The organism is Bacillus nitratireducens (genome assembly GCF_036320425.1).
In the GTDB taxonomy this organism is placed as follows: Bacteria; Bacillota; Bacilli; order Bacillales; family Bacillaceae_G; genus Bacillus_A; species Bacillus_A nitratireducens.
Window position 1 is genome coordinate 57,672 of sequence record NZ_JAUMJO010000010.1, and the last position, 57,671, is coordinate 115,342.

The following is a 57,671-nucleotide window of genomic DNA, read 5'->3' on the forward strand; positions in this document are numbered from 1 at the left end:
AAATTGTTGAGACATATATTCATGACAATAATATGCAAGCATGTGATATTGATTTTCTTATATTTAATGGGGAAAATGATGAATTTACTACATATAATCAAGTAATAAAATGGGAGCAATACACAAGTAAAACGTGTACTTTTCACTCTTTTAAAGGTAATCATTTCTTTCTAAATGAAAATATTGAAGATATAGCAAATAGAATTATAAGAAAGTTAGATTCTAAAAGATTTTCAACTAGTTTTTAGAGTTTTTCTAAGTACAATCATGGCTGAGAAACCAAAAATTAAAGGTGAAAAATACAGGTACTGCTGGAATATCATTGAATGGAGTCATAGAAGCCTCAACGAAATGTTCAAAGGTAGGTAATGATGGAATTCTAAGCAAAATATATGAATTAACTTTAGTTTATTTAGGCTTTACCTGTAGGTGAAGTTTTCTTATCTCATTTTATTTTATCACCAGAAAAATGATCTTCTAAATTAAATTCAAGCATTTTTGAATTTAAACATGTCGTGCTTTCTCATATTGACAGTAATCGACTTACGTGGCCGGAAGAAAGAATTGCTAATTATTTGGGTAATACACCATTATACTTGATACAAGGTACATAACAGTTAGGGAACCTGTATGTAAAGCCAATGTATATGTGAAGTGAAAAGGCCGACTCTTATACTTATGGGTCGGCCTTTTTGTTTTATGGATATCAAATTAGAGAGCAACATTTCAAAGGGTATCTTGTGATATAACTAAGTAGAATTTTAAACAAGGGGATGATGAGATGAATAAATTGAAGGGGAAAGTTGCATTAGTAACAGGTGCTAGTAGGGGAATAGGGCGAAGCATTGCCTTACATTTGGCTCAAGCTGGTGCGTTAGTCGTAGTTCACTATAGTAAAAGAAAAGAAGAAGCAGAAAGAGTAGTGCATAAAATTAAACAAGATGGCGGTTCTGCATTTGCAATCAGTGCAGACTTAAGTACTTTTAATGGTATAAATTACTTGTATTCAATGTTGGATCAATCTCTTCAAAAACATATAGGTAATACTACATTTGATATACTTGTAAAGAACGCTGGAATTGGGCAGATTTTAACGTTAGAGGAATCTACAGAGGAGTCTTTTGATGAGGTTATGAATATTAATGTGAAGGCTCAATTTTTCATTATTCAAAAGGCTTTGCCACGTTTAAAAGATGGAGGACGGATTATCAATATTTCGTCATTTGTTACACGGGTAGCCTCCCCAAGTGTTTTTGCCTACAGTATATCTAAGGGGGCAATTAATACACTCACTCATACTTTAGCACAACAACTTGGTTCCCGTGGTATTACAGTAAATGCAATTCTCCCAGGCATAATTAATACAGAAATGAATGCTGAGACATTGGGGAATCAAGATGGACAAAAATATGCTGCAGGTTTATCGACCTTTAATAGGTGGGGAGAACCTAATGATATAGCTGATATTGTAGGTTTTCTTTCATCATCAGACAGTCGTTGGATAACTGGTGAGTTAATCGATGCAAGTGGTGGATCTTGCTTATAATGCTAGAGGAAAAGCCGACTTAAATTGAGTTGGATTTTGCAAATCTATTATTTATTTGTTAAACCAGTGAACTACGCACCACTTATTAGCTCTTACAATAGCCAACTTGAAATGTGATGGTGGCGTCACTGAGGGGACTGCATTTCCAACTTAGTGGCTTGGTGCTCAGCCGGCTGAAATTAAAGCACGTAAAAAATGTAACACATTAAACGCTTGTAAGAGTTAACAAATGTACACCGATTCAAAAAAGGATCTGCAGTAAGTAGCAGATCCTTTTTTGTTGTGTATCTATTATTTAATTGCTGTTTTAATTATTTTCCGGCTTTAAAAGCTGTTACCATTTATGATTTAAATAGTAAATAATTTAGTAGAAACTAACATCCTCTATGTAGTGCAGATTTTTAATATATTATAAAAGAAAGAGTAGAGTTGGTTCATGTAATGCTGTTAAGGGGGTTCTGGTGCAAAGATTGTATTTATTTGAAAGAGGTATATAGATTCCTAATGGAATCTATTCTTATGCAGCCATTCCGAATAGTTGATGAATAAACTTCACTTCATTTTGGACAGACTTGTCCCGTAAAATAAGTTGGCCTTTTTTAATGATATGCATCGCTTCTATTCCTGAAAGAATAGATTTAGCTGTACGAAAAGAGTTACAAAGGGCATATTATATATGACTAATATATTATGTCCTTTAATTCATTAACTTTTTTAAAGATTGGTCTTGATAATTTCAAATGTAGAAAGGCTCCCACAATTTATTATTAAAATAAATTAATTAAAATAAATTAATTAAAATAAATTAATTAAAATAAATTAATTAAAATAAATTAATTAAAATTAAAGCCCGCGAGCTCACATTTTTATATTCTAGGATAATGATATGCAAGATTGCATGTCTAAAATGGTTGCAATTTCACACAACCTGTAACTATAATGGTTACAGGTTGGTTGGTACCAATCAAATAAATACAATTATCATGAATGGAGATGTTATAGAATGGGTATGAAAAAATTAATCTTAGCAGGTGCTTTAGGGTTCGCAGCATTATCAGGAACAAATCTACCAGGATTAGAAGCAACAAAAGCGAGTGCAGCTTCTGTTGAAACGAATTTCTCGACGTTAGAAGGACGCGTAGTAGAAGTAGATAATGGTGTGATGGTTGTGAAATCTAAACAATACGAAGAACCTGTAAGCGTGTATATAGAAAATCTTTCGAATGTGAAAGTAGGAGATGAAGTAAAAGCGACTGGTTCTATGATGCGTAATTTTACGGAGTATATGGTTGCAACAGAGGTTGAGAATACGACAAATAAATTAGGTATGCATTTGAAAGAAGATGGCTCACCTGATTATGTAATTGGTGAAGTATCAGAATTAGGTACGATGGAAGACAGTGCTACTAAATATGTCGTAGTTGCGTATCCATCACAAAATGGGGAGAAAGACGTTATTGACGTGTTCTTAACAAAGGGACAAGTATTTAAAACAGGTGAGAAAGTGAAAATTGATATGAAGTATGTAGGCTGGGGCGGCATTTCTATTAATTACAACACAGTTGATCACATCGAAAAAGTGCATGAGGTAAACAATAGCACTCAAAATAATAATGATGTGTGGGTTTGGTCTTAAATTGATTAGTAATATCAGAATCAAAAAAGTAAGACGTTCTTATGTTGTAAAAGCTATACTGAAATGAGTATGGATTATAATATTCATTTCAATTAAATAAAGGAGAGAAGTCTATTCTATGACTTCTCTCCTTTGTTTAATTCGTACTTTGTTTGAATCTATTTATATGATCATATTTAAGCCAGAATAGCTTTTAAAATCGACACTTTGTTTGTAGTAAATAATACATAATTTTGTTTTACAGTTTTAATTAATATTCGGTCAGTTGTCCCATATGCTGTTCCAATACGGATTGCAGTTGGTTCTTCAACTCCCGCATAGGTAGCATCTTCGGTAACCTCAAGCACATCACGTAATGGGATTGTAACCTCCGCCAATTGCCATGAAATTATTAACTGTTCTTTTGTTTTTTTTACATCAATACCTAACATTATACCAAGACCTTTCTATAATAGAATGCTACACTTCTTATCTTATTATACGAATTTTTAGATTATATTTCTACATGGATGAATAGAACTGATATTTTAAGGATGTCAAAAGTACGGGAAGATATACTATCAATCTATTAAGAAATACGTTATGAAGAAAAGTTCACAGGGAATTAATATGGATTTGACATGGTTGAAGTATGATGAATGAGTAACAGTAGGCGCTGTAGGAAGGAAATGAATGATGAGACTTAAATTAGTAGGAACCTTAACTTGTATAGTAGTAATGTTAGGTATCTTTATAGTTTACACCAATATATCTATAGGTAAAGAACCATTTAAGACAAACCATGAAACAAGTGAAAACTCTATAAATAAAGAAAAAAATAGTAAGCAAAATGGGACTTCAAATAAGATAGCAAGCTCTTTTGCTAGTATACAGGCTGTAGTAAATAAGGAATATGGTTTACCCGAAAACTATAGGCCAGAGGATTTAGTTGTCCCAAATGTACCATTCTCATTTAGTGGAACCGTAGAAAAGAGTCACCTTCGTAAAGAGGCAGCGGAAGCGTTAGAAAAACTATTCTTTTTAGCTAAGCAAGATGGTATCCAGTTGAATGCTGTTTCAGGATTTCGTTCCTATGAGTATCAAAAAGGCTTGTATGCCAGCAATGTTAAAAAGAATGGGCAAGAGCATACGGATCGCTTCTCTGCAAAGCCAGGGCATAGCGAACATCAAACAGGGTTAACAATGGATGTTTCATCTAAAAGCGCGAACAATGAACTAGAGCTATCCTTTGCAAATACGAAGGAAGGAAAATGGCTAAAAGATAACGCACATCGTGCAGGATTTATCATTCGTTACCCAAAAGGTAAGGAGAATATTACTGGATATGCTTATGAGCCTTGGCATGTACGCTACGTAGGAGATATTGCTGAAAATATATATAAAGAAAACCTAACTTTAGAAGAATATATGAATCACTGAAAATAGAAATGAGAGATTAAACTGTATAGTAATAGAAGTTAGAAGTACTGAGTAATGCACTATAAAAAACCTAGTGTAATAAAGATATTTTAACCATAAGTACACATATTGTTAAAATATCGCGTGAAAGATTCTCAGCTAATAAGGATAGCACGTATGAGTAAGTATTCGAAATCATAGATAGTGTCGTTACAAGTATAGTATACTTTTATCGATAGTGATGTGAAAAGAAATAGGGCTTTAGTAAAGTAATAAAATAGACAAAATGCTGTATTTGAGCATGGATATTTAGTTGGGAAAATCGAAAGAGAAAACGTGGCAGCACTTGTCAAAGATACAGTCGAAAAACCAAATAATATATCTGATATTGTCTACATAACAATGGATAATTACGATGAGTGGTAAACGAGGTTAGTACGAGAATAAAAAAGCTCTGGCTATGAAATTGATATGAACAGAATTTGCAAATGATTAAATATGAAAAGGGTCTGTTTGTGATTAATCATCATATACAGACCCTTTTTACTATAAGTCAGCCACAAACATAAAAACTGCGAGCATGATAATCTAATACATGTATTGAGAATATTGGAAAGCTATAGGGGTGTAAACCAAAGGTAAGGTGACTTTTACGATTTAGATATTATAGTAATAACTTCTCGAAGAATGCACTTTAAACAAGAGATTCAAATTAATAATATAAGGAGTGAAAGGTATGTTTAAAGAGATAACAAGAGAAGAACTGATTATCCTGGTAGGCAAAATTATAGAATGCGAGGGAACCGAAGAAGAGCTTGATGAAATGTTAGAAGCTCTAGAAAGAAATGGCCCACATCCAGAAGTAAGTGATCTAATATATTGGAATGAAAAAGATCTTAGTCCAGAACAAATAGTAGATATAGCACTAGCAAATAAACCAATACAGCTTTAGAATTTGAATGAATCTCAAATAGAAAAGAATACTTGTATTATTGAGACGGGAGAAAAAATTAGAAGTTATATTTTAAAATCTATATTTTAAAATATATATTAAAATCACATTTAGCGGAATGCTCAGCTAAACCAAGTACAATATAAAAGTGCTAAAGGAAACACTTTATTTCGACATCATAAACAATCAATTTTTGTGAAAAATACAATCTATTTAGTGTTAAACAATTAAAGTTAACTATTTTGTATTAAAGTGTATTTGTACACTTGATATGTCTTTATGTCTTTTAATCAAGCATGTAATCAATATTAATATGTATAGTTGAATGAATCTGAAACTAAAAGATATTCAGATGCAAAGAAAAGTGAATGATGTATTTTGTTAGATGAGTATAAAAGTTAATACGAAGAGGTGAAAAGCAAATACATTAAACTTCGCACGAAATACCGATTTTACGAACAATAATAGAGTTATATAAAAAGCTAATAAAGCATCTAGGGATTTCGAGCTCAATTGCATGAATCTTAGTATATTGGTATGTATCTATATAATTCATATTTTATATAGAAATCATTAAATACTGAATTACTCAATGAAACTTTTTAGGGTAAATTACATTTTAATTTATAGGAGCTTTTCTTATTTTGATCTAATTAACTCCTCATAATTATGATTAAATTAACCAATTCATATTTGGTAACAACTTTTAAACTGTTTTTATATACTGATTTTTTATATGAATTTATTATGAAAATTGTTTTATTTTACATACTTTCACATTTAATTTTTGTACTAGTTTTATAGTTTAATAAAAATTTATTAATTGGTTATCTATAATTCTTATTAGAATGACTATTACTTTTTAATTTCGAGTGCATTTTAGTACCTCATAATTTAATTATGTAAATAAGTCTGTGTAAAAATTGAATTTAACGCGAACTTGTGTTCGTATTCTTTTTCTGTTATAGTATATATGAGGTGATTTTTATGGATTACAGCAAGCAACGTCAAAAATCCGTACATCGTAAAAAATTATACGAGAATCTAAATGAAATGCCCTTTTACATAGAAGAATTTGTGGAGTACAAAGAATTGCATGATGCCTCTCCCTCCACCCTACTGAATTATGTATACGATTTTAGGGTCTTCTTTAATTGGCTATTATCCGAACAAATTATTGAATTAAAGTCCATCAAAGACATATCCTTCTCTGATTTAGAGAATTTAAAGAAAAAAGATGTTGAGAACTTTATGAGGTTTCTAAAATTACAACAAAACATGCAGAATTCCTCTGTTAACAGAAAAATTTCGGCCTTAAAGTCTTTATTTAAGTACCTTACCGCCCTATCAGAGAATGAAGATGGAGAATGCTATTTTTATAGAAATGTAATGGCTAAAATTGAAATACATAAAGATAAAGAAACATTAAATGCCCGTGCAAAACGTATGAGATCTAAAATATTCCATAATGATGACGATCAAGAATTTATGAATTACGTTAAGTACGAACATGAAAAATCTTTAACAAAACATCAGTTGTTCTATTTCCTAAGGGATAAAGACCGGGATGTAGCTATTCTCTCCCTCTTTCTTGGTAGCGGTATACGTGTAAGTGAATTAGCCGATCTTCGTATGGAAGATATAAACTTAAAGGAAAGACTAATTGACGTGATCCGTAAAGGAAATAAAGAAGATTCAGTATGGATTACTCCCATTGCATTGAATGATTTAGAAAAATATATGGAAAGTAGAGATAACAAATACGCTCCAGGAAAAGAACTAAAAAATGTGTTCTTATCGAAATATAAACATACTGCACAGCCGCTTTCAGTTAGGGCTATCCAAGATATAGTAGAAAAATATACTAGGGCATACGGAAAAAGAATGTCTCCTCATAAATTAAGACATACATTAGCAAATAAATTATATATGGAAGAAAAAGACTCGTTACAAGTGATGCAGCAACTTGGGCATACCAGTCAAGATACGGCTTTGTTATACACTCAACTTGGAGAAACAACTATTAAAGATAGTTTAGGACGAATAGGAAAAAATAAAGAATAAGAGTTTAGCAATTTTGCATTGCTGAACTCTTATTCTTTTCCCTAATATAAACCTTTTCCTTAGTTATATATATTCCACTTTAAATATAATTTTATTATGTAAAAAATACATAATTTAAATTATACGTTAATCGGTATATAAAAACATTTCATATTACTTTCGCCTTTGATTTCTACTTAATGTGAAGTAATATTTGTATCAAATTTATAGAAGGTTTCGGGATTTACTTTTTCCCCATCTATTGTCATTTTTATTTTTTGTTTCGGATTTGCTGTTACTACCCAAGCATTCGGTAAATAACGATCTTCATGGGATAATGTAGAAGGTGAATTGATAACCTTCCCTCCTAAATATAGTGTAGCAGAAGACCCTCCATCCATAGCCATTGCATTTATTGCTCCTTTTTCATATAGAATATCTTGACACTCTTTTAACGTAGCTCCTATGCTATGTGTCTGCCTACCGTCTATCACAAGAAACATTAATGTGCCGTCCTCTTTTTGGGCCATAATACTTCGCGGAGCAGAACCCCAACCGCCGTCTCCTTCTGTGATCATTTTTTCTCCATTTACAATTAACTGTGGCATAAATCCTGCTGCGGAAACGACTTGTTTATCTAAGAGTTGTTGGGTAGAATAATTTCCAGTTATCATTTGTCCAAACTTTGTTAAACCTGTAATAATTGTAGGGGTATTTCTATCCATATTTGTATCAATAGCTTCCCCATTTTCTATTACTATTCCAGTTGCAACATTTCCTCCTCCCCTTCCTGTTTCATCAGCAAACCCACTTGCATTCACAGCAACAAGTGCATTATTACGTTTTGCCATTACGCTAATTTTTTCTCCTCTTTGATCACCCTGTGTCCCTTGATGGCTAACAAGTTTAACATTGAAAGGGTTACTAATAGTGATTAATTTTCCTTCGAAAAGAAAGCGACTATCTTTGTTACTTTTAATCGTTTCTACATCAATTTTTAATGGCTGATTTTTTAATTCTTCTAATCTTTTTCCTGCTATTTTTTTATAAATAGCCTCATCACTATTTGACCATTTTGGATGATTAATTCTATCTTGCAGTTTATCTAGTTCCTTTTGGGATAGGAATGTATATTTCGCATATTGTGGATGCTGAGAAGTTAGTATACTTCCAGCAATTGTTACACGAAGATCTCGGCCATAGTTAGTACCAAATAATATTCCTATGCCAATAAGCATGAAAATAGAAAAAAGAAGCAAAATTCGTTTGAAGATTTTTCTTAGATGTTTCATAGGTTTTTCCTCCGGCATTAATTACATTCAATGAATCCTTTAAGATATTATTTTCCTAAAGACAAAAGTGTTTGTTTCCCTCATTCCCGAGTTCCCCACTATGTCTTTGCAAGCAAAGCAAAATACTTATTCTACATTTCGTATTTATTTCAGTGTATATTTACAAATTTAATAACGTTTTTGCAACCATGAAATAAATTACTAATCCTGTTCCGTCAACAAATGTTGTAATAAATGGACCAGATACGACTGCAGGATCTAATTTTAATTTTCTTAGTATCAAAGGTAAAATAGCTGCGACAAGAGAAGCCCAAATAACAATAAATAATAAAGTGATTGCTACAACTTGTGCAACTTCTGTTCCAACTCCTAACATATAAGCACGAGTGAGCCCAGCTACCCCAAGTGCAAGTCCGAGAAGCATGCCAATTGCAAATTCCTTTTTTATTACACGGAAAATGTCTTTAAATTTCACCTCTCCAATACCGATTGCACGAGTAATTGTTGCTACAACCTGTGTTCCTGTATTTCCTCCAGTACCTACTAATAACGGTACAAAGAAAGCTAAGGCAACTACTGTTTCAATTTCGTCTTCAAAATACTTTAGTACTGTACCTGTATATGCTTCAGCAACAAAAAGAAGCAATAACCATGGTAGACGTTTGAAGAAAATGCTCCAAATACTAGATTCAAAGTAAGATTGATTTAACGGTTCACTTCCGCCTAACTTTTGGATATCTTCTGTAGCTTCTGCTTCCATAACATTCATTACGTCATCAAATGTTATAATACCAATCATTTCATTTTTCGCTGTTGTTACGGGTAATGCTGCTAAATTATAATTCAGTAGCTTTTTTACAACTTCTTGCTGATCAACTTCAGCGTGTACTGAAATTACCTCTTGAATCATGATAGTAGATAATATCTCTTCATCTGCTGCTAGTAATAACTCATGTATGGAAACGATTCCCCTAAGATAACCATGACTATCAAGAACATAGATATAAGATATTGATTCTACATTTTCTGAATGCTCCCTAATGTACTTCAATGTCATTTTTACTGACCAATTCCCTCTAACTGCAACAAAATCACTTGTGACAAGACTTCCTGCCGTTTCAGGTTTGAAAGCCATTAATTTTTTTACATTATGTTTTGTAATTTTATTTAAATACGCCATTAATTTAGCTTGTTTTTCCGGATGAACCGCTAGAAGTAGATCTACTGTTTCATCAATCGGTTGTAAATCTAGTAACTTTTTAGCTTTGTTTTCAGATAAGTGAATTAAGATATTATATTTTTCTTCTGTACTCAAATGTTGAAGGATTTTTGAGCTTTTTAATACAGGAATCTTATCTAGTAATATGACTTGATCTTCAATTGAAAACCGTTTTACTTCTTGCGCAACATCATACGACGGATGACGTAAAACTTTCTCTGCATCCAAATTATTTTGGGTTACAAGTAATTCATTTAATAATTTCTTCATGTTAACTCCTCCTTATATTGCTAAGGGAGACTCTAGAGTTTCATGAGTGGTTTTGTGCTATTTTATCTGTCTAAAATTTTTATTAGAGCATTAATAGTTACATTGCAATCAATTTATTATTTAGAACTACCTCCTTTTTGAATATAGACAAGATAAAAATAAATAACATTAAACAAAAAAACCTTTACTCAAAAAGGAGTAAAGGTTTTTTACAATACAAATAAATGATTATTAAGACAGCTCTGCAAAAATCCCAGAGGTGCCTTTCTATCAAATCGTATACCACTCCCTCGTTGAGTTTTAGCACTGTATAGCATAGGTTTTTATAACCAGCTACATTAAAAAGGGCCTTAATCCGACCGTTCCTGTTGACCCATTGGCGTCTCTCGACATTTTTGGGCAGCAGCGTTTCTCTATACAGGAGCCTCACCTAACAAAGATTATTGAATTACTTCAAAATTTAAACCAGAATTTAATATTTGTCAACTAACTTTCGATTCGAATCATAATAAATTCTTTTTAGAGAAATGTAATTCTACTTTATTGTAAATTTGAAATTCAACTTAAAAGATATAAAATTTATATACAATTAGTTCGAAGAAACGTTATAAAATATATGAAATTTCGTACAGGAAACTTATTGTTTATGATTAATTTGTAACTTTATAGCAAGAGTTGAATCATTAGTCATACCGTACTTCAAAAGAACATTCTTCAAAAATCTTATTTTATGATTAAAATCTTCTTTACTGTTTATCAAATTTATATGGTTAAACTACTCAATCAAATTATAACACGAATATATGTTCTGTTGCATATATTTGTAAAATGAATTCAGATAATTTATTAGAGGTAGGGCAGGAGTCATCATACCACTTTACGATAAATCAACCTTTTCCTTTAACATAGCCTTTTTCTTAAGCCGTTCCAAAGTAAACCTTTACATAAAAGTTTACTTTGGAGACGTCTTGTTATTATGATTAGAATTTTACATCTGGAATGAAATTCCGAATGCAAAAGTGAAAAATATGGGATTTCATTTTAAAAATTCATAATACATATTACATTCTGAATGTAGGGGGGTACGGCAACCATTCCTTCTTTTTAGATCCACTCACAAATGATTGAGTCAACAGTGGCAAGAGAATTTAGAACAAACACAGATTAGTCTTGATATATTTTTCAACATACTGAAGGTGCAGACGCAATCATATTTAGTGACTGAGCCTGCACCTTCAATTTTTAGATTATTTTTTTATAAATATGTTTTTATACATATGCGTTTTATATAGTGGATTCTAATAATAAGGAAATAAATAATTTGCATACAAATAAAGCTTACTAATACAATAATTGAGCTTTGAATAACGGACATTTCCCTACTTACTGTTTGTCCTAATTGATGCAGAGTAAGAAATGCAAAACTGCTGTGAACCATAGCCACTACAATCGGTAAGAAAAATAGTAGCATCATTTGTCTTGTCACGATTTGCTTTAACTCACTTTGGCTTAAACCTAATTTTGAAATCATTTGATATTGCTCTTGATCCCGTTCTAAATCAGTAAATAGACGGAAATATAAAAAGCTTAGCGTAAATACGAAAAATACAATCCCCACCATTACACTTGAGATAGAAAGTAATCCGTTTTGTTGTTTCAATTCAAGCCATCTTAAATACAAAGATGAAAACATATAATAATCATCTTGATTCTTACCAATAATCTTCATAAGTTTAGTAGAAACTGCATTCGTTTCAGACCAATTTTTAACGATAAAACCGTATATGGTGTAATCTCGAAGTACGTTTTCTTGTTGAGCATTTTGGACCTTATTATAAACAGCATCAGAGACAATAACAGGCTTTTCGATTAAAGATAATTCTGGGATATAAATTGTTTTTTGTACAGAAAGTTGAACCTCTATTTGACCATGTATTATTTCAAAAGTTTTTATATCCTCCGCACTTTTCTCGTTCTTATTTAGTCGTATTGCAATGCTATCATTTTCATTTGTTAATTTCTCTATTTCATACCCTAATTGTTTTGCATATTGATTATACGTAGATAGATTAATTAACGCCAATCCGTTTAGTGTCCTTTTAAATTCTGTTGCAACAAGTTTATAAGAAAATCCATATTCTTTTAATTGCTTCTTTATCTCTTCAATATGGGCTTTTTCTTGTATATTCCCCTTATCCGATCGATACGTAAATGCATATGGGGTCTCATGTTTTGCTAATTCTGGATTTCCAATAGCTGTACAAACTCCAATTGCTGTAAAAGAAACGGCAGATATAATTGTAACGATAAAGAACGTTCTCGCATTATCCTTCATTCGATACATCAATTCTGAAATAACAAGGAGATTGGTTCTTTTAAAGAATGTAGCTTCTTTATTTTTTAAAGTATATAACACATAGACACACAATTGAGTAAAGAAAAAATAGGTTCCAAATACAATTAATAAGACGCCCACTCCTACAAGTAGTAATAATTGATCTAAATCCATGTAATACACCGCGACGATACTGTAGTGAACGCTGGAGTAACCTGCCCCAAATAAAATAAGTACCAACAGAGATATCCAACCAGAGACTTTTGGCTCTGGTTTTGGTTTTTCCTCTGATTTTATGAGTTCTACAAGCTCATTCATTTTCACCATTTTTGATGTAAACAATGAAATGAGTAGAAATAAAACAAAAAAGGACATTGCTGTTACTAGCATTGCCTTTAATGGAAAGTAAAATGCTAGTGTTTGCTCTACTCCTAATAAAGACCCACTAACTAGTAAAAATAATTTAGAAAAAACCATCCCAAGTCCGATGCCTACTACTATAGAAGGGATTCCAATCAACATATTTTCGAAAAAAATTAATCGATGAAGCTGTTGATGAGACATTCCATGTAACATTAATAATCCAAACTCTTTTTTTCTATTTTTTAAAAATGCACTAACAGAATAGAAAATAAATAAGAAAGAAAAGACAAAGATTAAGTAATAAGATAGGTGAAATCCTATTCTCCCAAATGTACTCATGATGGTACTTACATGAGTCAGTTCGCCTTGTAGGTTCGGATGAAAGATAAGTAGTCCATAAGTGAAAAAAATCAATACCGCAAATGTACTACTAAAAAAATGACCAAGATATATTCGTTGATTCCTTAAAACATTATTGAATGCGAGCTGTCGAAAAGTCATGTTTATCCCCCCCTAACATAGAAAGACTCTCCATAATATTTTTATAAAATAATGGGCGATCATCATTGTAGCAAACTTCATTGTATAACTGTCCATCTTTAATAAAAATAATGCGGTTACAGAAACTTGCAGCAACTGGATTGTGAGTTACTAACATCATTGTTGCCTTTTCTTCTTTATTTAATTGTGTTAATATCTCCATTACGTCTTGAGAGGCTTTAGAATCTAGGTTTCCTGTCGGCTCATCTGCAAGAACCAATTTAGGAGAGTGAATGAGTGCTCGGGCAATCGCTGTTTCCTGCGCTTGTCCTCCTGATATTTCATATGTTCGTTTATTTAAAATTTCGTTAATACCTAATTTTTCCGAAACAGATTCTACTCGTTTATTTATTCTTTTCACATTCATGCCATCTAATACAAGCGGAAGAACCATATTCTCTCTTACTGTTAATGTATGCAGTAGGTTAAAAGATTGAAAAACGAACCCTAATTCCTGTCTGCGAAATAAGGCCAAATCATTTACCGAAAGTTGATATGGATTTTTATTATGAATGAATACACTACCTGATGTTGGCGAGTCAATAGTAGATATCATATTCCATAACGTTGTTTTCCCACTATCCGAAGGACCCATAACCGCAACAAATTCTCCCTCTATTATTGTTAAATTAAAATTTGAAAGTGCCATGTGTGAAACATTTCCTGTGTATCCTTTACTAAGATCTTTTACTTTTATTTTTACTGCTTTCATATGAGAAATCCCCTCCAAATTCACACAATAAAAATGAGATTTTATAGATGATGCCCCTTATCCCCTAAATCATTTCCGTACCCTTGCACGCACTATACAGATAAAGGCGAAGTCTTCAAACAGACTCCGCCTTTTCGATGTATCATGAATCACAGCCAGTACTAGTAGCCTTTTCATAATATTTCTTAAAAAACTTTGCAACAGAACCAAATTTACTTTATTTCTTTGCGGAAATAGGTTGAAGCCAACTATCTTTACCATTTAAGTGTACTTCAAAAACATATATAGGCTGAGAGAAACCTTTTGTATCAGTGTAGTAATCTATACTATATTTTGTAATGGATAATGTATCACCTGCTTTGAAAGATCCTATAGGATCGAAGTCTCCTTGTTTCAGTTTTTGAAATGCTTCCTTTGGAGAAAGAATTTCAACATCTCGAACATGTGATTTTTTTGTACCGTAATATTTGTAAACAGGCATTTTTTTCCCTTCGTCTTTTAACTCTATTGATGTTTTTATAGCAACTTGAGACATATCAGTTTTTGTAATGGGATCAATAGGCATATTTCCAAATTCCTTCATTTGATAGGAAATCATTATTCCGATTGCGACGAAACTTACTGTAATGGGAAGGTATAAATATTTGATTATTTTTGTATCTGTTTCATTTTTTTTCAAAAATATAAGAACTATGTTTAACACAGAATATCCTAGCATCATACCTAAAGTATTATGAAGTAAATCTGCTAGTTCCATACTTCCTCGTTGCAGTGTAAATTCAAGAATTTCAATCAATAAACTTGCTATAATTGAGATGATTAACATCCATTTTGTTTTTTGAAAAACCTTACTAAATAAAGGGAATAAAATTCCTAACGGAAAAAGCATACCTATATTCACAAAGATATGGAAGAAGGAAGTAAATGAAAATGTATTCCATGCTTTTTTATAAACACTAAGTACATCAAAGTCAATTGTTCTTGCAAAGGCCATATCATCTGAACGACCAAATGAAGTAGCTGATAATGCAAGGGAATAATATCCCGCTATTAAAACAAACAATATAATTTGTTTTACAGTAAGTTTTTTTTCTCTTTTACATATCTTTTTGTATACTACAAAATAACTAAAAACAAATACAAGTAGTAACAAAAATGTGAGTAGTATCATAGGAATCGCATAACTAGCGATTAGACTGAAAATAATGTTCATTTTACACCTCTGTTTTTATGAATATAATTTTGTACATATGCATTTTATATAGTGATCTCTAATAGTAATGAAGTAAATAATTTGCATGCAAATATAGATTACTAATACAACAATCGAGCTTTGAATCACAGACATTTCCCTATTTGTTATTTGCCCTAATTGGTCGAATGCTTTAAGAACTAAAACAACTTAATATCCCAACACAGATTTTCTCATGAATGTATCTGTTATTCATTGTAGTAGTTAGATTATTTTTCTCATATTGAATTACCTTACATTTTTCTTACACGCTCGTAATGTTTCTGAAAATACAGTTTATAATTCTCGGAGCAATGACTCTTTTTTGGGGGATATAGCAAAGTGGGATCTTTTATATGCAAAATACTATACCGAACTAGATTTCGGTATAGTATTTTTTGCAACTCATTGTTTTTTTTACCAAACACGTATAAAAATCAATAGTATGAAAGTAAACTACTAGATAAAAGTTTACTTTCGGTTTTATCAGAAAAACAAAGAGAACTTGTAGTAATTACTACAAGTTCTCTTTGAGATGATGAAACAACATTTGAATGCCTTCCGTTATAATGGTTTACTAGAATTTTATCATTATGAATAACTATTAATGCGGAAGCTGTACTATAATTAAGTTCTTTTATTTTATCTACATACGAAATTAATTGTTTATACTCATCCGTCATCTCTCTTATGCCTCCATATATATTATGTGTTTACAACAAAAAAGCCCACTTGTATAAGGGGGCACTGCGCTGCAAAAGGAATTACATTTAGCAAATGACGCCAACATGGGTTCCTACTGTCCCATGTCACCTAATACTATAGTTGATTCAACGTAATAAATAAAATCCTTCTTTTAATATAGAATTTATCTTTATTTTTGCTTTTCTATAACTACCAAATAGAATATACGTGCTAATTTACTTAAGTATATATTTCCTAAAGAACATTTACACTTCCCCTTTAGTAGAGTCAATGAAAAGGATGGTGTTTTTATCGATATTTCACTAGCAAAACAGCTTCAACTATTCTCTCAGGAATTACACCATCATTTATGACTTCAGATTCTTCAAAGGCTCGCAAAAGATGTAGAATTTATTCGTTAGGGAAGTAATTTTAAACAAGGCTGAATAAGATAAAGTCGTCATGCCGTTAAAGAAAACGATAATCTTCAAAAATACGGGCTGAATTTACATAAATAACTGTCAAGAAATATTTTTTTTGTTTTGGGGGTTCCTCAAAATATTAGCTTGATGGGCATAGGGTACAGCAGAGTAATTGATAATCTCCTTTCTTGTTTTTCTCTCTATTTTTTTGTTGCTTACATTAGAAAAGCTAAACTGTATAATAACTCATATTAAACTTATAAATAGACTTGCTAGTAACTTTTCATACTAATTATTCCTTTCTTCATGCTGTAATACTTAATAGATAACCTAAATAATAAAAGTGTTCCACATTTACAAAAAAAATAATTAACTATAAGATGAATTAGACTACATAAGGGAGGGTTATATGTTACATACAAAGAGATGGAGATTTTTTGCGGTTCTTTCTATTGTAGGTTTGATTTTACTAATTTTATTAAAAATCAACTTTATTTCAATTACTATCGCAACTTCTTCAGCTGAAAGAGGAAAAATATTTGATCAAAATGGTGTAATACTAGCTACAAATAAGAAAGTTAAGTCTTTATATTGCACTTCTAATGATGAAAGGCTATCGGATCATGATACATCAAACACATTAGCTTTTTTCAATCAATTTTCAAAAGAATTTCAACATGACATTTCTGCAGAGGACATAAATTCACAATTACAACAATCTTGTAAAAATCAGACTATGAATGATATACCGTTATACTCTGACATAAATGAGAGTGAACTTACATTCATAAACAAAAACAAACCCAATAATGTACTAATTAAAGATGAATGGATTCGATATTATCCTAAACACGAAATTGGTTCACAGCTAATTGGGTATGTAGAAAATGACCTTAATTCTAAGTATGGACCTGTTGGGAAAAGTGGGATTGAGCTGCAATATGAGAATGATTTAAAAGGAAAATCCGGAAAAACTCTGATTTTTAAAATGAATAATAAAAAGTTCTTATGGAATATTCAAAAAGTACAAAAAGGAAAAGATATCCGGCTAGCTTTAGACTCGAAATTGCAGCAAAAAACAGAGGAAGCATTAAGATCTCAAATTAAGAAATTACCTGATGTTAAAGCTGGTTATGTTGTAATAACCGATGTAAAAACTGGCGCAATTTTAACTATGGCCAACTCGGCAGTATTTAATCCAAATGCATTAAATACACATGTATCATCTAAAAATAAAAACTTTAAATCACTTTCGCAAAATAAGGCAGTTCAAAAATTAAAGTATGGTGAATCTTATGTGAATATGGCCTCTACTATAAAGCCTCTTACTATTTTAATTGGATTAAACGAAAAGCTTTTTCAACCCGAAGATACTTATTTAGATAAGGGTACTTTTCAGTATGATAATCAAAATAACATTACGAATGCACCTGGAACGCCAACAGGTGAGATTACACCGAGGCAGGCTATCATTAATTCATCTAACACCTTTATGACAGCAAAAGTAGCTCTGCCCTTATTCAACCAAAATAATGGGAATATAGAAAAAGTGGCACAAATATGGACAGATTATTTAATGCAATTCGGCCTACGTTCTAAAACCGGGATTGATTTACCCTTTGAAGAAGACGGACAATATGAATTCCATCCATCTAATAAGTTTGAAAAGGGAATCTCCGCTCTATTAAATGCCTCTTCGGGAGGAAATGAAGTGCATACCCCTCTTCAACTCGCTCAATATGCAGCAACTTTGGCAAGTAAAGGTGATAAATATAAACCTCAAATTGTAAGTGCTATTATTGGTCAGGACGGTATGGAAACAAAAAAGTTTAAACCAATTTTAGAAAGTTCAAATCGTTATCCTATGGAATTTTGGAGTGTCGTGCAAGGTGGAATGAGTCAACATATAGAGGAGATTAAAAATTTACCCTTTCATGTCGCAGGTAAAACGGGTAGTACAGGTTCTCCGAATGAGCAAGAAAGAATGATAAATCATTCTCTTTTCATTTCATATGCTCCTACCGAAAATCCACAAATCGCAATTTCTGTCGTTATTCCTGGTAGTAATTCAGAAAAAAACATCGCTGCTCTCGTTACAGCAGAAGTTTTAGAGTTCTGGCATACACTTCAATAAGAAAATAAAAACAAAGAGGAAGGTTCATTAAAGTGAACCTTCCTCTTTTACCATATAGAATCTATATTTATTATTTTCCACATACCTTCATGATCCTTTTCGAACACAAATGAATATTTAATATCCGTTAAAACATACTCTTTTTGTACATACCCAGTATTACCGTTAAATGTCGATATTTTTATATATCCATCCTTCTGCACTTTTTCTGGAATCCAAGCTTTTACCATTTCATTAGATACTTCATATAAAATTTGTGATTCTCGTTTTGGTTCAGCTAAAATTTTCGTTTTATTTCCAGTAACAGTTACATATATAAAATGCGCTTGCTTTGATTGGTTACTTTCTGTCATTCCACTTGGTACTTTATATACTTTCTTTGTATCATTTGCAAATTCTCCCCCCATTGTAAGAGCGACTTGCAACTCATGAAAAATATCTTCATCAAACTTCAATTCATCTCTCTTATAACTCTTCCCTTTAAATAGAACTTCATCATTTAACGCTCTATACAAATCATTTTCATTTTTTGAAGTTGTACTTTGATATAAATCATTCATAAATTGTTTCAATGATGGATCTTGAGCAGATTCATCTTTTGTTTTCGGCTTAATTTGAGTACTACTTTGTACCGGTGATTTATTATCATCAAGCCAAGGTTGTTGTACAATAAAAAATAACATTGTACAAACCAAAACAACTACAATAGGTAATGCTTTTTTACGAAATGGTCTCTTGTATGTTACAGAATCTACTTCACTATTTTGATATACCGATTGCTTTATTTTATAAATAAATTCTTCTTCATATTTCCGATGCTCCATTGGGCCGTTTTTCAATTTATTATACCAGTCAGGATTTTTTTTACTGTTCATCACTTCTACCCTCCCCCATTAGTTTTGAAACTTTACTTCTCGCTCGACTTAATCTAGATTTGACTGTTCCTATTGATACACCTAATGTTTCAGCCATTTCTTCATAAGATAATTCATATTTCGCGTCCAATATTAGTATTTCACGGTGTTTTTTAGGTAGTTTTAATACAACATCCCACACTTCATTTAGTTCCTCTTGCTTAAAAAACTCTTGTTCTGCCGAAGAAGACTGCTTGTCGTCACTAAAAAATCCCACTAAAGATATCTTTTTAAAATAAGCGGATTTCAAATAGTTTATTGCTGTATTTCTTGTGATTTTTAATATCCACGTTTTAATAGATGAATCCTTTCGAAACGAATGCCAATGTTTAAAAACCTTTATAAAGACATCTTGTGTGATATCATCTGATAAGTGTGGATCTTTTGTAATAATAAATGAATAATTCCATACATCTTGCCAATAGTCTTTAATAACATAGTCGAGCTCGTCATGATTACATTTTCCAATAAACTTCTGTCCCATTTCCACACCTCAAACTTATTTGAATAAACATAAAACTGCCCTCACTTTTAATATGGTTTCAATATATAGACATGATACAAGTTTCATTTGTTCCATACCGCTTTTTTCTATATAGCTACGCTTTCTTTATTTCCTCTTGACGTTACGTAGCTCTTCTTGCGCCCTTTGTATTTTGGTCCTGGTGCAAAAACAACGTAAAAGAGAATAAAACATATATATTCCTAACGAAATCGTATTTTATGTTACAAGTCCATCTACTATATTATTCAAGTACTTATGTTGTCTAAGTTGCTTACTATCAGGTATGCCTTTTTCTTTTTTCAACTACTCAATTGCTATAGAATAAGCCGGATTCTTATCGACTGTTATTACACGTGGCTTCGAAACATGAAAAGGCCGCAGCGCTATATAATAAGAAAATTCCGGATTCAAACTTTCTATTTTTGGTACGTTTAATTTATAGAAAACAAATAACAACATAATTTTCTCAATAAGTAATATTCTTATTTCAATACAAAATTCTTACAATTGATGCTATACCTGTATTAAGGGGAGCGTTTTAGTTAATTAGGGAGAAAAATTGTAAAAATGATATGGGAGGAACAAAAAATGTCATTGAAAAAGAAATTAGGTGTTGGAGTGGTTTCAGCCGCTCTTGGTATGTCTTTAATTGGTGGGGGAACATATGCATATTTTAGCGATCAAGTTGTAACAAATAATACATTTGCTGCAGGTACATTGGATTTAGCTATGCAACCAACTACTTCACTTAACTTAGAAAATTTAAAACCTGGGGACAAAATATTAAAGAAATTAAATTTAAAAAATAGTGGTACATTAGATATTAAAGATATCATGATGAAAATAGACTATACTGTAAACGACTTAAAACAAAATAATACTACAGAAGATTTCGGTAAACATATTAAAGTACAATTTCTTTTGGATTGGGATCCTGCGAAAAGCCCTGTATACGAGACAACTCTTGCAGAACTAAAATCACAAAGCCCAGAGATTGCCTCCAAAAAAGTATTTCATTCTAAGTGGACTGAAACAGGGGGATTAAAACCTGGGAAAATGGATTGGTTTTGGATAAAGTTTGTATTTGAAGACAACGGCACAGATCAAAACGTGTTCCAAGGGGATAGTATTGCGTTAAAAATGGAGTTCCAAGCCAATCAAACAGAGGGAAAAGAAAGATAATTTTACAGAAATATCGTTGGGAAAATGTAAAACTGAGCTTGTAATTTTTTATAATTTGTCAAGTTAACCATCAAATTTCCATATAAAAAACCAGTGATACTAGTACATGTGTAGGATATCACTGGTTTTTTTGAGTTTAACATTTTGAATGTTTTGTAAAACTATTTTTCTTTCGGAAGTACAATTCTTTTATACAATTGAACTGTAATCAAGTAGTAAATTAAATAAATTACTACGAAAATGACAAGTGGCAACCAAATTCGGAAATACGGATCAATCAAAAGCGGACCGAACATGTTCATACCAACTAATACGTGAACAATACCCACAATTGCTGGGACTAAGAATACAAAGAATAACTCTTTATAAATCGATTGTGTTAATAACTCTCGGCGAACACCGATTTTACAAAGCATTTGATAACGTGTACAATCTTTTGATGCACCAGACAGAACTTTAAACATCAGACAACTTGCCATCATTGCTAAGAACGCAATTCCAACGAAGAAGCCCATAAACATGAGTCCGCTAGAAAGACTTTGGTTCGACTTATATGTTTGATACTTACTACCCAGTTCTTCTGCTTTCACATTTTTATATTTAACTACATGTAATTCATCAAGTTTTTTCCATTCTTTTACGTATGTTCCGAAATTATCCGCTTTACCAATAAATACTTTATTTTCTGTACCTTTCATACTATCGTATATGTTTTGATTGACAATTTTCACTTCATGATTCGGATACATATACTTTGGTTGAATTGTTTGGAAAGCATCGCTCCATTGTTTTGGATTTCCATCATCTTTACCCCATTGTCTTGATAATGCAAATGCATTCATGGGGATTTTTTCTGAAACTTTCATTGTCTTCTCATTTTTTCTATCTTTTACTAAAGGACGATTATTCTCTAACTCTTCTTTTATATAATACACATACGTATCATCCACCTTGTAGCGATATTCAAGTTGCTCTTTAAATGAAATACCGTCTAACAATTTCTTTTCTTCCACTGTTGGATTATGAACTACCGAATCATAAATGGTTCCTTTATCAGTCTGTTTTAGAACATTGTTTTTAAATGCCATACCACAAGCAATTCCACCAGCTCCAAGAGCTACTAAGATTGCTACCGTTGCCAGCACGTTTGTTAGACTGTTCATACGGAAGTTTAATTGCGCAAAAGTAAAAGCATTCAGCCCTTTTTCCCTACGTTTTTTATTACTCTGTACCTTTTTCATCATAACGGGGAGAAGGGATCCAAATAGCATGTACGTACCAACTGTAGCTGCGATTAATCCAATAGCCATGAATTTAGGAATGCTTATTATATTTTCTCCTTGTAGCTGTGATATATAGATCAGTGATGTATAACCAATACCTAGTAAAAGTAAACCCAGGAATGCAACTACAGCTGTCATTTTCCCTTTTACCGCGACACGTTCTGTTTGTTCATCTGCATGTACAAGTTGCAAAACAGTAATACGTGACAATTTCATACCATTCATGATGGCTGATAGTACAAATAAGACAAAAAAGAAGATGCAAGTAACAGTCATAGATGGAATATAAAGTGCTTGATACCCCTCACCAGAAAACTCCAACTGTTTCATCAATAACTGACCGATACCGTCTGCAAGTCCCACACCAATTGTAATTCCAATTACAAGAGACGCTGCGCCTAATACGATTGTTTCAATAAACATAAGTAGTGTAACTTTATGCTTTTTTGCTCCTAACATCATATACATCCCAAACTCTTTTTGGCGAAGGGATAATAAGAAAGAATTTGCATATAAAATATAGAAGAACGTTATGATTGCTAGTAAAACCGAACCAATTTGAAATGCAAATACAATAGCAGCTACATTTGAATTAGATTCAAGAAATGCTTTATTTTGCGCTAGCGTTTGGAACATATAGAAAATTGAAATAGATATAATAAGACCCAAAAGTAAGACAATATAGTCTTGCAACTTACTTTTTAGTCCTGACATGGAAATTTTAAATAACATACTTGAGCGTCCTTCCTTATCCTTTTTGAGTGCCTAAGTCTGCCAGCACGTCTAAAATTTCTTTATAAAACTTTTCACGGGTACCACCACGATGAATTTCTTTATAGAGCTCACCATCTTGAATGAATAAAATACGTTGACAGTAACTAGCACTATACGGATCGTGCGTAACCATCATTATAGACACACCTTGTTCTGTATTTAAGTTTGTCATGGCATCCAGTAAACTCGTTGCATTTTTAGAATCTAGAGCTCCAGTCGGCTCGTCTCCTAAAATAATTGCTGGTTCATGAACTAACGCACGTGCTGCGGCGGAACGTTGCTTTTGTCCACCAGATACTTCAGAAGGATACTTTTGAAGTATTGCTGAAATGCCTAACATATCAGCTACTTTTTCTATTTTCTGTCCAATATTTCGTGATGAAACACCTTGAAGGGAAAGTGGAAGAGCGATGTTTTCGTAAATAGATAAGTTCTCCAATAAGTTAAAGTCTTGGAAAATGAATCCTAACTTTTGTGAACGGAAATCAGAAAGCTCACCTTGTTTCATTTTCGTAATATCTGTTCCTGCAATTTCAACAACGCCGCCCGTTGCTTTATCTAACGTTGAAATTACATTTAATAATGTCGTTTTACCAGAACCAGATGGTCCCATAATTCCGACAAACTCACCTCCTTGAATTGAGAATGAAACACCTTTTAACGCGTGTGATTGGTTCTCACCTTTTTTACCGTACACTTTTTGGACGTTTTTTACGTCTACAACTGGTTTCGTCATATATATCCTCCTACGTTTGTTTTTTCATTTCTTTAAAATAAGTTGCTATTCATATTTGCTACTAACAAAATAGTCATGTTGCATCTACCTTTTCCATAAGGCTGTCACGATATATCCAATTGAAAGCTGTAAAGAAAATTTCATTTTAATTTCTCCACTCACCTCATCGCTTTGAATACATACATGATAAACTATAAAAATTAGGAAACAGCCTGAAAAAACCTTAAGAATTCTTAAGGTTTATAAAAAAAGCTTATGGAACGTGTAATTCCATAAGCCAATCTATTTGATTGGATGTTCAACAATAAAGGATATCCAACCTTCTTTATATTCTGCATATATATTACCATGATGAAGTTCAACAATTCTTTTTGAGATAGCAAGCCCCAAACCATTTCCCTGGTCATCTTTTCTTGCCTTATCCCCCCTGAAAAACCTTTCAAATAATTTATTTGGATCGCTAACAGGCGGTTTCTCGACTTTATTTGACACTTTCAAAATTGCTTTGTTATCCATTAATTCAAGACATACGGATAATTCAGATGGTTTCATGCTGTACTTTATCGCATTCATAAACAGATTTTCATAAACACGTACCATTTTTTCTACATCTATGAAGATAGGTATTGTTTCTTGTGTAATTGATTTTTGAACGATTAAGCGTTCCTTTTCAAATATAGGAATGTATTCTCCAACTATTTGCTCCAACAAACCTGATAAATCGACTTCATTTAAGTTTAAATTAGCATCAATGCCTGATAAACAGGTATATTCAAACAGCTCACTAATTAAATATTTCAGTCTCTGTGACTTTGAATACGTGGTTTCAAGGTATTCCTGTAATTGTGTGTTACTGTTGTATTGCCCTCTTTTTAATAAATCTATATAGCCAATAATAGATGTTAACGGTGTGCGTAAATCATGAGATACGTTCGTTATAAGTTCATTTTTTGTACGTTCTAATCGTCTTTCTTGTTCAAATGTATTTTCCAATTCCTTGGACATATAGTTGATATTTTGAGCAAGTTGGGTCAATTCGTCCTTCCCCTTAATCCCAATTGTCAAACCCAATTTTCCATTGGCAATATCATTTACATTATCCGAAATGAGCTTCAAATATACTATTTTCTTTCGAACCAATATCAAAAAAAGTATGATAAAGGTAAAGATTGCGAACGCGAATAAGAAAAACAACGCCAAATTGGATTCAAGCATACCAAATTCTTCGTGTTTTACAAATAATGGATCTATGACGTATAACAAAATGAGGATTGTTAAACCAAATGAAATAAAAAAACTAACTGCAACAGCGCCAAGAAGTTTTATAATGATTTTATTTCTAAAACTAACATTCTTCATATTTTATATCCAATTCCCCAAACAGTTTTAATATAAATAGGATGTTTAGAATCCTCTTCAATTTTGTCTCTTATTTTTGTAATATGCACCATGACGGTATTATCTGATTTATAAAAAACCTCTTTCCAAACTGATTCATATATTTTTGCTACACTCAGGACAATCCCTTTGTTACGGGCAAGTAGTTCGAGGATATCAAACTCTTTTGGAGTTAGCCTTGTTTCCTTTCCCCTTACCCATACTTGACGTGTATCTGTATTCACGGTTAAATCACCAATTTCTAGGATGTTTTTATTATGATCTATTGACGTATTGTATTTTTTAAACCTTCTTAATTGGGATTTTACCCTAGCGATTAATTCCAATGGGTTAAACGGTTTTGATAAATAATCGTCTGCACCAGAGGATAGACCCTGAATTTTGTCTATATCCTCAGATTTTGCAGATAACATGATGATAGGTATATTGCGGTCTTCCCTAATCTTCATACACGCTTCAATACCATCCATATTAGGCATCATAATATCTAAAATAATCAAATCAAACTCCTTTTCTTCTAACAGTTGTAAAGCTTCCATAGCATCTTCGGCCTTTTGATTTTTCAGACCTTCATTTTCCAAATAAACAGAGATAAGATTTCTAATCTCTTTATCATCATCGACAATAAGAATTTTTGACTCCATATGATTCCTCCATATTTTTTCTTGTATTAAACAGCTAAAGACATAAGCGGGTGAGACATTTTTATCTTCTCTTTATTGTAAACTTGCAAACGGAAGACAAGAAATAACATAATGTATATACGTAATATCGTTCTCCCTAATATATTGTTCAGTATTTACTACTGATTCATATACAATTAATAAGTTCCCTTTTTCTTTAAATTTTGCTTCTAGTAAAAAAATAAAATTCCTTATTATTTTCCAGTAATAAAATAATTGTCTTGAGATTTCTTCTTTTAATTAATTTTTCTGTGAGTACACCTGTACTCAGTCCATATTTGACAATGTAATTTACTTTCTTCAAATCAATTTCTTCAATTATTTTGTCTCCAAGAAACTTTGAACTTGGAATGGCTGCACCAATTGATTTTTAGTGCATTATATACAGAAATAAGAAAGCGAATTGTTTTCATACCTAATCATCCCACAGGTTTGAACTCATAATTAAACTCTAGAGTCCAAACCTTAAGAAAAAGGGGCAAAAGTTCTTAAGAATTCTTAAGCTTTCTACAGCATTTTGTCATAAGAATATATGACGACTCTTGAAATGTTAGCGGTATCCCCAATAACACTTACTATTCGTCAATCCGAAGAACAAATAGAACTTGTAGGAATCCCTACAAGTTCTTTTTTAGATAATGTAAAACAGTTAAAACAAACTATCTCATAATTTGAATCAGAGCAAACATTACACTCCTAAAGATTACATGAACGCTACAGTTTATTAAGTTTTTGCCTCTTTATTTTAACAGTAGGTACAGTTGCTTTTTCTGAATAAAAACTATTCATTAATCTAAACCATTATATAAGTAAAGTAGACAAATAAGAATAGAAAAATCTCATTTTGGGGTAATTGATTTTCTTAGCTTGATAGCAATGGGGTAGCACCACATGCCCATCAACTTAAGAGATTAATTGTTCCCCTAAATGAAAAAAATGAACTGAATTTTCATGAACAACTATGAAGAGATACAATTTTCGTTTTGGGGATACTCTAAAATATTTGCTTGATAGTGTTGAAGTGCTACCCCATATCCATCAAGCTAAGATTTTTAACACTTAAGGAATTTGTAAGTATCAAGTAAGAAAAACGAGAGCTTTGTTTCTTATAATTAAAATATAAAGTGAAGGAAGAAAGGTTGTTTCTGGGGTTAATATGCATGTGGAAAAAGGAGAAATCTACGGTTTTTTAGAGTAATAATATCAGTATGTCAAAGTTTTGGAGATTACTTGCAAATATTTTGAAGTTTTTGCACCAGAACCCTAATTACCATACCTATTTTTACCATCACATATTGGAGGTTAAACATGAATAAAAAAAAGAAAATACAAAAATCAGTACTTACTTTTACCCTACTCTTTTCTTTAGGTGTTTCATCTTTCCCGCTTACAACAGCTATTCACGCAAATACACGTGAGGAGAAATCTGCAGAAAAGAAACAAATCTCTTTAACGGAGCGTACATCATTATTTTTTGAATATCTCCAGCAAGGTAAGTATGCAGAGGCACTCCAGTTGACGTCGGCTGCTTTTCAATCCAAGTTTACAGCAAACACATTACAAAATTGGTGGACACAAAGTGGGATAAAAATCATGGGAACACCTGTAATAAAAGAACGAAACTTGGTCCATCAGACGGTGGAAATTCCAGGAGCTATTGAAGGAACTACCATACCGCTACTCATTAAATTTACACCTGGCGGGAAAGTAGATGAAATTGGGGAAAGGCCGCCCCAGGAATCTTACATTCCGCATCCTAGATATGACCAACCTGCTTCCTATCAAGAACGTGAAATCATCATTGGAAATTCTACTTATCCGTTACCAGCCACATTAACAGTTCCGAAACATAAGCCTGGTGAAAAGGTACCCGTCGTTGTTCTTGTTCATGGTGCTGGCATCCATGATCGCGATGCTACCTATTTGGGAACAAAAATCTTACGAGACCTTGCGGTGGGCCTTTCATCCAACGGAATTGCAGTGTTACGCTATGAAAAACGTACCTTAGAACATGCATTAAAGATGAGTGCAGAACCTGTTACGTTAGACCGTGATACTACAGATGATGCCATATATGCAGCAAAATCAGCAGCGCAGCAGGAAGGCATTGATCCAAATAATATTTTCATTCTCGGACATAGCCAAGGAGCAGGCACAATGCCGCGTATACTGAGCAAAGCGCCTTCCTCACTTGTTCGAGGAAGTATCTTACTCGCACCACCTGCACGCCCTTTGACTGACACTGCCATTGATGTGAGTCAATACCTTGGGGCGCCAAAGGAAGTAATCGATGAACTAAAAAGACAGTTCGCTTTTATCCTGGATTCTACTTTCAATCCTGACCATCCGCCAGCTGGCTACAATTTTCCGTTTCCGTCTCCTCATTTTATGTATGATGTTACTAGGTGGCGTCCAGTTGAGGAGGCAAAATCACGAAAAGAGCCTTTACTGATTCTGCAAGGGGCACGCGATTATCAAGTAACAGTAAAAGATGATTATACAAAATGGCAGGAAGGACTTTCAAACCGCGGGAATGTTCAGTTCAAAGAATATCCGAAATTGAATCATTTCTTCACGGAGGGTGACGGGGAATTGAGTCTTCCAAGTGAGTACGAAATCCCTGCAAATGTTCCCGAGTACGTCATCCAGGACATTATTACATGGGTCAATGAGACAAAAAAATAAGAAAACATCAAAAGCCTTCATGCAATCATCATTGCGTGAAGGCTTTTTTGAAACTAGTGATTCAGACATATCTATTATTTTCAACATCATTTAATATAATATTTGCCCCAAAACGAAAAATTAGAGTCTTTTATAGCAATAAAGTTCATTTTTATCGTTTTGGGAGCAGCCTGTTCTGTTAGCTTGATGGTGATGTGGTGCTACCCCATCGCTATCAAGCTAAGGTCTTGAGGTACCCCCTAAACGAAATTTTTACTTTTCTACATTTTATTATAAACGTTGATGACATAAGATTCGAAAACAGAAGCTAACATAAACTTACTAACCAAGGTTTACATACGTAAAAAGGCTCGCTATTGTTAAGCAAGCGATCTGATTAATCATCATAAGCTTTCTTATAAGAAGTTAAAAAAGCTAGTAAAATACTAACTTTTTTATACATAAATAAATATTGAATATGAGAATTTAATTACATTTACATGAATACTGTTCTTAAAAATTGTTTATGATGGCAATTTTATTTCATAATGTGATAGTTGTTTTCCTTGGTAATCTTTATCATAAGTAAATTGGAATCCTAAGGCCTCTAATACCTTTTTTGATTTATCATTTGTAATTTTAATTCTCGCAATTAGTTTTTTAATTTCCATCGAGTTAGTAGCATACTGTATAGATGCTTTTGCAGCTTCTGTTGCATAACCTCTTCCCCAAAATTCTGGATCTAAAAGATACATAATTTCAACTTCCTCTTCTTTTTGATCTACATATCTTAAGCCACAATGCCCTATAATTTCCCCTGTACATTTATTTAAAACTGCCCATACACCAAAGCCATATTGATTCCAATGGTCTATGAACTTTTCAACATACATTTTTGCTTCTTCTTTTGTCATTCCTCTAGATGCTGCAAGCCATTTACCGACGGTATCTTTTTTTACGATATTATAAATATCATTAATATCTTCTAAACTTATTTTTCTCAAATATAGCCGATCTGTTGTAATTGTTTTTTCGTCTATTTTAACATTCATACAACTCGCTCTTTTAGACAGTCATCAATATTTTTTTATTTTATTACATTACATTTCCCTGTTTTCCCCACAACAACTATTACTGTTGGTTCGAAATAAAGTTTAATCAAATTAATACTAATCCTCTTAATAAATGAACAAATAGAAGAGTAGGTTTTGAATATATATATAAAATTATTATTCTAAAAAGTTTAATCATTTTTTAGGCTGTCTTATTCTCTAATCTAAATTAGCTATTAACAAATGGTGAGAACTTATCTGCATATTTAGTTGGCGTAAATTTAATTAATTCATATTCAGCAACTTGATTTTTATAAAAAGGGGCTTCTTTTAATATTTTTTGAACAGTAACCTCATCATCCGAATTAACTAAAATAACTCCACCAATTCTAGGATCACGTCTTCCGGAGAAAATGAAGTTGCCTCCTTTGTAATGTTTATCTAAGAAATCTGCATGTTCTTCCAGAAAATCTTCGACTACACTTAATGGTTTCACATACTTTAATAGAACTATAAACATAACCCCATCACCTTTCTATATACATCATTTTTCTATATTTACCATGATACAAATTTATCTTAGCTTGATAGCGATGTACCTCTACCCCTAATTGTACTGAAAACTAAAAATCGGCCTCTGTTCGCATCGCGTGCGAAGGACGCCGATTTTTGTTTTTCTTAGGTTGCTCAAAATTGCACCCCGATCGCGGTGCCGGCGGTCGCAGACATGTTCACAAAAGGCTGGATTTTAGACATATGTCCGTCGAAAGTACCAAAGAAAATTTTGCTGCAAGTAATGGTCTTTTTCGCATCTGACTAAATCACAATTCTTGTCTGTCAGACATAAATATAAAATGTATTATTCTTGCATTGACTGATTTAATCAATCATAAAAAAAGGAGAGTTAGCTAATGGGATACAATCTTAGAATGGGAAAAGCAATCGTTATCGGAGGTAGTATGGCAGGTTTGATGACTGCTCGCGTATTGGCAGATGTTTATGGAGAAGTGCTTGTTATTGATAAAGATAAATATCCGGAACATCCGGCTGACCGGGCTGGCGTACCTCAAGGTTTCCATCCGCATCGATTCACAAATCGCGGCAAAATGATTACGGAAAATCTGTTTCCCGGCTACGAAGAGGAGTTGGCCGCGCTTGGCTCGCCTTCCTCGCTCAATAAGACAGCGCATATTATGAATCCGTATGGGATCGTCAGCGGACCTTATATGCGCAATGATTATAAATTTAGCCGCGCCGTGCTTGAATGGGTCATCCGCGGACGCGTGAGCGCGAGTCCGAATGTGAGGTTTCTTCAAGGGCATGACGTACTTGAACTCATTGCAGCTCCAGACTGTTCAGCCATTACCGGAGTACGGATCCGGGAGCGGAAAATAGCCGGAGAAGAAAGTGTTCGGATGGCCGACCTGATCGTCGATGCCAGCGGACGAACCTCCCGGCTGACAGAGTGGCTGGAGAGCCTGGGGTACGAAGTGCCGAAGCCTGATCTGATGAAGACGGCAATCGGGTACAGCACTCGCCACTATACATTGCCGCCTGCAATGCGACATCTAGCCGAAGAGTGGGATGTCGTCAACATTATGGGCCAGCCGGAGAACAACACCTTTACAGGCGTCTTCTCCTTCATTGAGAATCAAGTCGCCGAACTGCTTCTGTACCGTCCCGGAGGGGAATTTCCTCCTACAGATGCGGAGGCGTTCGAACAAACGGTGGTCGGGCTGCCGTCTTCCCTAATCGCGGAAATCGTAAAGGGTTTGGAGCCTGTCGGCAACCCGCGGGGCTTTCGTGTAGCGGAATTATACCGCCGCCATTATGAACAGGTTCACCATTGGCCTGCTGGCCTGCTCGTCATTGGTGATGCTTACTGCATCTATAATCCGATTTTCGGTCAAGGGATGACGGTTGCGGCAATCGAAGCGGAAATACTGCAATCCTCTTTGCTAGAGCAGCTTAGTGATCCGAAGCCGCAGTTTGAAAAGCGGGTACTTAAACGAATGCAGCGTGAAGCCATTACGCCTGCCTGGTGGCTGAACTGTGCGGCGGATTTACAGTGGAAGGGCGTTGAATATGAAGCCGGGTCAGAACCGCTTGAAGGGGTAGATTTTTGCCGGAAGGTGATGGATATGCTGCTTAAAGAGGGCACGATGAATCGCAACTTCCAGCTTTACAGCATGTATTGGGGAGTAAACACATTGTCTGTTCCGCTTGGTGAGCTGTTCAATCCGCAAATGATCAGAGCGGTGCTGGAAGCATCGGACGAAGGAAAAAAAATCCTCGCCGAGCTACTGGAGCAGCATTATCGGCCGCTTGAAGAAATACTGGAAAAGATCATTCCGCAATAAAAGAAGCCGTACATTTCATAAAAATAAAGCACCTGCCGCCTGCAATGAGGCGATAGGTGCTTTATTTGCTGATCATCCTCATGAGCATCTCGATATCCGGGATGCGAAACTGCCGTTCATCCACCAATCCCACCATCATCACTCCGGTTAGTACCGTCAGAAAGCCGGCAATCAATTCTCCCGGATCCCCCGGTGTAATCGTCCCATCCCTTTGCCCCTCTTCAAACAAAGGCCGAAGGATGCTAACATAATCGTCCAAAGTGTATTGGTTGATCAATATTCTCGCTTTATCAGGCACGCCATCGGACATTCTTGCCTGATAAATCAGCTGGAAATACGGTGCTCCTTCCTCATCCATCATTTCTTCAACCAATTTCCTGATTTTATCATAAGCGGTTCCCTGAAGGGATGTAACGAGCGACAGGGCTTCCTGCGCACCCTTTATAGCACGTTTGACAAGCGTAACGAAAAGCTCTTCCTTGGATTTGAAATAATGGTACACTAGGCCATGGCTAATGCCTGCTTCCTTCACGATCATACTCATTTTGGTTCCGGCAACGCCGCGTCTGGAAAATACGCTTAAGGCAGCGGCCAAAATCTGTTCCCTGCGCTCATCGCGAATCTGGATCAGCTGTTCTTCATTTAATGGTGCCACGCTGCCCCCGCTCCCTTCGAGTTCATATCATTAACGTTCCTTATATTAATCAAGTCAGTCAAAATTAAAAATACAGTATTTTATTTTTACAGTCTACCTATTTCTCACATTCTCGAACCAAAAAGAGACGCAGGAGGTGGATAAATTAAAGTGCAGATAAGAAAAAGTTTTAATAATATTGTCCTGATTGAGGCGTTCTTTATACCATGGCATATACAGGTGCTTCGGATCTGTTCCAGCCTCATTGCTTCCATTTCTCCGGATCCGATCAAGGCGGCCAAGTAGGCCGACAACAATAAAATGATATTAGTTCCCGACTTCTCTATTCTATACATTTTTTTGAAATGTTTCATACATATTACTCATAATAGGGGTACTGTTACATTCTAATCAACTTAAGAAATTCGTTGTTCCAAAAATGATAAATAAATTAAATGCTCATAGCTAACAGTGGAGAGATAAAATTTTCGTTTTGGGGGTATTTTAAAGTCTTAGCTTGATGGGCATGGGATAACTTTATCATTCCAGACAAATTGCACTTTTAGAAACAAATAAAAACTAGGATAAATTTAAATATTAATCCTGGTTTTTTTATAGCATTACATGATAGATGTTACTTTTTTATGATTGAAACTGTATTGAATGCACTTACTTCTTCCTTCATATCTTTAGTGAGCTTTTTCCATTCATACCATGTTTGTAATTCTTTTGGATTATCTGGATCAAACGTTTTATTTTCTCCATAAGACTTATTGAAATGTAATACTTCCATATAAGTTTCTGTTCCTGGTAAGTCCTTAAATGTTGTAGCGTCTACAATCAAAATTACTTCTTCATAAGTTGGATGCGTACACGCCCTAGCGAGATATCATCTTCGTATTGTACTTTAATATTTTTATCATTTATTTTAATTTCTTTTATCTCTTTATCTTTGTTGCTGGTAAACATCATAACTTTCCCTTTTGGAATGGTTGGTAAAGAGTAAATAGGATTAGAACTATTCAAATCACGATCGTTATCGCTCTCTCTTAATATTCCTTTTTTCACAACACCCTCTATTAAGGTGCTATAGTAACTAATAAACAAAAAATATATTCTTTACTAAGAAATGTTATCTAATTTGTGTTTATTAAAGTTAAAACGTACCTTCTGCTTAAGAAAATCTAGAAGAGACATAGTTTAAAAAATATTGATTAAAATTTCCCCTTCAATCAAAACTAATTCCTTTAGCTTTGAATAAAACCTCTATCAAAAAAGATTGTTTAGAACTCACTTACATTTTTTTAATTAAATGAAAGAAATCATTATGAATTTCAGTATAATATTGAAAAAAAACGAACGCATCATACACTAGCATCGCCACTAATATTTATTGATTGTAAAGAATAAATTATTTTTAATGAAGTATATTTTGCTTAGAAGAGTATCGAAATATCAAATAAAATATAAAGAAAGAAGGAGAAATAAGAATGACACAAAAAATTTTACTTTTTGGTGATTTTGGAATTGATGATGCATTAGCACTCATTTATTCTTTTTTTACTAAAGAAATTGAGGTAGTTGGAATTGTAGCTGATTATGGAAATGTACCAAAAGAAAAAGTTCTTAAAAATATAAATTACCTAAAATACTTATCTGGAAATAAGGATATACCGGTTTTTGAGGGAGCATCCTGTAGTTTAACAGGGATTACAGCAGAATATTATCCAGATGTTCACGGTCCAGAAGGTTTAGGACCAATTATTACCCCTTCAATAAATTATCAAATTTATCCTCTACATATGGTTCTAGATTTGGTAGAGCAACACATAAACGATCTAACAATTGTTAATGTTGGAAGGCTTACCTCCTTAGCTACAACGTTTGTTTTAGGGCTAAAACTTATGCAAGAAGCTAAAGAATATTTATTGATGGGAGGTGCTTTTTTTTATCCAGGGAATGTTACTGCATCTGCAGAAGCTAATTTTCATAGTGATCCTTATGCAGCCAATATTATCATTACTTATGCAAAAAATTTAACAATTATCCCTTTGAATGTCACCCAAAGAGCTCTTATTACACCTCAACAAGTCGAACAGATTGATCATTTCCATCAGAAGACAAAAGATCCAATAGGTTTAATTATTAAGCCATTACTAAATTTTTATTATCAATTTTATTCACAAAGCGTGCCTGGAATTCCAGGGAGCCCCTTACATGATGTTTTTCCAATTTGGTACTTATTAAATCGAAACAGGGTTACTATAAGAGAATTGCCTACTAAAATTGTAGTTAATCGAGGAGATGCTTTTGGGCAAAGTTTAGGTGATTTTAGGAGTAAGCCTACCCCAGGCTTTATTAAGCATAAAGTAGCCCTTAACTTTAATGAGTTTGATTTTACAAATGATATTTTAAGGACATTCCTAAAAATTAGATAGGTTATTTCAAACAATTTATATTAATTTAAATCCATTTGGTTCTGTTGCAAGGTTTCCTACATGAAGCTACACTCTAGAAAACAGGATATAGGAGAATCAGACATGAGGTACTTTAAAGGAAAACAATTCAAGAGAGATATCATTTTAGTAGCTGTCGGCTACTACTGCCGTTTTCTTTAAGTTATCGCGATGTATCTGAAATCCTGAAAGAACGTGGTATATCAGTTCATACAACAACCATCATGCGATGGGTTCATGAATATGGAAATCTCATCCATCAAATTTGGAAAGTAAAAAATAAATCTGCACGCTTATCTTGGCATTTGGATGAGACGTATATCAAAGTTAAGGGAGAATGGCGTTATCTCTATCGTGCAATTGATAAGGATGGAAATATGTTGGATATTCAACTTCGTAAAAAACGGAATCATCAGGCTGCCTATGCCTTTATGAAAAGATGAGTAAAACATTTTGGAGAACCAACAGTTCTCACTACAGACAAAGCTCCGGCCTTTCTTTGTGCGTTCAAAAAACTGAAGAAGAATGGCTTTTATGTACGTACAAAACATTGTACCGTTAAATATCTCAATAACCTGTTTGAACAGGATCATAGGCATCTAAAGAGACGTTTTGCCAAATCAGCCGGATTGCAAAATCTTCGTCATGCTTCACGAACCATAAAAGGGATTGAAACAATTCAGACCATATATAAACAAAGACGAAGTCTTGAATCAGACTCCGTCTTTTCAGTGTACAAAGAACTACAGCAATTAGTAGCGATTGCTTAAAGTCTATTTCCAATCTGTAGACCTCTCTATATTTTTTCTAACATTGCAACAGAACCGTTATTCTTCTCTAATTACATCTATAACATTATCCTTTTGAATTTTCCGAAGTGGTATTAGTACCGCTACATAACTAATCAACAGTGCAGTTATAAATGTGATAAAGATAGATTGATAAGGAATAATCCATTCAAAAGACACCATATTCGAAAGCGCTACATAAAGAATATATGAAAGCATACAGCCGAAAAAGATTCCTTGTATACTTCCAAAGAGACCGTACAGTAGTCCTTCATAAGTAATCATCTTTTTCAAATCCTTTTGCGACATACCAATCGATTTTAAAGCAGCTAGTTCTTTTCTTCTCATAATGATGCTGACTGTTATGGTATTTAAAATATTCACACAACCAATCAGTGTAATAACAGCTATAAATCCGTACCCTAATATTTTTATATAAAGTATATTATCTTTATGGAAATTACTTTGAACAATATTATTTTTTACATCGATAGATGCATCTCCACCGAGTTTCTTTTGTATATCTAAAATTGTAGCATCAGCCTGAGATTGATTCTCTAAATCAATTTCAAAACCTGTTAATTTTTGTGGAGATGGTGTAAGAAATTCGGCTATTTGTTCACTAGTAATAAAAGTTATGGTATCCATTACTCTGCTCATATTAAAAATATCTAATTCTACAATTGCAGCTATTTTTAAAGTTTCTAGTTTTTCTTCATTGTAGGAGATTTCCTCTGTAGATTTTCTTTCCTGCTGACTTGTTATTTGGATTTCATCCCCTACCTGAAAAGTGCTTAGCGAACCTATATATTTTTTACTTGTATTCATATCATTTGATGCAGCTTGTTTTACTAAAATAACCTCTTTTTCACGATTTAATTTTGAAATATCAATCCTTCCACTAGTTACATTTTCAGCTAGTTTCTTTAAACTATTCTCATCGTATGCTTTTATTTGTGTTTTCACAATTTCTACAGTTTGATTATTATATTTTACTTTTTGATACAGCGATTCATTTCCTTGTAATTCTTTAATTTGCTTATTTTCTGGTACTTTCGTATAAAAATCATGTGCCTGATATTGCTTGTACAGCTTCTCTACGTTATTAATTTTATAAAGATTTCGACTCATATGATCTATGCCAGGCCTGTCTAAATTCGAATTAACCGAAACTGATATGTCCGATTTTAGAGCTTGAATTTCCGGTTGTTTACGCTGAATGACAGTATCTATGAGAAACGTAAAAGTGATATACAGTACACTACTTATAATAATAGACAAAATTGTAACTGTATATCTATTGGGGTTCCTTTGTATATTTTTTAATGCCATACTTAACGGAAAAGATAGTGGTTTCTTTAGCTTTGTTCTCTTTTTTTTCTTTATTTTATCTTTTTTTATAGCTAATCGGCTACTTACGGCCAGTAACGGTGAAATTCTACCTGCAAAAAAAGCAGGAAAATAACTTGAAATATAGACTGTTATCAATGTAATTAAAGAACTTACACATATAATGAACCAATCTAATTTAATTGTATATCCCATAGAGTTTTTAAGTACGTTTATCAATACTTGATTAAGTAAAAAGACTACTAATATACTGCACAAAATCCCAAAAAAGATAGCAATAATAGAAATAAATGTTGCTTCTCTTATCACAATTTTTCTAATTTGTTTTTTGGTAGCTCCTATACTTCTCAATAACCCAAACTGTTTCATTCGCTCTACTATACTAATTTGAAATGCATTGTAAATAATAACAATCGTAGAAATCACAACAATCCCAATACTAATAGAGGCTGCCACCATGATCTCCACACTAGGCTTTAAGGCTTTCTTTAATTCGTCATTTACTTTTATATTTTCTTTATTCGTCAATAATTTAAATTGATTTTCAACTTCATCAAAATTTGCGTACTTATTGAATTCAATCAATACGCTACCTTCTCCAACTTTAAACTTATTTTTATATGTCAATAATTGACCTGTTTTATTTTCCTGAGTACTACTAGACTTATTTAGCAAACCAACAAGTTTATATTTTTTTTCATGAATAGTAAACATACCGCCTACTTTAAGATTGGGCCCAAAGTAAGGTAGCATCCATTTTTCCAAAACAGCCTCGTTTTCATTTGAAGGTAGCTTACCTTGTACAGAAATACCAGAATTTAATAGTTTTAATGCTTGTTGATCTGCATACATATAAGAGACAGCTATCTCATCAACATTGAGTGTCTCTCCTGGAGCGATGATGCCATAAGAAGATATATTCGGATTACTTTTTATCATATTGAAAAGTTTTTGATTATAATTTTCAACTGATATATTTGCGGAACCCATAGGACCTTTTTTAGCATTTTCAATTCCCGAAGTGTATCCGCTATTAAAAAACAGTCCAATCGTTGTTATTAGCGCCAGTGCTAAAATAATACCTGCTAATGTTAGCAGAGTCCGTTTTATATTACTTCTGAGATATTTTTGACTTAACTGTTTGTAACTACGAATCAATACTCCTCCCCTCCATATTTTGCTTGGTTTTGCACTAATTGTTTATCTGAAATAATCATGCCATCTGCAATGGTTATAATTCGATCAGAGTTTGATGCGATAGCAGGGTCATGGGTAATTAAAATCACCGTCTGATTATATTTTTTAGCCGTTACTTTTAATAAATTCAGAACTTCTTTTGTATTTTTTGTATCTAGATTTCCGGTTGGTTCATCCGCTAAGATAATATCAGGTTTATTTATAAGAGATCTACCAATAGATACCCTTTGTTGTTGACCACCCGATAATTCAGATGGCAAATGATCTCGTCTTTCATTTAACCCTAGAGTTCGTATAATTTCATCCAGGTAAAGATCATCTACCTGTTCCTCATCCAATAGAGCTGGCAAAGCAATATTTTCTTGTACATTCAAGACAGGAATCAAATTAAAAAACTGAAATATAAAGCCAACTTTTCTTCGGCGAAAAATAGATAGTTCATTATCTTTATAATTGTAGATATTTTCACCTCCTATAAACACATTTCCTGAACTCGGACGATCCAGCCCTCCTAAAATATGCAATAACGTACTTTTACCAGAACCTGACGCTCCAACTATGGTTACGAATTCTCCCCTATGAATGGAAAGATTAATTCCTTTTAACGCCTGTACTTGCGTTTCTCCCTCTCCATATGTTTTTACTACATTTTCTAATCTAACAACCTCCATACAACTCATCCTTTTCACAGATTAATTTTGAATCTCTACAAAATAGATTTTATCCTTATCGTAGTCACCATTCTCGTCTTTCACTTCATACACTTTTGTAATGTTTTCAACCACCTTTTTTACCTTGTTTTTATTTTTATAATCAAAATTTTCTTTTGCAAACTTAATTAACGAAAGACTTACTTCTTTTTCTTTTAATTGTTTATATGTTTCCTCATTAACAATTACTATTGGTGATGAAAAATAACCAATCCAATTATTTTGTTCAATATGTTGAACAGGTATCATTTGTCCATTTAAATTTAAATTCCCATCCTTTATTTCCTCATCTTCTGCTGTTTTCCTATAAAACAAGTTTTTTTCACTCGCTAATTCTTTTATTTCTTTTACCGGGGTTGAAGTCATTGAAGAATTATCTTTTTCTAAGGGCGTTCTTATAATTCCTTTTTTTAAGAATTTTTCAGCTGTAGATTTTGTAATTACCGCATATTGTTTCTTTCTAACAAATGGTTTATCAAGTGCCTTATCCATCTCTTCTTCAGTCATATTTCCTGCTTTTTCTTTCCATTCTTTCTTAATTTCTTCGTTCTGTTCGGTAGTGAGTTCTTCTTTTATTAATTCTGTGACCAATTTATAACTATAATCTGCTGTTTGTACGTTTTGATCTTTATACAGATTTTTAACATCAGATATATTTTCTTTCGTTCCTGATACCAAGATACCGTTTACTGGTTGTGAGGGACCCTCTATATAACGATTTACCGCAAATCCTATACCTATAAAAATTCCTGTTACTGCTAGAAATACTATTATCTTTTTCATTTTCTTCCTCCTTAAATGCTGTGTTTAATTTTAGATTAAAACAGTAGTTTTTTTATATGACCAAAGATTAAAATACTACAATTGTTAATAAAAAATGATTACCTTCAGTATAGACGTCTTTTTTTGCTAATTGAATGACTCTTGTCTTACTATTTAAACTGTAATCTTACAGTTTAGTAAGATTACTAAATCTAACTTTTTATATGTTCGTGGCTCTAATCAGAATATATTTTAAAATTGTACAATAGAATAACTTTTATACACTTATTTCAGTACATACATGATTTTCAAATTCTTGAAAATATGCTTCCATTCGGCCTTCATTCTCAATAATCTGTTTTTTAAAAGTTCATTTGCATGATTAATGCGAGTCCAATTTTCATTTCACATTTATGTATAAGATAACTTAAATATTACTATTACCGATTTTAAAAAGACGTAAAAAATCAAAAGGATTCTGTTGCAAGGTTTTTCAAAATATAACAAGAATAAGTATGTATTACGTAAATATGATGCTTAAGTAATTATTGTATGTCATTATATGCTATAAAACCAAAAGCCGATTTTGGTATTATTCATATACATAGAAAGCATCTAAAAATCCATTTCCATACTAAACTGTTTTAAATTAGCCAATCAATGTGTAAAATAACTGTCATAATCTAAAATACTGCAATAATCAAAGACAAATGAGGAGAGATACTGTGGATAAAGTATTATTCGTTGAAGACGATAACGATCTTGGAATGGCTATTGAGTTTACTCTAAAAGGAGAAGGGCTTGAGGTTATAAGAGTTTCTACTGTACAAGATGCAAAAGATCAATACGAAAATAATAAATTCGATTTAGCTATATTGGATGTTGGACTCCCTGATGGAAATGGGTATGATTTATGTACCTATCTTAAAAAAAAAGGTGATATACCTATTATTTTTCTCACTGCACTAGATGAGGAAGCAAATGTAGTAATGGGCCTTGAAATTGGTGGAGATGATTACATAACAAAGCCCTTCAGGGTAAAAGAACTATTATCTAGAGTAAAAGTACAGTTGAGAAAAAAAATTAAAACAGCTCCTAATACTATATTGAGGTCTGGAAATATACAGCTTGAAGTTGAAGCGGCCAGTGCTTTTAAGCATGAAAAAAGTATAAATTTAACTCATTTAGAATATAAACTCTTATTAACGCTAATGCTACGTCCTCATCAAGTATTACAAAGAAATGAAATATTAAAAAAAATAGCAGATGAAAGTGAAGTGTTTTTTGATGAAAATACTCTTTCTGTTTATGTAAAAAGATTAAGAAGTAAAATTGAAGATAATCCACAAAATCCCAACTATATAATCACACAGCGAGGTCTCGGATATTATTGGGATAAAGATGTCAGTAAGGAGTAATTTAATGATAAATAGAGAAATAAAAATTAATATACTTACATTAGCATTAATCTTTTTGTTATTTATTATATATCAAATTATCACAGTTCATATTCTATATGACCATTTAAAAAATGATTATATTACTATTTGGAGTGAAATTACCGGAAAACTTGTTGCACAACATCCAGAAAATGAATACGAAATAATACAAGTACTTACAAATAATACAGCTAACAAAGAAATTTATTCCAGTAATGGAACAGTACTATTAAATCAATATGGACTATCTGCTGAATTGGATTCAAGACTTTTTCCTTATTTAAATAAACATATATCCCAAAACAATTTGTACATGCTCTATGGATTAATAGGGTTCAGTCTAATTTTAATTTTTATGAATTACTTACAGTATAAATCGTTTTTCTTAAAAATTCGAAATGTAACAGCTGCAGCAAATAAAATTATCGAAGGTGATTACACCATTGATATCAAGGAAAATAGAGAAGGAGATCTAGCGAAACTTGCTAATTCTTTTCATAAACTGAAAAATATTATTAGAAAAAGTATGAATAATTTATTGGAAGAGAAACAATTTTTAATACAAACTTTACAAGATATTTCTCATCAGCTAAAAACACCACTTTCAACACTAACAGTGAACAACGATATCTTATTACAAGGTAAATTAAATGAACAGCAATATCACTTTTTACAAAATAATAATGCTCAAATTTCAAGAATAAGCTTTTTAATACATAATTTATTAAAAGTTTCAAAAATAGATGCTAGGGCAATACCATTTGAAAAAGAAAACTCTAATATTATTGATACAATTTATGAGGTTATTGCTAGTTTGAACAGTAAATTAAATGAAAAAAATATTAACATATATTTAAAAAACAATGAAAAAATATCACTTTTTCATGACAGTATTTGGATGCAAGAAGCTTTATTAAATATTTTAAAGAATTCCATTGAACATTCAAATGAAAGTAATTCCATTTATATTGAAGTTACAAGTTCTCCTATTCATACTGAAATTATTATTGAAGATTTTGGTGAAGGTATTGCATCAGAAGATTTACCATATATATTCGATAGATTTTACAAAGCAAAAAACTCTAAAAAAGAAGGATCTATTGGAATTGGCTTAGCACTAGCAAAATCAATTATCGAAGCTCATCATGGATTTATTAGAGTAGAAAGCCAAAAACATTCATTCACAAAATTTACAATAACTTTTATGAAGTATTAATAGTCATTGAAAATTTTTTAACATCCACACTTTTGAGTATAATTTTTTAAAATTAATTAGCGTTGAAAAAAGAAGAATGACTGTGGAGAAATAAATTTTTCGTTTTTAAGATATTATAGGAACTTAGCTCGATGGTCATGGGGTAACACCGCATGACCATCAAGCTAAAAGTACGAATTACCCCAAAACAATAAATACGAGCAAAATGCACAAATTTTTCGTTCTGGGGTATTTGCTTTTCTTACCTTGATAGCAATGTGTTGGTGTTAGAAAAACACTGAAATTTGCTACACTACAAAAATTACCCTTAGCAATACTTAATGTCTTGTATGCATCAAACTTTTAGCTTTTAAGAATAGAATCACTCTTCTTATACACTCACTCGCCGCAATAAAGCAAAAAATACCATTCGTTACTAAACCTAGCGCATACTGACTTGAACCTTTAAAAATATACGTTACAATAAAACGTAAAATAAATACAACAATCCATATACCTAAGGCGATATAAGAATTTTTAGCATAAACCTTCCCATTATTTTTATCGATTCGTATTATAGTTGTAGAACCACGCACAGCTCCTACAATTCCTCCAAGAGCAAGTAATACTACAAATAGACCTGTTTCTATTAATGTGAGATCGTTAAATACATGAGTAAATGTATAGTATGCAATTAATACAGGAGCAATCCACATTCGTTGAACTTTCAATTCCCTTTCTTTTAGTTTAAGGAGAATTATAAGAATTAAAATAATAAGACCCGTTGTATTATCCATGCTATACTCTCCTTCTTTTTTATTATAATCTGTTTAATTTCAATTAGAAAAACACTATGTTAATTTAAAATTTTATTCTTTTTACTACATACAGTAGATATCACTTTACAATTTTTTTTCGAATTGCCATTACAGCTGCTTGTGTACGATCTGTTACATCTAGTTTTTGAAGAATATTGTGGATATGAGTTTTGACTGTCCCTTCGGAAACATAAAGGATTTTAGCTATTTCATGGTTTTGTTTTCCATAAGCTAATAATTGTAAAACATCATTCTCTCGCTTAGTTAGAGTTTCCGTATATTCAAGTTCTTCGCCAGCTAAATTATAATCATTATTATCGTGTTTTATAAATTGTGTAAAAGCTTGATTTGCTGTCGTGCTATTATAAATCATTGCCCCTCTATTCATAGATCGAATACCATCTAACATTTCCTCCGTCTCAGTATCTTTTAATATATAACCCACTGCACCAGCTCGAATACCATCTAAGACATATTGTTGTACATCAAATGTTGTTAATAGAACAACCTTTGTGTTTGGTAATATACTCATAATGTTTTTAGTAGCCATAATGCCTGATAAGTCAGGCATTTGAATGTCCATAATTACCATATCTGGTGCAGTTTCTAAAGCCACTTTAATTGCTTCCTTACCGTCTTTACATTCCCCAACTATCTCCATGTCATCTTGCATTTCAATAATATAGCATAGGCCTTTTCGAACAAATGGTTCATCATCAGCTAGCACAATACGAATCTTTTCTGTCATACTTCTCCTCCATTTTTCTGAATTGGAATAGTAGCTTCAACTCGAAGTCCTTTTGGTTCATTTAGAAAAAAGGAACAATTACCTCCAACTGATTTACAGCGTTTTATCATACCATTGAGTCCAAAGCCATATTTTAATGGCTTATCCCCTGTATATATACCATTATCATCAATTGTGAGTTTTACTACTCCGTCTATTTCTGTTACGTTTACAATAACAGAATCTGCATTAGAATGTCGTAAGACATTCGTTAAAGACTCTTGTAGAATGCGATACAGAATTGTACTTTCCTCCATCGTCCACTCTGTTATATTTCCAGCTTGAATGAACTCAATTTGTAATAAAGAATTCGCTTGAACCTGTGAAATCAATCCTTTTAATGAAGTAAGCCCGAGATCTTTTTCATCACTTGTCCATTCCTTAACAGCGACGCGGATTTCTTCCATTCCTTTTCGTGCCACCTTTAAAAGTTCTTCAACATGATCTTGGGCATCAGCAGGATTTTTCCTTAATATAATCTTAAGAACCTGTAATTGAATAATAAGTGAGGTCATTTGATGTCCAAGTCCATCATGAATCTCTCTTGCTAATTTTGTTCTTTCCGTAAAAGCTGCATATCGCATAGAAAATACCGTTGTTTCTTGTAGTTCAGCATGTGCTTCGTCTAATTCTTTTAGTTGTTTTTGATTTTTTTGATATGCATCTCTTAGCTTGGATGTACTTCGGATCGAGACATAGAGGCCGATAATAATTAATGTTTCTTGATAAGGAAACGTATTCGCATGTATAAATAGAATAATAACTATCCCCGTTATAGCAGCTAAAATTGACGTTACTCGTGTCCACCTTGGTTCTGCAGCGGCAAGAAAAACTATGAGTGGCCATAACGCATAATTTGGAAAATTCGGATGAAAAAAATATAATACACATGATATGCTTATTAATATACTCGTAAATAAAGCGTACTTCCGTGCATTCCACCAAGATTTTGGTGAATACAACATCCATAGATAAATTGTTACAAAAACGCTACAAACCCATATTGCAAAGGTACCATGAGGTGCGAAACCTTGATAAAAAAATACGCATACTAAGATAATTCCTATCGCATTTCCTGCATGACTATCAATCATTTTTAAAAATACTTTTTCCATGTACTTATTCCCTCCCAACCTTACTGTTTAGTTTCTATATTTTTTGGCTATAGATGAATATCCATTTCTTGATTTAAAGGCTGAAAATTTACAACTCCCAATTATAATAGTTCATAGTTGAGTTAAATTCCTTTAATACATATCATCTAAAATCTGAAATTAAAAGAATAATGAAGTAGTTAGTATAGTGTGTTTGTTTTACCTACTTCATTATGCAAAAGAAGTTGTTTTTCTTAACCTATTTCTTTAATTTGCTTTAGATTTTTTCTATATCTTTGTATCCTAATCACAATTCCAATAGTACGAATAACTACCATCGCAATTGTAAAAAATACGAAAGCAGGGGCTATAACATTAAAATCCAAGTGATTCGATAACATGAAATCTATAAATTGTTGTGGATACCAGTCTGTCGCTACATAAGCTAATACGACACGCCATCCAAGTCCAATAATCCATAAACATAAATAAGGAATGCCAGCAGTTACGTACGCTTTATTGTCAGAACCATATTCTACTTTCACTGTAAAAAGCATTAGTCCTCCCATGATCATGCCGACCATTGTCATGATTATGAGTGCGGTCATATTTGAACCTGAGGTAGGTACTTCCTCGACGAATAAATAAACACTTATACCACAAAGAATAAATGGCAATACAGCCTTTGTGGTTGTAAATACTTTTCTTCCGATTTGTGTTAATAATACAATTGTTAAAAATGCACCAATCATTATCCAAGCTTGAGTATTCAAATTAAAACCCCCATAAAGTATAAATTTATTGTTTATTTTCTTACTTACTGGAGGATTGTAACATCCCTACTATTTTAGAACATCTATCTGAAAGATGATTTTTTTTGAATACCCTCTATCTATAGATAGAGTTTTTTATGATTCTTTTGTGAAAAAAGCCACTTGAATATATATAACTGGATATATGGGACAGCAGCATATCTTCATCAACCGAAATATTTTAACCAAAAGCCAATTATTATTACGGTAGATACAACAACAGCACATGGAAAATTGTTATTTGATATGTAAAAAAATAGGAGTTTCGAATATATTTTCTTATTAAAATTGTAACTAAACATTTTTATGAGATGATATTTAAACTTTTGACTATCCTTATACAAGAGATGCCTTTTTAGTAATATAAAAGTAAGCGTCAAATATTCCCCACCTACTATTTGACGCTTACTTTTAAAGGAAAACAATTCAAAGAAGTGAAACCCGTTAGGGTTTATTTCGTATGCAAATCTTTCAATCAACTACACTTGCCCCTTAGAAAAAAGAAACAATCTCGTCTAAAGTTGACTTTGCATAAGCTTAGCTTGATAGCGATGTGGCGGTACCCCATCACCATTAAGTTAAGGTTCTGAAGCCCCCTAAATGAAAATTTCATTTCTCTGTAATTATTTATTTCAGAAGTAAGCTCACAGTTAACTATGCATCTTGTTTTGTTAAATAATAAGAACCACCTCCCGATTTTCGAGAGATGGTTCCTATTTATTTATTCACAATTCTATTATAGGAATTAATGGTTAACACGTAGTAAACAAGGTAAATTACACCATATGTTGTCATAGCGTAAACAAATGAAATGATATCTTGCTGTATGTCCATGCTATATTGTAATGATACCGACATTGTTAACATGGCTGCATTTAGTATCCCAATAATTAACGGAAGGAGAAATATAAATAATGTTTGTTTTGCTATCGTAGTCCGTACTTCTTTTTTATTTACACCTAATTTTCGTAAAATTTCATAGCGATTTTTATCTGAATATGCTTCTGTTAGCTGTTTGAAGTAAATAACACTTCCTGTTGCCACTAATAAAACTAATGCTAAAGAACTAACTACAAAGATTTTCATTCCTGTAAGTGCCTTTATTTGTTTATACGCTTTATAGAATGTACGCATATGAGTATCATTCTCTGCTAGCGTCATTACAATCTCAGATGTTTCCTTGGTTGTTTTTTCATCTGCTACTTTATAAGCTTTATATATGATTGGATTGATTTGTTTTGCAACACTAGCAAACCTTGCATTATCAATTACAATGTATAAAAGCTCAGAACCAGAGGTTAGTCGTATCGCTTTTTTTTCTAACTTGTTGAGCTTAAAAGTAAAATTCCCCTCAGGTAACTGAATGTTGACTTTTTGATCAATAAAATCAATGGCTGGTTGATTAATGTATTGTTGAAATGCTATAGCGTGCTCACCAGAAAGGTTTGGTATATCTCCTAATTTTAGGATTTTGTTCATTTTATGAAATCCACTTTCTGAAATCAAATTAACGGAAAGATTATTTTTATCTTGGAATGGTGCTGAAGTATTCCCTTTTACTTGAATAACCGGAATATCTAGTTGCGCTGTAATCGGATGTTCTTTGTCTTTTGAAATAACCCGTTTGATTTGATTGTCTGATGTTTCATCTTTTGAGAGATGAATATAGCTAAAAGGAGCTGTTTCATGAGCATCTTTTTCAGTAATTGAATACTCAGAGAAACTCGCTTGAAGATATGGCAGTGCTACAGAAATTAGTAATGCGATGATTGTAAGCATAAGAGCATTTCCTTTTATACGATACAACAAGTGAGATGTTCCAATGATGTTAATCCCTTTATAGTAGTTCGGTTTATTTTTTTGTGCACGCCTTAGTAAATACACAGTTAAAGAACGAAATAAGAAATATGTTCCAATAGCAATAAGAGGCATAGAAAGGATTATTGCCCCGTTAAACATAAGCCAATAACTACTTACCAGTAAAATAATCGAAACTATAGCAGAAACAATAGATGCTTTTGGTACTTTCTCCCCTTTTATCTCTGCTTGGAATAATTCAATTAATTTAAAGCGATAAATTAAAAGATACGATTGAAGGGATGTAAAAATTGTAATGACCGTAAATGTAATAGTGGTAGTCATAATTGCTTCCATTGGAATGCTAAAACTTACATCGACCGGAGCACCTACGAGTTTAAGAAGTAACATGATAAACAATCTGGATAATATGACCCCTAATACGAGCCCGCATACTAAAGTGATAGCCCCGATAATTACATTTTCAAAAAATAGCATTCTTGCGATGTTTTTTTTTCTCACACCAAGTAAGGAGTATAAACCTACTTCTTTTTTACGTTTTTTTGTGAAGAATGCATTAGAATATCCGATGAAAACCGCTACGAATCCTATTAAAACGAAAGAGGTTTGTGACATTGTACCTTCCATATTATTAACGGCATTTTTAATTTCTCGTGTATACAATAATGAGTTGAAAGTATAGCAAATCACGACACTAATCACCATAGAGAAAATGTATAGAAGGTAGTTGTTTAAATTCCCTTTAATATTTTTTTTCGCTAAACTAAATAACGTCACTTGTACCACCTCCAAGAATGGACAATACATCTAATATCTTTTGGAAAAAATCTTTGCCGGAAGAATTCCCCTTTACGAGTTCGGTAAACAGAGTGCCATCTTTAATAAATAACACGCGTTTACAATAACTAGCTGCAAATGCATCATGTGTTACCATGAGGATGGTGGCTTTATCTTCTTGGCTTAAATTTTGCAAGCTCTCCAATAAATCTGCTGCCGATTTTGAATCGAGAGCTCCAGTCGGCTCGTCTGCTAAAATTAAGCTGGGTTTCGATACCATCGCTCGTGAAGCAGCTGTGCGTTGTTTCTGCCCCCCTGAAATTTGATACGGGTATTTATCTAAAATGGAACGAATACCAAAGCTCTCTGAAATCTCATTAACTCTGTTTTCTATTTCTTTTACATTCATTTTTGCTAGTGCAAGTGGCAGCAAAATATTATCTTTTACTGTTAACGTATCTAATAAATTGTAATCCTGAAAAATGAAACCGAGTTTATCCCGCCTGAATGCAGATAATTGTTCTTCTTTCATGTTTAGTATGCTCGTCCCATCAATCAAAATCTCACCGGATGTCGGCCGATCTATGGTCGCCAAAATATTTAAAAGTGTGGACTTCCCCGCACCTGAAGGTCCCATAATCCCAACAAACTCACCTTCGCGAACAGTTAAATCAATATCATGTAATGCAGTAAACGTATTTCCTTTTGCTCCATACATTTTTTTAATTTGTTTTGCGTCTACTATTAATTTCATATATATTTCCTCCATTAAAGAAGTTATTTTTTCTTACAGGCTTTATTCTATATGGTGTAACCCTTCAATAACCTTACAGTTGTTTATGTTAACCTTACAGTTTTGTCACCTTAGAACAAATATCCCTTTTTTCTTTATTTTTTCCACTATAATGTGATATAGACGATTATGCCATCGTAATTTAATGCAGCAGTATGAACACGTAACATATAACACAAATTATCAATAATATACGATTTTGGGGGAATAACCATGAAAATTATGATTGTAGAAGACGAAAAAACTATTAGAGATATGTTGGGAGAGACAATAGAAAAATGGGGATTTACTACAGTAAAGGTAGAAGATTTCGACCAAGTATTATCAATTTTTCTTAAAAATAGTCCTCACCTTGTACTATTGGATATTAATTTACCATCATTTGATGGATTTTACTGGTGTAATAAAATTAGAGAAACTTCAAAAGCGCCGATTATTTTTCTTTCATCTCGTAATACACCAATGGATATGGTAATGGCGATGAATATGGGCGGGGATGATTTTATTAATAAACCGTTCCACACAGATGTTTTAATGGCAAAGGTTAATGCGCTCCTACGTAGGACGTATACGTATATAGAAGACTTAGAGTTGAAAGTTATTGAGCATGATGGAATTGTGCTCAACCTTAAATCCTACAATCTGTCTTATTGGAATGAAGCGATTACACTAACAAAAAATGAATTTATTATTTTAAAACTTCTCATGCAAAATAAAGGGACTGTTGTAAGCCGAACAAAGATAATGCGCAGTCTTTGGGCTGATGAAAGATTCGTGGACGAAAACACCTTAACGGTTAACATTGCACGGATACGCAAAAAATTTACTGACCTCGGTAAAGACGGTTTCATTACTACTAAGAAAGGCTACGGGTATATTATTTTATGAGTTTTTTTGAATATACAAAAGACAAACGATTCTTTTTCATACTGTACTTCACTTTAATGTTGTTTGTTTCATTAATTATGGTTGTAAACGATAGTCGGAATCTCGTTCTTCAAAATCTGCTCTATACTCATGTTATTTGTTTCCTCTCTGTAAGTCTGTATATTACTATAGGATATTATTACCGTAGGTCCTTTTACCTAGAACTAAATGATTTAATTGAGAGTCAGAAAGAAGACTTTCCTGTAGAAATGCTTGAACCACAAAATTATGAACAAGCTTTATATGTCAAAATGATAAAAATAGTAAGGGACAATCATTCTAAGCAACTTCAAAAGTTGATTCACGAAAAAGTGGATCACCAAGATTTTATTATGTCCTGGGTTCACGAGGTAAAGCTTCCAATTGCCGCAAGTAATTTACTCATTGAGAACAGTACAGGAAAAACAGTAGATTTTCTTGTAGATAAGTTTGAAGATGAGCTGAACAAAATTGATAATTATGTGGAGCAGGCTCTTTACTATTCACGGATTGACTCGTTTTCTAAAGACTATTTCATTACAGATATACAGTTGAATCAAATCATTAAAGAAAGTGTAAAGAAATATGCCAAAATCTTTATCACGAAACGAATTCACTTTCATATGGAGGAAGCGCAGAAATTCGTTCAAAGCGATAGCAAATGGCTAGCATTTATCATAGACCAAATTACTGCAAATGCTTTAAAGTATGTAAATGATGGTGGAGAGATTTTTTTCGGTTTTGAGGAGGATCATAAAGAGAAACGATTACTTATTCAAGATACAGGCATTGGGATAAAGCAAGAAGATATACATCGTGTGTTCGAAAGAGGATTCACAGGTTCTACTGGAAGAACACATACAAAATCTACTGGGATGGGACTGTACCTTGTAAAACAAATGGTTTTGAAATTGGGACATGATATTTCTATTCAATCACAAGAAGGAAAATATACAAGGGTTACTATCCATTTCCCAAAAATAAGAAATTACTATCATTTCCTATGAAGAGTAGACCAAAAATGCCTTTAGAATAATCTTAAAAATTATTAAAGGATTTCTATATGTAAGGGACCCGCCACATGCCCATCAAGCTAATATTTTGAAGTTCCCCCTAAAAGAAATTTTCTTTCGTTACAGTTAGCTACTTATAAGAGTTTAAATCTTTTTTCGTTGGGAGAACAATAAATTTCTTAACTTGATGGTGATGGGGTACCGCCAGATTTTTGGAAAAAACCCACACTAAGAGCATGCAAGATTTTATACAGCTTTTTGGCTAATCCAATAACAAACAAGAACCCTAAAACCGCGCCAGGATAGGAATGTATAAAAAAATACATAGATTCATAGAACAAAAAAGGAGGTTCCCTTATGAGAGTAGGGGTTCCTCCTTGCCTTTGCTACTGATAATGAGACGTTATGTCAACCTAACATGTATAGGATATACACTGTTCCTTATTCAACTAAATGGCAGGTTAGTTGAAGTGTATTTTGGTTAATATAGGAATTTTTGGATGCCCCCTAGAATATAAAAAATATAGATTGTATTATAGGAGGTATATAATGAAACAAAACATTTATGATAATCCGTTTTTCTTTAAAAATTATAAGTCATTACGTGAAAATGGATTTACCTTTAATGATTTTGTTGAACAGCCAGCAATTAAATCTATAATTGCTAATCTTACAGATAAGTCTGTATTAGATTTGGGATGTGGAACTGGTCATTTTTCTATGTACTGTGTAGAAAATGGTGCCTCGAAAGTTATAGGAGTGGACATCTCAAGAAATATGATTGAACAAGCTGAAATGTATAACAAAAACGAAAAAATAGATTATATGTGTGTACCAATAGAAGAACTTAATTTGCCAAATCAAAAATTCGACTTAATAACAAGTTCTTTAGTTATACATTACATAGAAGATTACTCACATCTAATTAAGAAAATAAGAGATCTGTTAAAAAATGATGGTGAATTTATCTTTTCAACAGAACATCCAATAGTAACAGCTCGAAAGGAAATGAATAATTGGTTTAAGGATAATAATGGAAATAGATTGCATTGGGCATTAGATAATTATCAAGAAGAAGGAAAAAGAGAGGAACATTGGTGGATAGATGGTGTTGTTAAATATCACAGAACAATTTCAACATTAATTAATACTCTTATAGACAACGGTTTTGTAATTGAGAAAATTATTGAGCCAGAGTCAACTCCAACAGGATTAGAAAAAATGCCAGAATTAATAAATGAAAAACGGAGACCATCTTCTATTATCATTAAATCAAGAAAATATTGAGATTAAACCCTCGTTGATTAACTTCCGCTTTCGAGAATTATGTAAATGAGCTGTCCAAATGGATGGCTTATTTTATTTTTTGCTTAGCGTGGGGTTTTTCCAAATTGCTCGCGGTGCCCCATATAAACAAAAAAGGACAGACTCTCAAAGGTGAGAAGTTTGTCCAAAACAATGATTTCTTTGATTCAACAATATAAATTGCAATTCCTCTAGGAATCTTTCGTCCTTTTTCATATCCCATTATTTTTGCATGAGAACCAACAATAGTGACCTAGAATAATGACTTAATACTTGCAAGAACAGTAAGTATCCCTATAACAATGACAAATACATTGCTCATTTTCCCTCTATATTTAGCTAGTACAGGCACTTTACGAATTGCATACATTGGTAATAGACATAAGATAGCAGCAACTAACGGACCGCTAAGGGCATCAATGATTCCAAGAATACTTGGATTTGTATAAGCAACATACCAGCATGTTAATACGACAAAAGTAAGAATCATTGTCTTAACTGTTTTTTCTCCTATATCTTTCCCACGTTTTTTACCGGACTTGATAATCATGTCACGCATTACCTCATACGCTCCTATATAATGGCCAAGGAAAGATTTTGTAATAGCCACAAACGCAATGATAGGAGCCGCAATAGTAATTATTGGCGAATTAAGCTCATTAGCAAGATATGATAGGATTGACAAGTTCTGTTCTTTTGCCACCTTAAGATCATCTGGAGTCAAACTTAAAGTACTGCTCCAAACAAAGAACATAACAACAGCGAATGTCATGATATAACAAACTTTTTGTATTTGAGCACACTTGGCATCAGTAGCATCTATTCCATAGGTAGCTCTCTGTTTTATAACGAATGACGAAATCATAGGAGAATGATTAAACGAGAATACTATGATTGGTAGTATCATCCATATTGTTCCAAAATATCCTGTTCCAGTTGAAGCAGTAGAAACACTTGAAAAACTTAGCATTGACGTATTCCACTGTGGAATTAAAGATATTGCGATAAAAAGTAGAGAAACAATGAAAGGATATACTAGCATGCTCATTATCTTTACAGTAATATCTTGACCAAAATTCAGTATAGCGATAAGACCAAGAACTAATACAAGTGATAAAATAGCCCTTGGAGGTTCTGGCATGTGCAATTGATGCACAATAAAACTACTTGCTGTATTTGTAAGTGCAACCGAATACATCAGCACGATCGTATAAATTGAGACGAAATATACAATGTTAAAAATGATACTTGCTTTATTTCCGAAATACTCTCTTATTGTACCTGTAATCCCCTCTTCGGCAGAATTAGAAGCGTATATCATTTTAGCAAGCGCCCTATGTGAGTAATACATAACAGGATATGCAAGTATAGTAATTAACAGCAATGATAACAAACCACCTGAACCTGCATTAATAGGTAAGAAGAGTACTCCTGCTCCAATTGCTGTTCCAAATAGACTCAATGCCCAGGTAGTATCCTGTTTATGCCACTTTTTAGGGTCTAGATAGTTCTCATTTTTTACTGCAGTATTATCAACTTGAAATTCTATGTTTTTTGCAGTATTCCCATTCATATAATAATTCCTCCTAGTTTCCTATTCTTACTTCTCTATTTTAGGCATCGGAATATAGACCGTTCTTGAAAAATGAATTGCTTATAAAGTGCGCCACATCATATATCCTTCTTCTAAGTTAATCTAAATCAAAAAATTAGCGAAGCATCAACCTGACGGGGTTGTTACCGATTACAAAATATCCTAATTGTATAGTAGTATATTTTATTAGTAATTCCCTCAATATACAGACATCCTTAGGCAAGCAATAGAGAATAGATTGTTAACTTTTTCACAATATACCCGATAATTGTTCATTGATTTAAATGTTTCTCTCCAAAGATTTTATTTTTAATTGCAATCCCTGTAGGTGTAGCTGCAATTCCACCTAAACCTGTCTCTCTTAGTTCGCGAGGCATCTGTCTTCCAACTCTATACATTGCTTCAATAACTTCATCAGCATTGATGATATTGTTTACGCCGGCTAATGCGATGTCCGCTGCTGCTAAAGCATTTGCCGTTCCAATGGCGTTTCTCTTTACACAAGGAATTTCTACTAAACCAGCGACCGGATCACAAACTAAACCGAGTAAATTTTGTAATGCAATCGAAAAAGCTTCAGAAGATTGCTGTGGCGTTCCACCTGCAGCTTCTACCGCAGCTGCAGCTGCCATTGCTGAGGCACTGCCTACTTCAGCTTGACATCCTCCGTACGCTCCTGAAATACAAGCGTTGTTTGCGACTATTGTTCCAAATAACGCTGAAGTAAATAGAAAATGAATCATATCTTCATGGCTTAACTCCAACGTATCTTTAATACTAAATAGGACTCCCGGAATCGTCCCACTCGCACCTGCTGTTGGAGTTGCACAAATAGCTCCTAATGCAGCATTTACTTCATTAACACCGATAGCACTTTGGATCCCTAACACCATCAAATCTCCAGAAAGGGTTTTCCTATTTTCTCTATAGTTTTTAATTTTAACAGCATCTCCTCCGGTTAAACCAGTTGGAGAAAATACACCGTCGCCCTCGATACTTTTATTTATAGCATTTTGCATAGTCACTAAATTTCGTTCCATTTTACTCCAAACTTCTTCATAAGTAGATTTAGTTTGTTTAATTTCCTGTTCAATTGCTAATTCATATATTGTCTTTTGGCTTTTATTAGTTGCATCCACAATTTCTTTTATGGCCATATACATATTTTTTCACTCCTTAATGTAACTAAAGAATAATGAGCTTAGCTATATTACTTAAATTTCCTAATTCCTCCTGGACATTACCAGGCAATAGCGAATCCAATGCGAATGCATATAAATATTTCCTATTTTCTTCTAAACTATGAAAGTTATTAATTTCTACATCATATTGTTTAAAAATCCTGCGTAAAACAAATTCAAAGTCAGCTCTTTCGGAAATTGCAATAATAACTGGTAATGGCCCCTGCAGATCTAAACTAAATCCGTCAATTTCAACATGTTTGATTTCAATTAATCCACCGCCGACAGAAATACCTATCGTTCTAATACTTCGACTTTCATCCTCCAAATATACATCTGCCGTATTTGGATGATCAGCAGGACTATCACCCGTTTTTTCAATAAAGGTAATGTCGATTCCTTTAGATTCTGCTATTTTAATAGCATCTGGCACTTTGCTGTCATCGGCTGCAAATCCTAATATCCCAGCAATAATCGCAAAATCAGTTCCATGTCCTTTATGGGTTTCAGCAAATGATTCATAATACCTTACCACGACTTTTTTTGGAAGGCCTTGAAATAATTTATTGGCAACTGTTCCAATAGCCAAGGCCCCTGCCGTATGTGAACTCGAAGGACCTATCATTATCGGCCCAATTACATCAAAACAACTTTTGTATTTAACAACCTTTTTTTCTTTAATAGATGCTACATTTATGTTCATATAAGCACCCCCATGATTTATGATTTTTAATTACATTTGAACCTAAGTTATTAGAATAATTAATTCAAAATAAGATTGTATTGACAGCGTTTTCTTTTGGTGTTGAATAAATTTCCTTTCTGATTACACATCCTTTGTATGTCCAATTTAAGAAAATTACTTGTAAGGTCTTTAGTATTTTTGCACCAATACTAGGTTTGATAGTTTATCTAGAGGTAATAAACTATCTCTCGACGCCCTCATTATAACTTGTATATTTATGAGTTTAATGTTTTTTTATTTTTAGAAAGATTGAATAAACAGAATCTTGAATGGGTAATAAATTGCACTTAGTATGTAGCAATTGTGTCCTTTGTTTGAAGCTGTATTAGTTAGTAGAAAAGCAAAAATAACACAGAGTTTCTTTCATAAACACCTTGATTATATTGGAAAATCATTATAAAGATACTTATATTGTCCTTTATTGGAACATCTTATTTTGACGGGGCAAGCTGTTGTAATAAGAAATTAATATAGATGGAAAGGAATACATTAATAAAATATAAAATCACTTTCTGATATTAATAATTAATTGTGCATTAATATACATTTTTCAGAAAAAAGGAACTTCTTTTTATTATCTTAACTTAAAGAAATAATTTGGCAATATCCACTACTTTAAAGTAGTTTTATTACAAAACATACTAAAGTTTAAATTATAATCTTAATATATAATAAAAAAATATTAACTATTCTATTAAATCAACTTCCCCTAATATGCATAGCGCGTTGAATTATAAAAGGAAGTACCCACTCAAATTATCAAATTTCTTTAATAAATTATTTACATAGGTTAGAACTTAGAAATATTTAATTGTTCGAGGATAATTATTGATTTAACTAACAATCAATAGATAGTAAGGAATGGGAATTTAATAAATCAGCTAAATTTTATGAACTTGAAATTGCGAAATAAACAAACATTGCGTTTAACGCCCTTTATGTCATTTGTATAACGCTCAAACAGATTATGCACTTATTGTATTAACATTATTAATTAACAATGTTACAAAGGAATCTGAGATGTCGTTTTTTAACTTCTCGTTTTTATTTTTGATTTTTTTGTAATTTAAAGGAAGAAGAATCCATTTTATTATGGATTCTTCTTATTTACTACTTTAACTTAGTGTAATTTGTATTGACCTGTTAACTGTTCTCCAGCCATTCGAACT

The 57,671-nt window shown here is 32.8% G+C and carries 47 protein-coding genes, 4 pseudogenes and 1 riboswitch (2 of these 52 cut by a window edge); of the genes and pseudogenes, 18 read left to right on the top strand and 33 right to left on the bottom strand.

Annotated elements, in window-relative coordinates:
- Both Q3V31_RS26605 and Q3V31_RS26610 read left to right on the top strand, forming a co-directional pair.
- Positions 1–248 carry the end of a thioesterase II family protein gene (locus Q3V31_RS26605; RefSeq protein ID WP_090814183.1) on the top strand. 475 nt of this gene lie to the left of the window's left edge, so the window shows 248 of its 723 coding nt (coding positions 476–723); its start codon lies beyond the left edge, outside the window; it ends in the stop codon at positions 246–248.
- Between the two features lie 533 nt (positions 249–781).
- Positions 782–1,546: an SDR family oxidoreductase gene (locus Q3V31_RS26610; protein WP_329767520.1), complete on the top strand. Its 765-nt coding sequence runs from the start codon at positions 782–784 to the stop codon at positions 1,544–1,546.
- Between the two features lie 517 nt (positions 1,547–2,063).
- On the opposite strand, the pseudogene Q3V31_RS26615 reads toward Q3V31_RS26610, so the two are convergent.
- A pseudogene (locus Q3V31_RS26615) lies at positions 2,064–2,201 on the bottom strand (IS6 family transposase); the annotation flags it as partial.
- A 348-nt stretch (positions 2,202–2,549) separates the two neighbouring features.
- On the opposite strand from Q3V31_RS26615, the gene Q3V31_RS26620 reads away from it, so the two are divergent.
- Positions 2,550–3,182, top strand: a complete 633-nt coding sequence (locus Q3V31_RS26620; protein ID WP_090814185.1) for an ATP F0F1 synthase subunit alpha — start codon at positions 2,550–2,552, stop codon at positions 3,180–3,182.
- A gap of 176 nt (positions 3,183–3,358) precedes the next feature.
- On the opposite strand, the gene Q3V31_RS26625 is transcribed toward Q3V31_RS26620, so the two are convergent.
- Complete coding sequence (locus Q3V31_RS26625; protein ID WP_090814186.1) at positions 3,359–3,613, bottom strand: SunI/YnzG family protein; 255 nt, start codon at positions 3,611–3,613, stop codon at positions 3,359–3,361.
- Between the two features lie 244 nt (positions 3,614–3,857).
- Between Q3V31_RS26625 and Q3V31_RS26630 the strand changes: the two genes are divergently transcribed.
- The 4 genes and pseudogenes from Q3V31_RS26630 to xerS all read left to right on the top strand — a co-directional run bounded on the left by Q3V31_RS26630 (position 3,858) and on the right by xerS (position 7,596).
- Positions 3,858–4,601, top strand: coding sequence for a M15 family metallopeptidase (locus tag Q3V31_RS26630; protein ID WP_090814240.1), 744 nt, complete (start codon positions 3,858–3,860; stop codon positions 4,599–4,601).
- A 270-nt stretch (positions 4,602–4,871) separates the two neighbouring features.
- Positions 4,872–5,006 (top strand): annotated as a pseudogene (locus Q3V31_RS26635) (TIR domain-containing protein); the annotation flags it as partial.
- Positions 5,007–5,316: 310 nt separating this feature from the next.
- The gene (locus Q3V31_RS26640) at positions 5,317–5,532 is read left to right on the top strand and encodes a bacteriocin immunity protein (RefSeq protein ID WP_090814188.1); all 216 of its coding nucleotides are present in this window, start codon (positions 5,317–5,319) and stop codon (positions 5,530–5,532) included.
- A 987-nt stretch (positions 5,533–6,519) separates the two neighbouring features.
- Complete coding sequence (gene xerS, locus Q3V31_RS26645; RefSeq protein WP_000386616.1) at positions 6,520–7,596, top strand: tyrosine recombinase XerS; 1,077 nt, start codon at positions 6,520–6,522, stop codon at positions 7,594–7,596.
- A 176-nt stretch (positions 7,597–7,772) separates the two neighbouring features.
- Here the strand turns inward: xerS and Q3V31_RS26650 are convergent, their stop codons facing one another.
- The 6 genes from Q3V31_RS26650 to Q3V31_RS26675 form a co-directional block, all read right to left on the bottom strand.
- On the bottom strand, positions 7,773–8,867 hold the full coding sequence (locus tag Q3V31_RS26650) for a phosphodiester glycosidase family protein (RefSeq protein ID WP_000681820.1): 1,095 nt from the start codon (positions 8,865–8,867) through the stop codon (positions 7,773–7,775).
- Positions 8,868–9,027: 160 nt separating this feature from the next.
- Positions 9,028–10,356 (bottom strand): magnesium transporter, encoded by a 1,329-nt coding sequence (gene mgtE / locus Q3V31_RS26655; protein ID WP_097872353.1) that lies wholly within the window; start codon positions 10,354–10,356, stop codon positions 9,028–9,030.
- Between the two features lie 277 nt (positions 10,357–10,633).
- Positions 10,634–10,801, bottom strand: a riboswitch (M-box (ykoK) riboswitch).
- A gap of 810 nt (positions 10,802–11,611) precedes the next feature.
- Positions 11,612–13,555: an FtsX-like permease family protein gene (locus tag Q3V31_RS26660; RefSeq protein ID WP_097872354.1), complete on the bottom strand. Its 1,944-nt coding sequence runs from the start codon at positions 13,553–13,555 to the stop codon at positions 11,612–11,614.
- Positions 13,527–14,306 carry an ABC transporter ATP-binding protein gene (locus tag Q3V31_RS26665; protein WP_097872355.1) on the bottom strand — a complete coding sequence of 260 codons (780 nt, stop codon included), beginning with the start codon at positions 14,304–14,306 and terminating at the stop codon, positions 13,527–13,529. The genes Q3V31_RS26660 and Q3V31_RS26665 overlap by 29 nt, the downstream gene beginning before the upstream one ends.
- A 217-nt stretch (positions 14,307–14,523) precedes the next feature.
- Positions 14,524–15,519: a VanZ family protein gene (locus Q3V31_RS26670; RefSeq protein WP_088010121.1), complete on the bottom strand. Its 996-nt coding sequence runs from the start codon at positions 15,517–15,519 to the stop codon at positions 14,524–14,526.
- A 455-nt stretch (positions 15,520–15,974) separates the two neighbouring features.
- Positions 15,975–16,220 carry a hypothetical protein gene (locus tag Q3V31_RS26675; RefSeq protein ID WP_097872356.1) on the bottom strand — a complete coding sequence of 82 codons (246 nt, stop codon included), beginning with the start codon at positions 16,218–16,220 and terminating at the stop codon, positions 15,975–15,977.
- An 832-nt stretch (positions 16,221–17,052) separates the two neighbouring features.
- Here Q3V31_RS26675 and Q3V31_RS26680 point away from each other — a divergent pair.
- Positions 17,053–18,777, top strand: a complete 1,725-nt coding sequence (locus Q3V31_RS26680) for a peptidoglycan D,D-transpeptidase FtsI family protein (RefSeq protein WP_097872357.1) — start codon at positions 17,053–17,055, stop codon at positions 18,775–18,777.
- A gap of 47 nt (positions 18,778–18,824) precedes the next feature.
- On the opposite strand, the gene Q3V31_RS26685 is transcribed toward Q3V31_RS26680, so the two are convergent.
- The 3 genes and pseudogenes from Q3V31_RS26685 to Q3V31_RS26695 form a co-directional block, all read right to left on the bottom strand.
- Positions 18,825–19,652 carry an SH3 domain-containing protein gene (locus Q3V31_RS26685; protein ID WP_329767521.1) on the bottom strand — a complete coding sequence of 276 codons (828 nt, stop codon included), beginning with the start codon at positions 19,650–19,652 and terminating at the stop codon, positions 18,825–18,827.
- Positions 19,642–20,175 (bottom strand): RNA polymerase sigma factor, encoded by a 534-nt coding sequence (locus tag Q3V31_RS26690; protein WP_000529863.1) that lies wholly within the window; start codon positions 20,173–20,175, stop codon positions 19,642–19,644. The genes Q3V31_RS26685 and Q3V31_RS26690 overlap by 11 nt, the downstream gene beginning before the upstream one ends.
- 252 nt (positions 20,176–20,427) lie before the next feature.
- Positions 20,428–20,580 (bottom strand): annotated as a pseudogene (locus tag Q3V31_RS26695) (IS6 family transposase); the annotation flags it as partial.
- A 204-nt stretch (positions 20,581–20,784) separates the two neighbouring features.
- On the opposite strand from Q3V31_RS26695, the gene Q3V31_RS26700 reads away from it, so the two are divergent.
- Positions 20,785–21,378, top strand: a complete 594-nt coding sequence (locus Q3V31_RS26700; RefSeq protein WP_097872358.1) for a TasA family protein — start codon at positions 20,785–20,787, stop codon at positions 21,376–21,378.
- A 161-nt stretch (positions 21,379–21,539) separates the two neighbouring features.
- On the opposite strand, the gene Q3V31_RS26705 is transcribed toward Q3V31_RS26700, so the two are convergent.
- From Q3V31_RS26705 to Q3V31_RS26720, 4 genes are all read right to left on the bottom strand, one after another.
- Entirely contained in the window at positions 21,540–23,393 is a 1,854-nt protein-coding gene (locus Q3V31_RS26705; RefSeq protein ID WP_097872359.1) for an FtsX-like permease family protein, read from the bottom strand.
- A 16-nt stretch (positions 23,394–23,409) separates the two neighbouring features.
- Positions 23,410–24,171, bottom strand: a complete 762-nt coding sequence (locus Q3V31_RS26710) for an ABC transporter ATP-binding protein (RefSeq protein WP_097872360.1) — start codon at positions 24,169–24,171, stop codon at positions 23,410–23,412.
- 282 nt (positions 24,172–24,453) lie between these two features.
- Entirely contained in the window at positions 24,454–25,530 is a 1,077-nt protein-coding gene (locus tag Q3V31_RS26715) for a HAMP domain-containing sensor histidine kinase (protein ID WP_097872361.1), read from the bottom strand.
- On the bottom strand, positions 25,527–26,213 hold the full coding sequence (locus Q3V31_RS26720) for a response regulator transcription factor (RefSeq protein WP_097872362.1): 687 nt from the start codon (positions 26,211–26,213) through the stop codon (positions 25,527–25,529). The genes Q3V31_RS26715 and Q3V31_RS26720 overlap by 4 nt, the downstream gene beginning before the upstream one ends.
- A gap of 1,347 nt (positions 26,214–27,560) precedes the next feature.
- Here Q3V31_RS26720 and Q3V31_RS26725 point away from each other — a divergent pair.
- Positions 27,561–28,937 carry an alpha/beta hydrolase gene (locus Q3V31_RS26725; protein ID WP_097872363.1) on the top strand — a complete coding sequence of 459 codons (1,377 nt, stop codon included), beginning with the start codon at positions 27,561–27,563 and terminating at the stop codon, positions 28,935–28,937.
- 503 nt (positions 28,938–29,440) lie between these two features.
- On the opposite strand, the gene Q3V31_RS26730 is transcribed toward Q3V31_RS26725, so the two are convergent.
- Together Q3V31_RS26730 and Q3V31_RS26735 are read right to left on the bottom strand one after the other, a co-directional pair.
- Positions 29,441–29,968, bottom strand: a complete 528-nt coding sequence (locus tag Q3V31_RS26730; protein ID WP_097872364.1) for a GNAT family N-acetyltransferase — start codon at positions 29,966–29,968, stop codon at positions 29,441–29,443.
- 229 nt (positions 29,969–30,197) lie between these two features.
- The gene (locus tag Q3V31_RS26735; protein WP_097872365.1) at positions 30,198–30,488 is read right to left on the bottom strand and encodes a YciI family protein; all 291 of its coding nucleotides are present in this window, start codon (positions 30,486–30,488) and stop codon (positions 30,198–30,200) included.
- A gap of 439 nt (positions 30,489–30,927) precedes the next feature.
- On the opposite strand from Q3V31_RS26735, the gene Q3V31_RS26740 reads away from it, so the two are divergent.
- Entirely contained in the window at positions 30,928–32,328 is a 1,401-nt protein-coding gene (locus Q3V31_RS26740) for an NAD(P)/FAD-dependent oxidoreductase (protein WP_240514152.1), read from the top strand.
- A gap of 61 nt (positions 32,329–32,389) precedes the next feature.
- On the opposite strand, the gene Q3V31_RS26745 is transcribed toward Q3V31_RS26740, so the two are convergent.
- The 3 genes from Q3V31_RS26745 to Q3V31_RS26755 all read right to left on the bottom strand — a co-directional run bounded on the left by Q3V31_RS26745 (position 32,390) and on the right by Q3V31_RS26755 (position 34,030).
- On the bottom strand, positions 32,390–32,983 hold the full coding sequence (locus Q3V31_RS26745) for a TetR/AcrR family transcriptional regulator (protein ID WP_097872367.1): 594 nt from the start codon (positions 32,981–32,983) through the stop codon (positions 32,390–32,392).
- Between the two features lie 613 nt (positions 32,984–33,596).
- Positions 33,597–33,806 carry a hypothetical protein gene (locus Q3V31_RS26750; RefSeq protein ID WP_097872368.1) on the bottom strand — a complete coding sequence of 70 codons (210 nt, stop codon included), beginning with the start codon at positions 33,804–33,806 and terminating at the stop codon, positions 33,597–33,599.
- Between the two features lie 2 nt (positions 33,807–33,808).
- On the bottom strand, positions 33,809–34,030 hold the full coding sequence (locus tag Q3V31_RS26755; protein ID WP_097872369.1) for a lipoprotein BA_5634 family protein: 222 nt from the start codon (positions 34,028–34,030) through the stop codon (positions 33,809–33,811).
- 422 nt (positions 34,031–34,452) lie between these two features.
- Here Q3V31_RS26755 and Q3V31_RS26760 point away from each other — a divergent pair, with 422 nt between their 5' ends.
- A complete protein-coding gene (locus Q3V31_RS26760; RefSeq protein ID WP_097872370.1) occupies positions 34,453–35,400 on the top strand; it encodes a nucleoside hydrolase in 948 nt (315 codons plus the stop codon).
- Between the two features lie 102 nt (positions 35,401–35,502).
- Positions 35,503–36,188, top strand: a pseudogene (locus tag Q3V31_RS26765) (IS6 family transposase).
- Between the two features lie 57 nt (positions 36,189–36,245).
- Here the strand turns inward: Q3V31_RS26765 and Q3V31_RS26770 are convergent.
- Genes Q3V31_RS26770 through Q3V31_RS26780 form a run of 3 tightly spaced genes read right to left on the bottom strand, consistent with a single transcriptional unit; the run spans position 36,246 to position 40,246 of the window.
- On the bottom strand, positions 36,246–38,714 hold the full coding sequence (locus tag Q3V31_RS26770) for an ABC transporter permease (RefSeq protein WP_097872371.1): 2,469 nt from the start codon (positions 38,712–38,714) through the stop codon (positions 36,246–36,248).
- Positions 38,711–39,424: an ABC transporter ATP-binding protein gene (locus Q3V31_RS26775; protein ID WP_088010283.1), complete on the bottom strand. Its 714-nt coding sequence runs from the start codon at positions 39,422–39,424 to the stop codon at positions 38,711–38,713. The genes Q3V31_RS26770 and Q3V31_RS26775 overlap by 4 nt, the downstream gene beginning before the upstream one ends.
- A 21-nt stretch (positions 39,425–39,445) precedes the next feature.
- Positions 39,446–40,246 (bottom strand): lipoprotein BA_5634 family protein, encoded by an 801-nt coding sequence (locus Q3V31_RS26780; RefSeq protein ID WP_329767524.1) that lies wholly within the window; start codon positions 40,244–40,246, stop codon positions 39,446–39,448.
- Positions 40,247–40,950: 704 nt separating this feature from the next.
- Between Q3V31_RS26780 and Q3V31_RS26785 the strand changes: the two genes are divergently transcribed.
- Together Q3V31_RS26785 and Q3V31_RS26790 are read left to right on the top strand one after the other, a co-directional pair.
- Complete coding sequence (locus tag Q3V31_RS26785; protein ID WP_000362054.1) at positions 40,951–41,643, top strand: response regulator transcription factor; 693 nt, start codon at positions 40,951–40,953, stop codon at positions 41,641–41,643.
- 4 nt (positions 41,644–41,647) lie between these two features.
- Complete coding sequence (locus tag Q3V31_RS26790) at positions 41,648–42,880, top strand: HAMP domain-containing sensor histidine kinase (protein WP_097872373.1); 1,233 nt, start codon at positions 41,648–41,650, stop codon at positions 42,878–42,880.
- Positions 42,881–43,197: 317 nt separating this feature from the next.
- On the opposite strand, the gene Q3V31_RS26795 is transcribed toward Q3V31_RS26790, so the two are convergent.
- The 6 genes from Q3V31_RS26795 to Q3V31_RS26820 all read right to left on the bottom strand — a co-directional run bounded on the left by Q3V31_RS26795 (position 43,198) and on the right by Q3V31_RS26820 (position 49,719).
- Positions 43,198–43,656 carry a CcdC protein domain-containing protein gene (locus Q3V31_RS26795; protein WP_000370727.1) on the bottom strand — a complete coding sequence of 153 codons (459 nt, stop codon included), beginning with the start codon at positions 43,654–43,656 and terminating at the stop codon, positions 43,198–43,200.
- A 100-nt stretch (positions 43,657–43,756) separates the two neighbouring features.
- The gene (locus tag Q3V31_RS26800; protein ID WP_000136654.1) at positions 43,757–44,425 is read right to left on the bottom strand and encodes a response regulator; all 669 of its coding nucleotides are present in this window, start codon (positions 44,423–44,425) and stop codon (positions 43,757–43,759) included.
- Positions 44,422–45,579, bottom strand: a complete 1,158-nt coding sequence (locus tag Q3V31_RS26805; protein WP_097872374.1) for a sensor histidine kinase — start codon at positions 45,577–45,579, stop codon at positions 44,422–44,424. The genes Q3V31_RS26800 and Q3V31_RS26805 overlap by 4 nt, the downstream gene beginning before the upstream one ends.
- A gap of 233 nt (positions 45,580–45,812) precedes the next feature.
- The gene (locus Q3V31_RS26810; RefSeq protein ID WP_001095937.1) at positions 45,813–46,331 is read right to left on the bottom strand and encodes a hypothetical protein; all 519 of its coding nucleotides are present in this window, start codon (positions 46,329–46,331) and stop codon (positions 45,813–45,815) included.
- 756 nt (positions 46,332–47,087) lie between these two features.
- Positions 47,088–48,965, bottom strand: a complete 1,878-nt coding sequence (locus Q3V31_RS26815) for an ABC transporter permease (protein ID WP_097872375.1) — start codon at positions 48,963–48,965, stop codon at positions 47,088–47,090.
- Positions 48,952–49,719: an ABC transporter ATP-binding protein gene (locus Q3V31_RS26820; protein WP_097872376.1), complete on the bottom strand. Its 768-nt coding sequence runs from the start codon at positions 49,717–49,719 to the stop codon at positions 48,952–48,954. The genes Q3V31_RS26815 and Q3V31_RS26820 overlap by 14 nt, the downstream gene beginning before the upstream one ends.
- A 252-nt stretch (positions 49,720–49,971) precedes the next feature.
- Here Q3V31_RS26820 and Q3V31_RS26825 point away from each other — a divergent pair, with 252 nt between their 5' ends.
- The 3 genes from Q3V31_RS26825 to Q3V31_RS26835 all read left to right on the top strand — a co-directional run bounded on the left by Q3V31_RS26825 (position 49,972) and on the right by Q3V31_RS26835 (position 52,964).
- A complete protein-coding gene (locus tag Q3V31_RS26825; RefSeq protein WP_000699964.1) occupies positions 49,972–50,646 on the top strand; it encodes a response regulator transcription factor in 675 nt (224 codons plus the stop codon).
- On the top strand, positions 50,643–51,671 hold the full coding sequence (locus Q3V31_RS26830) for a sensor histidine kinase (RefSeq protein ID WP_097872377.1): 1,029 nt from the start codon (positions 50,643–50,645) through the stop codon (positions 51,669–51,671). Before Q3V31_RS26825 ends, Q3V31_RS26830 begins: the two co-directional genes overlap by 4 nt.
- 555 nt (positions 51,672–52,226) lie before the next feature.
- Positions 52,227–52,964: a class I SAM-dependent methyltransferase gene (locus tag Q3V31_RS26835; protein ID WP_000812398.1), complete on the top strand. Its 738-nt coding sequence runs from the start codon at positions 52,227–52,229 to the stop codon at positions 52,962–52,964.
- A gap of 271 nt (positions 52,965–53,235) precedes the next feature.
- Here Q3V31_RS26835 and Q3V31_RS26840 read toward each other — a convergent pair whose 3' ends face one another.
- From Q3V31_RS26840 to Q3V31_RS26855, 4 genes are all read right to left on the bottom strand, one after another.
- Positions 53,236–54,555 (bottom strand): aromatic amino acid transport family protein, encoded by a 1,320-nt coding sequence (locus Q3V31_RS26840; protein WP_001014216.1) that lies wholly within the window; start codon positions 54,553–54,555, stop codon positions 53,236–53,238.
- Positions 54,556–54,848: 293 nt separating this feature from the next.
- Positions 54,849–55,739 (bottom strand): L-serine ammonia-lyase, iron-sulfur-dependent, subunit alpha, encoded by an 891-nt coding sequence (gene sdaAA / locus Q3V31_RS26845; protein ID WP_000281788.1) that lies wholly within the window; start codon positions 55,737–55,739, stop codon positions 54,849–54,851.
- A 22-nt stretch (positions 55,740–55,761) separates the two neighbouring features.
- Positions 55,762–56,460 (bottom strand): L-serine ammonia-lyase, iron-sulfur-dependent subunit beta, encoded by a 699-nt coding sequence (gene sdaAB / locus Q3V31_RS26850; protein ID WP_001024893.1) that lies wholly within the window; start codon positions 56,458–56,460, stop codon positions 55,762–55,764.
- 1,162 nt (positions 56,461–57,622) lie between these two features.
- On the bottom strand, positions 57,623–57,671 hold the 3' portion of the coding sequence (locus Q3V31_RS26855; RefSeq protein ID WP_001025751.1) for an alpha/beta-type small acid-soluble spore protein. Its footprint extends 170 nt past the window's final position; only the last 49 of its 219 coding nucleotides appear in the window; the start codon falls outside the window, past its right edge — the gene reads right to left on this strand; its stop codon occupies positions 57,623–57,625.

What these genes read in the sequence shown, in the direction of transcription:
- Q3V31_RS26610 (WP_329767520.1), top strand. Translation starts at nt 782, where the DNA reads ATGAATAAATTGAAGGGGAAAGTTGCATTAGTAACAGGTGCTAGTAGG.
- Q3V31_RS26620 (WP_090814185.1), top strand. Translation starts at nt 2,550, where the DNA reads ATGGGTATGAAAAAATTAATCTTAGCAGGTGCTTTAGGGTTCGCAGCA.
- Q3V31_RS26625 (WP_090814186.1), bottom strand. Translation starts at nt 3,613, where the DNA reads ATGTTAGGTATTGATGTAAAAAAAACAAAAGAACAGTTAATAATTTCA.
- Q3V31_RS26630 (WP_090814240.1), top strand. Translation starts at nt 3,858, where the DNA reads ATGAGACTTAAATTAGTAGGAACCTTAACTTGTATAGTAGTAATGTTA.
- Q3V31_RS26640 (WP_090814188.1), top strand. Translation starts at nt 5,317, where the DNA reads ATGTTTAAAGAGATAACAAGAGAAGAACTGATTATCCTGGTAGGCAAA.
- xerS (WP_000386616.1), top strand. Translation starts at nt 6,520, where the DNA reads ATGGATTACAGCAAGCAACGTCAAAAATCCGTACATCGTAAAAAATTA.
- Q3V31_RS26650 (WP_000681820.1), bottom strand. Translation starts at nt 8,867, where the DNA reads ATGAAACATCTAAGAAAAATCTTCAAACGAATTTTGCTTCTTTTTTCT.
- mgtE (WP_097872353.1), bottom strand. Translation starts at nt 10,356, where the DNA reads ATGAAGAAATTATTAAATGAATTACTTGTAACCCAAAATAATTTGGAT.
- Q3V31_RS26660 (WP_097872354.1), bottom strand. Translation starts at nt 13,555, where the DNA reads ATGACTTTTCGACAGCTCGCATTCAATAATGTTTTAAGGAATCAACGA.
- Q3V31_RS26665 (WP_097872355.1), bottom strand. Translation starts at nt 14,306, where the DNA reads ATGAAAGCAGTAAAAATAAAAGTAAAAGATCTTAGTAAAGGATACACA.
- Q3V31_RS26670 (WP_088010121.1), bottom strand. Translation starts at nt 15,519, where the DNA reads ATGAACATTATTTTCAGTCTAATCGCTAGTTATGCGATTCCTATGATA.
- Q3V31_RS26675 (WP_097872356.1), bottom strand. Translation starts at nt 16,220, where the DNA reads ATGACGGATGAGTATAAACAATTAATTTCGTATGTAGATAAAATAAAA.
- Q3V31_RS26680 (WP_097872357.1), top strand. Translation starts at nt 17,053, where the DNA reads ATGTTACATACAAAGAGATGGAGATTTTTTGCGGTTCTTTCTATTGTA.
- Q3V31_RS26685 (WP_329767521.1), bottom strand. Translation starts at nt 19,652, where the DNA reads ATGAACAGTAAAAAAAATCCTGACTGGTATAATAAATTGAAAAACGGC.
- Q3V31_RS26690 (WP_000529863.1), bottom strand. Translation starts at nt 20,175, where the DNA reads ATGGGACAGAAGTTTATTGGAAAATGTAATCATGACGAGCTCGACTAT.
- Q3V31_RS26700 (WP_097872358.1), top strand. Translation starts at nt 20,785, where the DNA reads ATGTCATTGAAAAAGAAATTAGGTGTTGGAGTGGTTTCAGCCGCTCTT.
- Q3V31_RS26705 (WP_097872359.1), bottom strand. Translation starts at nt 23,393, where the DNA reads ATGTTATTTAAAATTTCCATGTCAGGACTAAAAAGTAAGTTGCAAGAC.
- Q3V31_RS26710 (WP_097872360.1), bottom strand. Translation starts at nt 24,171, where the DNA reads ATGACGAAACCAGTTGTAGACGTAAAAAACGTCCAAAAAGTGTACGGT.
- Q3V31_RS26715 (WP_097872361.1), bottom strand. Translation starts at nt 25,530, where the DNA reads ATGAAGAATGTTAGTTTTAGAAATAAAATCATTATAAAACTTCTTGGC.
- Q3V31_RS26720 (WP_097872362.1), bottom strand. Translation starts at nt 26,213, where the DNA reads ATGGAGTCAAAAATTCTTATTGTCGATGATGATAAAGAGATTAGAAAT.
- Q3V31_RS26725 (WP_097872363.1), top strand. Translation starts at nt 27,561, where the DNA reads ATGAATAAAAAAAAGAAAATACAAAAATCAGTACTTACTTTTACCCTA.
- Q3V31_RS26730 (WP_097872364.1), bottom strand. Translation starts at nt 29,968, where the DNA reads ATGAATGTTAAAATAGACGAAAAAACAATTACAACAGATCGGCTATAT.
- Q3V31_RS26735 (WP_097872365.1), bottom strand. Translation starts at nt 30,488, where the DNA reads ATGTTTATAGTTCTATTAAAGTATGTGAAACCATTAAGTGTAGTCGAA.
- Q3V31_RS26740 (WP_240514152.1), top strand. Translation starts at nt 30,928, where the DNA reads ATGGCAGGTTTGATGACTGCTCGCGTATTGGCAGATGTTTATGGAGAA.
- Q3V31_RS26760 (WP_097872370.1), top strand. Translation starts at nt 34,453, where the DNA reads ATGACACAAAAAATTTTACTTTTTGGTGATTTTGGAATTGATGATGCA.
- Q3V31_RS26775 (WP_088010283.1), bottom strand. Translation starts at nt 39,424, where the DNA reads ATGGAGGTTGTTAGATTAGAAAATGTAGTAAAAACATATGGAGAGGGA.
- Q3V31_RS26780 (WP_329767524.1), bottom strand. Translation starts at nt 40,246, where the DNA reads ATGAAAAAGATAATAGTATTTCTAGCAGTAACAGGAATTTTTATAGGT.
- Q3V31_RS26790 (WP_097872373.1), top strand. Translation starts at nt 41,648, where the DNA reads ATGATAAATAGAGAAATAAAAATTAATATACTTACATTAGCATTAATC.
- Q3V31_RS26795 (WP_000370727.1), bottom strand. Translation starts at nt 43,656, where the DNA reads ATGGATAATACAACGGGTCTTATTATTTTAATTCTTATAATTCTCCTT.
- Q3V31_RS26800 (WP_000136654.1), bottom strand. Translation starts at nt 44,425, where the DNA reads ATGACAGAAAAGATTCGTATTGTGCTAGCTGATGATGAACCATTTGTT.
- Q3V31_RS26805 (WP_097872374.1), bottom strand. Translation starts at nt 45,579, where the DNA reads ATGGAAAAAGTATTTTTAAAAATGATTGATAGTCATGCAGGAAATGCG.
- Q3V31_RS26820 (WP_097872376.1), bottom strand. Translation starts at nt 49,719, where the DNA reads ATGAAATTAATAGTAGACGCAAAACAAATTAAAAAAATGTATGGAGCA.
- Q3V31_RS26825 (WP_000699964.1), top strand. Translation starts at nt 49,972, where the DNA reads ATGAAAATTATGATTGTAGAAGACGAAAAAACTATTAGAGATATGTTG.
- Q3V31_RS26830 (WP_097872377.1), top strand. Translation starts at nt 50,643, where the DNA reads ATGAGTTTTTTTGAATATACAAAAGACAAACGATTCTTTTTCATACTG.
- Q3V31_RS26835 (WP_000812398.1), top strand. Translation starts at nt 52,227, where the DNA reads ATGAAACAAAACATTTATGATAATCCGTTTTTCTTTAAAAATTATAAG.
- Q3V31_RS26840 (WP_001014216.1), bottom strand. Translation starts at nt 54,555, where the DNA reads ATGAATGGGAATACTGCAAAAAACATAGAATTTCAAGTTGATAATACT.
- sdaAA (WP_000281788.1), bottom strand. Translation starts at nt 55,739, where the DNA reads ATGTATATGGCCATAAAAGAAATTGTGGATGCAACTAATAAAAGCCAA.
- sdaAB (WP_001024893.1), bottom strand. Translation starts at nt 56,460, where the DNA reads ATGAACATAAATGTAGCATCTATTAAAGAAAAAAAGGTTGTTAAATAC.